The following is a 57671-nucleotide window of genomic DNA, read 5'->3' on the forward strand; positions in this document are numbered from 1 at the left end:
CGTTGATCAGTAAATTTTGCATTTAAATTTCGGTAACAGATGCCAATAGCAATCATAGAATTACTAGCGATCATTCCTGAAATTGGAATCACTTGTGAAGGAATAAATAACACCGAACCTGACATGACTAAAACGAGTAACGTTAAACTTGTTGCAGTAAAAATAGCAATAAACGAAATTTTAAATGCATGTGATAAACCTTTGCTCCTCTTTCCTGCATTAAAAGAAGCATTAAATATAATAACTAAAACGAGCGCTAATGTTACTACGGTATTGTTTAACTTGAAAACATAGCCTAATAAATAACCAACTGCAAATAATTGGATAACGGCTCGAAAAACGCTCAGGAGGATATCTTTCCCTAAGCCTAACTTTTCTTTATAAACAATCATGAGCGCTATTCCAACTAATGCTGTAGCAAATAATAATGACGTATTATTAATAGCTAGATTCATTTAGAGACCTCCATTTCACCATTAACAAGTTGAATAATCCGACTAGATAATTGAATTTCCACTGGATTATGTGTCACCCATAATACGGTCACCCCTTGTTCATGGTTGAGTGTATGAATCAATTTGCGAACAATTTCTTGGTTTTCTGAATCCAAGGCGCTGGTTACCTCATCTAATAAAATTACTTTAGGTAAAAACAATAGATTGCGGATCAATGCCACTCTTTGTTTTTCTCCACCTGACAAAGTATTCACTGATTTAGCTAAATATTCTTCTCCCAAACCGACTTCATTTAAAGCAGATAACGCTTTTTGCTTATCAAAGGTTTGATTTCTAATTTCATAAGGAAAAGCTAAATTATCTTCTACTGTTTTGTCAAACAGTGTGGCTGTTTGAAAACAATAGGACACTTCCTTTCGATAACTAGTCGGTTCATAATCTTCAACTCGTTTATTTTGATAAAGGATTTCTCCGGAAGTTTGAGATAACATGGAAGCAATAATCTTTAAAAGTGTACTTTTCCCACTTCCAGACGGGCCAGTAATCGTCACAAATTCTCCTTCTTCAACAGAAAAATCAATGTCTTTTAAAATAACTTTCCCTTCTGCTTCATAGCCTAATTGATTAATAGTCAAAAGTGGTGCATTCATTTATCTTCCTCCTGAATAACGTTTATGTATAACCGATTTATTAAAAAATAGGTTCATTAGATCTAGGATAACAAAAAAACTGCCGAACCCAAAAGAAAAGGTTGGCAGTTTATCTATTTTAGTCGTTATCTGTAGATAAGAATTCACCAGTTTCAGCATTTAAAAGTACATCTACTTCATTGTTTCCTTCTTCAAACTCCCCTGTAAAGACAGGTGTTTTTGTATCCTCATCAACTTCTAGGTTCCAAGAAACCATAGTAGCATTGGGGGCTTCTTCTTCAGAATTAGCAATCAATTCATCTATAGCCATTACATCATCTGTCATCAATTCTTGATCGTCAAAATCTGAGTCTTTCTTTTCAGTATTGTTTTTTGTCTCTTCGCCAGTTTCAGCGTTAACTTCCCATTCAATTTCTTGAGTATCATCAAAACCATTGATTTCAAAAGTATACTCGCCAAAATCTTTATCGAAATCTACTGAAGAGATAGCTGCATCAGGATAAGCTTCTTGGAAATCAGCAACCGCTTGTTCATAGGTTACTGAAAAGCTCTTCCCTTCAAAGTTTGTTGATGACGTAGAACTAGAATCTGCTGAATTTGACGTGGCAGAACTTTCCATCGAACTAGATGCTTCTGACTCTGGTGTCGAAGTAGGTGCTTCTTCATTAGGCGTTTCCGTTCCACAAGCTGCTAATAATACAAGAGCACTTCCACTAATCAAACCTAATTTTGCTTTAGCTAACATATAATCATCTCCTTACTGATATAATAACAATTTAATCGAAAAATTCCTATCAATCTGCTTCTTTGGAATTGAAAATAAGGCCATAGCTGTAGACTTAAGTAAGTCTTAGGTCTTTAGTTCATTCTAAGTTTTAGGTTATTATTCTACTTTTTCCAATTCTGATTTTAAGAAGTTTGCTAATGCTAACATAGCAAACTTCTCTGCTACTTTTTCAGCATCAGCATTGTAATTGGTGTTTGTATTTACATCGTATGCATGCGCTACTCCATCAGCGTCAAAAATAAATTCAATAGCTGCTACATCAATCTTTTGTTCTTTAAGAAAGTGTTCATATTGTTTAATTTGTTCACTTGGCAATGAATCAATAATTGTAAATTTATTAACTACGGGCACATCACCAATTTGGCAACTGTCTGCTGGGCATAATTCAAAGCCGTCACTTGAATCGACTTTTACAGCATAAAAGAATTTCCCACCAATAAACTCTGAACGGACAATCGTTCCATCGGCTGGCTTGATGTATTCTTGAATTAAGCTGATACCATCAATTGAATCTTCAAATTCCGGACCAGACACATATGTTTTTAGCTCTTCAATTGATTGCAATAAACGGACGCCCAAACCTTTTCCTGCACGATTGTGCTTGATGATAAATGGAAATTTATTCAATTTTTCAGCTGCTTTAAGGATGTGTTCTTTTCCAACTGCCCCGTATGTCTCAGGTGTTTGAATCCCATATTTTTGCAAAGCTAAGTGTTGCTTTAATTTACTGACTTCTAATTCAATGGCTTTTGTTCCGTTGAACACAATTGCATTACGACTTTCCAGCCAAGTCAATAGATTATCCGTTAATTCTGGCGCGTATCGATGTCCACGTGTATGAGAAGAAGCACTCATTCGATTATAGAAAATCCCTTCAGGTGGTTCTTCTTGAATATCGATCAATCCATCAGATAAGTCCCATAATTCATAAGGGGTATTGATTTCATCTAAGCGTGCGGTCAAATGTCTTGTCCAATCGTTATTTTCATGGATAATATATATTTTTTTCATTTTAATCTCTCCTCATTCATTTTTATGTTTTCCTTGTTATTTCTCAGCTTCCAAAGCTTCTTTAGTGAAATTTCTATTTTTCTCATACTCAAATGCAGTTTCTGATTGAGCAATTAGAACTGGTGCTAATGCATTTCCAACAACGTTAACTGCTGACCGGCCCATGTTGATAAAGAAGTCTACTGAAACCATCAGTGCAACTCCTTCAGCAGGTAAGCCAAGTTGTGTTGCTGCTGCTAACAATACCACTACTGCTCCCGAAGGAACGGCTGCAATGCCTTTAGTAATGATGGTTAAAAATAAAACAAGCGCGACAATCTCGCCAAATCCTAGTGTTACATCATACATGTTAACAATAAACATTGTTGCTAAGCTAATATAAACACATGCTCCATCTAAATTAAATGAATAACCAAGCGGGGTTACAAAAGAAGAAACCGCCGGCGATACGCCAAATTTCTTTAAGCGATCAATAAGAGATGGCAATACCACGCTTGAGCTGCCTGTCGTGAAAACAAGAACGATCAGATCGCTAATTTCTTTAAGTAATGCGAAGTAGGGTACATGGAAAAACCAAGCAATTATTGGAAAAACGAGTAAGACTACGACCATGAACGCAAGGTACGTAAACAAGACGAATTGCCCTAAAGAAAGCAAGTTTCCGATACCATAGGCGGCTATATCATATGCCAGAAATCCAAATACACCAATGGGAGCAAAAGAAATTGCATAATCTACCATTTTAAACATCGCCTGCGACCATGATTCAAAAAATACAATAACAGGTCTTCCTTTTTCACCTATAGATACTAAAGACAGTCCTAGAAAAATACCGAAAAAGATAATCGGCAACAGATTACCATCTGCGAACGCTTGAAATAGATTGCTTGGTACGATGCTTAGGAGAAAGCTTTGAAAATCAATCCCGCTTGCTATCCCATCAAGTGACTCGGTTGAAATGCTTCCTGTTTGGAAGTTACTGCCAATTCCAGTCCATTTCCCCGCTAAAATACTCAGTATAATTAGCCCAGTTGTTACAGAAAAGAAATAAACAAAAGACTTACCTGCCACTTTTCCAAAACTTTTAGAATCACTAATATTAACGATAGCTAAAATAATAACTGGAAAAATAAGTGGTACTATAATCATTTGAATCAAGTTCATGAATATCGTCCCGAGTATTTCTAACTGAAGCCCTGCATTTTTACTGAAGTACCCCACAATTATACCTGCTACAGCCCCAATGATAACTTGCAACATTAAGCTTGGCTTTTTCATCGTTCTAGTATTTCCTGACATGATCTATCTTCCTCCAATCGGTTAATAAAGAGTACAAAAAAAGTGCATGAGTGGTATACACTCATGCACAGTTGGATCACCTTAACAATTAACGAAAAAACGCCCTAAGCATGCCAAAAGCAACCTTAGTTGTGTCTTGTCCGTATTGATAGAGCTACCCTAGTTATTTAATTAGGAAAGAAGCTCTAGTAAAAGATGATTGCTGATAACATGAGTGGTTCATACAACATGGACAACACAACACGTTCATACAGCTCATCTTTTTCATATTCGCTTCCTCCTTCTTAGTTTAATTTTTTTAGTTTTCTTTAATGGTGAGCGCTCACACGGTTAAAGTAGACTCATTGTAACAATCTCCAATTTTATTGTCAACTGTTCATTCCTAGTCGAGTAACATTAAGATTACGTTATTGATTAGTTTATTTTTTCTACTACTACTTTTTTTTGTAAGTTCTCAGCATCTTTGACACTAAAGGATGAACTATCATTATATTGCACTTTACTAGCTGAACAAGCTGTAGCAAACGTTAAAGCATCAACAAAAGACTTTTGCTGCGTTATAGAAGCTAAAAATGAACCGACAAAACAATCGCCAGCACCTGTATCATTTTTAACGACTACTGAAGGAGGTTTGATTTGATACAATTCGTCTGCATGTCCACATAGACTACCTGATCCGCCCTGAGATACGATGACGTAATCAATTGTTTTTGTTAGTTCTTTTACTGTTTCTACAAGCGTCTGACCTTGTTTGGACAATTCTTGTATTTCAAATCGGTTTGGTTTAATAAAATTTACACCAGATTTCACAGCCGTTCTTAAAGCTTCCCCTGAAAGATCGCAAGCAATAAAACAACCTATTTTGTTCAATAACCTCATTAATTTTTCTAAATCTTTAATTTCAAAACCCGGAGGCATAGAACCCGCTATCAAAACAGTGTCTTCCGCTTCCACCTTTTCTTCGATTTTATCAAATAATAAAGATTTAGCATAACTAGAAACGTCGTACCCTTTTTCAGTAATCAGAATACTGCCGCTGATTCCTTTTTCTAAGATTACATAACTTTCTCTTGTTGGTTTGCCATAAATTTCTACAAAGTCATGGTTGATATTTTTTTGTTCCAATATTTTATCTAATTGTCCTTTATTGGTCGTGCCACAAAAGCCTAACGCTTGATTTTCCACGCCCAATTTACTCATAGCAAACGAACCATGATGCCCTTTGCCTCCTATATCATAAGCAATGCTCTCTAGGCGATTGTTCTTTTCTTTGGTCAGCTCTCCATCAAGGTGCAACAAACGATCAATCGTTGGGTTTAAAGTGATTGTATAGATCATTAGATATCCTCCTCTTTTTGAAGCCGATAGGGCTATTTACGATTTATTATACCATTTAACCAAAATGATCCATAAAAAAACCACTGTTTAAAGTGGTTTTACTCAACTATTTTTTAGGCTAAGGTAATTCGGATAAACGCAAAACACACGAATAGCGATAGCACTGTTAAAATACCAATGATTACTGTTAATAGTAACGGCAAATTAGGTACTGCGACTTCTTTATTTTCCTTTAACACTGTTCCTTGCTTTATAGACATATAGCCGAGAATAATAGCTACTACATTTCCAGTCAATAGATTACTTGCCATAAAAGCAATCATCGTTCGCTTCCAAATTTTTTTACTTGGTTGATTTTGTGCCGTAGACAATACCGCAAACCAGAAGAATGACAGCAAAGCAATCAACAACATAACTGGATTGATCGGCTGACTTGTTAAATACACAGCAAAGCTTTCACCTCTTAATCCAGCGTTTACAGCAAAATAAATAAAGAACAGAAGTGGAGCTAAAATTAAGTAAACTCGTAAAAAGAGCGCTGGCTGAACTTTATTTTGTACTGAAGATAACGGATTTTTCATTTATTCATCCTGCCTTTCAAACTCGTTTTGTTGATAAAAATCAAGATAAGTTCTAAATAATGAGTCGGTAACTTGAAAAAGTGGTAAGAAGGAAAAGATATCTTCGCCATTTAAAACAATTGGTGTAGCTTGGAAATAGAGATTGTGTGTTGCCATAGAAGCTAAATTGTTGTTTCTTAGACTAGTAATAGATAAGATAGGAATTTCTTTCAGTTTAAGCATGGTCATTTCATCTTTCACTTCTTGAATATCTCCGCTTAAAGATAAGACAATTAACAAATCGTCTTCTGTGATAGTCGATGCTGCAGCCATTTGTAGCTCTCTTTGAGCGGATAAAAGAATTAAAAACTTTTCTAACGGTACCATGTTTCGTCTAAAATCAGAAAGAACATCTCTTTGTCCCCAACCTGTTCCATAACAAAAAATGCGTTTCGCAGAATAAATTTCTTTTAAGATAGGAACTACGTCTGTTTGATTAAATAACTTTGCAGTTGCCTTACTGTCTTCACTTTGCAGCGAACTAAAATTCACTTGAGCCTCGTTCCTTTGTGTTTTGTCGGAATCATTTTTTAAACTGTATTTAAATTCACTAAATCCTGAGAAGCCTAATTTCTTTGCCAACCTTACAATGGATGATTTTGAAGTAAGGGTTTTTTGTGCCAATTCAACAATCGGCATCGTTTGGCATTTATTTTTATGTTTCATAACGTATGATATGATTTGCAAGTCATTTTCATTTAATTCATGAAAATGCTGGTTGACGAGTACTTCTAAACCCAAGTAAATCTCTCCCTGCTATTAGCAATGTATAAAAACATGAAGAATACGTTCTCTCCATGTTTTTATATACACTATTATAGCATAGCTGATTAACTTAATTCAGGCCAAAAACCTTTATTAGCTACTATTAAGTCATCTAGTATTTCGCGTGCTACACGAGCATTAGGTACAATTTTAGATACGGTCAGTGCTTGCCATAATTTTTGGTAAGAACCTTCTTCCCAAGCTTCAACGACTAATTTTTCAACAGCTACTTGTTGTTCCATCATTCCTTTTTGGAAACGTGGAATTTCTCCTTGATTGATTGTTTCTGGGCCATTTGAACCTACGATACATGGGATTTCTACCATAGCTGTCGGATCAAAGTTAGAGATGGCGCCATCATTTGGTACGATCAATAACATTCTTTCATGAGTATTATAAGCAATCGCTCTTGCTAAATCGACAATATATGAAGCATGATCATCTGTTACTAACTTTGCATCTTCCGCTGTCTTAATATTTGAAATACGGTTGCATTCAGAAAAGACTTGTTTTTCACGGTTATCCATTACTTCATTCGCACGTGTGTAATTAGGATTTGATTTTTCAGCTTCATCTTGTGGGAACAAGTAGTACTTCAAATACGTATTTGGTAAAGTATTTGGATCTAAAGCAAAGGTTTCTTTTGCTTTACCATATGTGTGCATCCAACTTGGCTCAATATCTTCACCTGGAATGCCTTCTAGTTCTCCGGGAGTAACATATCCGTGATCCGCAACATGTTTTTTGATTGCCGGCATCAAATCATTACCATCTTTATCACGAATATCTGTCCACCAACCAAAGTGATTCAAGCCGTAGTATCGAACTGTCATGTCTTTACGGCTTTTCAGTCCTAAAATCTCCGCCATACGGTGTTCGATTCCAACCGGCATATCACAAATATTGATAATTTTGCTGTTTGGTCTTAGTTTGCGAGTCGCTTCTGCCACGATTGCTGCTGGATTCGAATAGTTCAACATCCAAGCATCTGGCGAGTATTGTTCCATATAATCAATTAATTCTAATACGCCTCCAATTGAACGCATCCCATAAGAAATTCCACCTGGTCCACATGTTTCTTGTCCAATTACGCCATATTTTAAAGGGATTTTTTCATCTTGCTCACGCATAGCATATTTCCCAACTCGGATATGTGCCATCGCAAAGTCGATATCAGTAAAAGCTGTTTCTGGATCAGTAGTTGCAAGAAATTCAATTTCTGGTGCACGTTCTTTTAATACGATTTCTACAGCATCTGCAATTTGTTTTTGTCTTTCCTCATCATTGTCATAAAATTTGATTTGACGAATCGGGAATATTTCTAAATTTTCTAATAACATCATAATGATTCCTGGTGTAAAAGTACTTCCTCCACCTGCTACTAAAATTGATTGTTTTTTTAAAGTCATATTTATCTACTCCTTAAGTTTATTTTTTTTAAATCGTTGGTTCTGTTTGGCTCTGAGTATCTACTAAATTTCCAGTACTTTTCATTTCGTCTTCAAATGCATCTCTTACTTGAGGCACATCCAATCCAACGATAATTTGGAAGGCTTTTCCTTTACGAACGACTCCATGAGCACCTGCTGCTTTAAAGAAACCGTCTTCTTTGACCAGGTTTTCATCTTTAACGGACACTCTTAATCTTGTAGCACAATTATTTACATCCGCAATATTGGCTGTACCGCCAAGTCCTTCTAAATAATGAGCTGCACTACTTGCATAGGCTCCACCATTTGCTGGAACTGTTTTTCCATTTGCTTGTCTTTCACGGTAATCTTTTTTAGAATACATTTTAACTTCTTCTTCTAATTCTCTACCTGGTGTTTTGATATCAAATTTTAAAATGGCAAAACGGAATACAAAGAAGTAAATGACACTAAATGCTAACCCAGTTCCAACTAAAGTTAATACTGTTCCGAGATGATTGATTGACATGGGTATAATAAATTGTGTCAACATCGTAATCAATCCACTACCTACATCACCTACAACGCCAAATGCATAAACGGTTGCTCCTAAAGTAGCCGCTAAAGCAGCATGTATTAAGAACAATTGTGGTGCAATAAATAAGAACGTAAATTCAAACGGTTCTGTAATACCAGCAAGAACTGCTGTTAAAGCTGTCGGAATCAATAAAGCCAATGTTTTTTTCTTTTTAGCTGGATCTGCTGTTGCGTAAAATGCTGCTGCTATACCAAGAGGAGCAAAGATTTTCGAAACATTGTGTAACCCAAATCCACCAGCCGGGAATAACTCTTTAAGTGGAACCGTCGATGAAGCGAAATCGCTTAAATTATTTAGCCAATAAGCTGTAATCCCGCCTTCTACAACTGCTGGACCATAAATGAATGGTTGATAAATGAAATGATGCATTCCAGTTGGTATCAAAAGTCTTTCCAAGAATACGTATAGCCATACACCTAATGTTCCTGATGAAGCTAAGAAACCTTGCATTGAACTAATCAAACCTTGAATGATCGGCCAGCCCCAAGCTGTTAAAAATGCTAACGGAAGCATTAGGAAAAATCCTATCATAACAACTAATGAAGACCCTTGGAAAATACCTAAGAAATCTGGTAGTTTAGTTTCAAAGAAACGGTTATGTAACCAAACAACAATTGCAGCAACTAAAATAGCACCGATTAAGTTGGTATCTAATGTTTTAATTCCAGCAATCATTTTTATCCCGCTGTCTCCGCCAGCTTCTTGTGCAAAGTCTACTCCAAAAGTTGGACCCATCAGTTCAAGAATTTTTCCAACAAAATTGTTAAACGTCATATAAACAACGACTGATTCTAATGCTGCTCTTCCACTAGCTTTTTTAGCTAATCCAAGAGGTAGACCAATAACAAATAGTAATTCCATCTGATTGAATACAGTCCAACCACCTGCTTCAACAATTGACCAAAAGTTCGCCCACATTGTACCCGCAGTTGCAATGTTTCCAACAATTAATGTATTTTGAAGCATAATAGCAATGGCTAAGATAATACCTGAGAAAGCAAATAATAAAACCGGAGTAAACATTGCACCGCCAAACCGCTGTAGTTTTTGCATCATTTTCTTTTCATCTCCTTATTCTTTTTATGAAATCGCTTCCATAAACAAACTATACCATCCACATTTTTTTAGTTCAATCCTCTGACCCTCAAAAAAATCGGCATTCCTTAATAGGTACTTTTTTCATTTCCTGGGAAATTTCCCATGTGATTCAGAACCATCACTTCGTCTATATTAAACGATTTCGATAAAATAGCAGGATAGATTCCAATACAATGGCTTCTATCCTGCTACTTACTTAATTTACTTTTTATTCATTATTGTTCTGACGAAAGCTCATCTTCTGTCACCCATTTATGATTTTTAATCGTATCTCCGCCCGTTGTAGGTTCGTAATCAATCATATAGATAGTTGTGGTTTTTGAAGCTTCAATAATGGCTGGTGCATCATCCATACCCTCCATGTGATCAGCTTTTAATGTCACTTCAACACCATTTGCAATAACTTCGTCTCCTGCTTCTTCAATCTCTTCTTGTGTGACCCATTTGTGGTTTTCAACTCTTTTTGCGCCAGTCGTTGGCTGATAAGAAACTTCATAAACCGTAGTGTCAAATGCTCCTACAATTGTGGCTTCGGCTCCTTTCATGCCTTCCATATGGTCAGCTTGAATAACAGCGGTACTCCCTACTTCATATGTTGGATCTGCAGCTTCTTTAAGATCATCTGGTACTTCACCTGAATCATCATGCATCATACCTTCCATATCCATATCTGAATCAGAATTCATCATGCTTGAGTCTTCCATATTCATGCTTGTTGAACTGCTGGATTCTGAAAAAGACATATCCGTTCCTTCATCTCCTGTCCCGCATGCTACTAAGGTTAAAGATGTTGCTAAAGTCGCTATCGTTAAATATACTTTTTCACTTTTCATCATTTACCATCCTTTCAACTTTCTTAATAGTACTGTAAACATTAAATCGTCAGACTAACCCTACTAATCAATAGTAAGATTAATGGAAATTGAACACAACTATTTCAACTCTTACTTTCTAATTTTTGATGTTCATGTTCATTCTTACTTAACACTTAACTAGCAAGAAATTTACAAAAATAATACAAATAATCTATTTGAATTTAATATTCGTGTTTTATAATAAAATTAAAGCAAATGATTTTTTAAATTTAATTGATTAATACCTTTCAGAAACTATAAATAGTTGTTTTTTTGATTTAACTCCTTTCAAACAAGTATAATCATTAAAAAAAACAAGCATTTCTATTTTTTATGTTTTTCTAAAAAAAACTATCTTTTAAATAACACGAATGATACAATGTTTTATGTGTTAATTGTTTGTGAAAATAAAAATACAGGAGGATTTAATTACATGCATAAGAAATTCGGTAAGTACATAGGAGCAGCATTATTAGCGGGGTTATTAGTTGGATGTGGCAACGAAGCGGCCAACAGTGAATCTGCAGCCACAAATACTGATGGAGCAATCGAGCTTGATACACTTTCGATTGGTTTTGTCCCTTCACGAGATCCTGAAGAAATCGTTACAGCAACAGAGCCACTAAAGGATTTACTAATTGATGAAATGTCAACTTTAGGTTACGACCTCGATGAGGTTGATATCACAGTTGGAACCAACTATGAAGCTGTAGGGGAATCTCTTTCCGCTGGTACATTAGATGTCGGCTTTATCCCTGGTGGAACCTATGTATTATACGATGACGGTGCTGAAGTAATTTTAACTTCTACAAGAGCCGGATTAAGCAATGATTCGGACAATCCAGCTGACTGGAACAAAAACACACCTACTGAAGCAACCGATGAACAAGTGACTTCTTATCGTTCACTGATCATTGCAGGTCCTTCTGAAAAAGGCCAAGAGTTAGCTGCTAAAATTAATAGCGGTGAAGAATTAACATTTGAAGACATGAATAGTGCTTCGTGGAGCGTAATGTCTTCCTCTTCTTCTGCAGGCTACATCTACCCAACGTTATGGCTAGATGAGAATTTCGGAAAATCCATTACAGACTTAGAAAAAGTGGTTCAAGCTGATTCATATGGAAGTTCATTTGCTCGTCTCGCTTCTGAACAAGTTGACCTTTTGGTTACATTTGCTGATGGCAGAAGAGACTACGAAGATACTTGGACTTCAGAATACGGTAGAACAGAAAACATTTGGGATGAAACGGCTGTTGTTGGGGTTACTCCAGGAATTTACAACGACACCATCAGTGTCAGCAAAAACTCTGACAAAATGGATGACGAATTAAAAGCAGCTTTGCAAGAAGCATTTATTAACATTGCTGAAACAGACGAAGGAAAAGAAGTTATTTCTGTCTATAGTCACGAAGGGTACAAAGTAACGGAAGATGCAGAATACGATGATGAAAGAGCTGCTCAAAAAATCGTTCAAGATCTAGGAATCCAATAAAACGTTCAAACTGACTTTACTAATTAAAAATAAACCAAATGAAACTGTGAAGGGGGCTGAGACAAAAGTCTTAGTCCCTTCCTATATGATTATTTTAGAACGTGTTCAAAAAAGCAGACCCGACGTCCACTTCACGAATAATGCTCGATGGTCAATGACCATGCTGCGCTTATTCGATCCAGTGATTCGGGTCTAAACGCTTTTTGTCACACTCCTTCATAGTTTTATTTTTGGAAAGGACTAATGATTACGTGATAGAATTTATTGATGTAAACAAAACATATCCAAATGGCGTGACCGCATTGAGCAACGTAAACTTAAAAATTGAACAAGGAGAATTTGTAGCGATTATCGGGCTATCTGGTGCCGGAAAATCTACGCTTATTCGTTGTGTCAACCGCATGCATGATATTAATAGCGGAAAATTAATGGTTAATGGCATCGATGTTAGTGCCTTAAAAGGAAAAGAGATTCGACAATACCGCAGAAGAGTGGGCATGATCTTTCAATCCTTTAATTTAGTTACACGAACTACGGTTTTAAATAACGTCTTAATGTCTTCTGTTCCTGAACTGCCTTATTGGAGAAAAGTATTGGGTATTTTCCCTAAAGAAACTAAACTTACTGCTTTAACTGCTTTAGATAAAGTGGGGATTTTAGATAAAGCTTTCATGCGTGTCAATCAACTTTCTGGTGGACAACAACAGCGTGTTGCTTTAGCACGAACACTTGCTCAATCACCAGAAATTATTTTAGCAGATGAACCTGTTGCTTCATTAGACCCCGTGACCGCTAAACAAGTTATGGATGATTTCAAAAAAATCAATAAAGATACCCACATGTCGATCCTTTTAAATATTCACCATGTAGAGTTGGCTTTAGAGTATGCTGATCGCGTAATCGGCATTCGAAAAGGACAAGTCGTCTATGATGGCAAAGCAAGTGATGTTACTCAGCCTATTTTAGATCTTATTTACGGACATGCTCAAGTTCAAGACGAACTAAGTGTAAACCCAACTTTACAACCACAATCTTAGGAGTGCATGAAAATGATGATTTATGACAAGTTATTTCCACCAAAAAAAATTATGTTGGCCAACAATAAAATAGTTGAAGAAAAAAGAACCAAAACACCTTTTGTTCTGGTTTTAATCGCAATTGGTTTTGTCATTTCGGTAAATGTAACAGGGTTCAGCTTCGCTACCCTTCTAAATCGTTGGCAAGAATTTTTCATTATTTTAAATGATATGATCCCACCAAATATCGATTACTTACCGAATATTTGGAAACCTTTATTAGACACTATTAAAATGTCATTAGTCGGTTCCCTTCTTGGCTCATTAGTCGCTATTGTTTTCGCGCTATTGGCTTCTTCAAATATCATAAAAAGTAAGATCACAGCCGGTTTTTTCAAATTCATTCTCAGCGTTCTAAGAACTTTACCTACTTTAGTTACCGCATTGATTGCTACTTTTGTTTTTGGGCTAGGTACGATGGCTGGAACGATTGCGATTTTTTTGTTTACCTTGTCCTATATCGGAAAACTTCTATACGAACAAATCGAAAATATCGATATGGGCTCATTTGAAGCATTAGAATCTATGGGGTTAACCAAGCTACAATCTTTTCGATACGCGATTATTCCAGAAATCTTACCAACTTATCTATCTACGTCTTTATTTTGTTTTGAAGGAAATGTCCGCTACGCTTCTATATTAGGGTATGTCGGTGCCGGAGGTCTTGGACTGCTTTTAAACGAAAGACTGGGTTGGCGTGATTATTCCAGTGTTGGTATGATTTTAGTTGTTTTGGCTGTAACGGTCTTTATTATTGAACGAATCAGTGAACATTTTAGAAAGAAATTACAATGAGGAGTGTAACCCATGTCGGAAATGATTGAAATTCAATTTGAACAAGAACCCAAGAAAGGATTATACTTAATGAGTATAATCACCATTTTGTTCATTGCTTTTATTTGGTCTGTTTCTTCTATTGAAGTACAAAGCCTGAACGATAGTGGATTGACAATCGCATCAAATATTTTCAAAGGTCTTTTAAATCCAGATTTAAACTTATTATTCGGATTGACCACTAGTGGTGTACTATATCTTTTATTTGAAACCATCTGTATCGCCTTTTTAGGAACCATCTTTGGAGCTATTTTAGCCATACCGATTGCTTTCTTAATGGCTCCTAGCGTCGTACCTGCTCCATTAGCTTACCTGGTACGTTTAATCGTTATTGCCATCCGAACTGTTCCAGCTTTGGTATATGGCTTGATGTTTATCCGCATTACTGGTCCAGGTCCATTTGCCGGAGTATTGACGATGTCTATTACTTCAATTGGAATGGTTTCAAAATTATATGTAGATATTATTGAAGACTTAGATACCAGCATTTTGGAATCCTTGACTTCAATGGGGTGTACAACTTTTGAAAAAATTCGCTTCGGAATCATTCCCCAGCTTTTTTCAAACTTTTTATCGGTTACAATCTACCGCTTCGATATGAACTTACGTGATGCTACGATACTAGGACTTGTTGGTGCTGGTGGTGTGGGCGCTCCATTGATATTCGCAATGAATTCTTACCGTTGGAATGAAGTAGGATCTATACTGATTGGGTTGATCGTCTTGATTTTACTAGTGGAGTTCTTCTCCAACAAAATGAGAGCAAGCCTCGTTAAAGGTTAACCAATGAATTTTAAAGGAGTCTTTTTATGAAATTAACTATTCTATCCACAAGCGATATCCATGGGTATATTTACCCAACCGATTACAAACAAAGAGATCAAGATTTGCCATTCGGATTGTTGAAAATCGACTCTATCATCAAAGAAATAAAAGCCAAAGAAACGGATCCTGTATTGGTGATTGATAATGGGGATTTCTTACAAGGCTCCCCTTTAACTTACTATACAGCCAAACAAACGAAACATCCTGCACGTTATACATCGATTCTTAATGACATCGGTTTTGATGCAGGAGTATTAGGCAATCATGAATTTAATTATGGAAAAGAATACTTGACTGACGCTATAACGACACTTGATTATCCTATTTTATGTGCCAATATTTTAAACGATCAAGGTCAGCCGGCATTTGGTAAACCTTATGAATTATTCACGTTTGACAACTTAACGGTAGCTGTATTAGGACTGACAACTCAATACATTCCAAATTGGGAACAACCTGCGTCTATTGCTGGATTATCATTTCAATCAGCTGTTACATGTGCCCAAGAATACGTCCCAAAATTACAAGAATTGGCAGATGTCGTCATCGTCAGTTATCATGGTGGTTTTGAAAAAGACTTAACCACTGGTGAACCTACAGAAGCTTTAACCGGTGAAAATGAAGGGTTCGAACTTTTGAAAATAATTCCTGGGATCGATGTTTTGCTAACTGGACATCAACACCGAGAAATTGCTACTGTGAACTCTTCTGTTGCTATCGTGCAACCTGGAGACAAAGGACACAACATTGGAAAAGTTTCTTTAACAATAGAAAAAAAGGATGAAAAAACCACTATTCTTTCTAAGACAGCTGAGCTTATCTCAGCTAACGATACTAAGATCGATTCTCAAACGGCAGAAAAATACAGTGGTTTTCAAGATGAGATCGAAGATTGGTTAGATCAAAAAATCGGAGAAATAGAGGGTACTATGTGGATCATGGATCCTTTTCAAGTTCGCTTAACCGGTCATCCTTATATTGATTTTATTCATAAAGTTCAAATGAAGGCAACTGGAACAACCATTTCTGGTACAGCTCTTTTCACAAATGATAGCAAAGGTTTTGGACCAACTGTAACAATGCGTGATATCGTTACGAACTACATTTATCCAAATACGCTTGCAGTCGTAGAAGTAACCGGAAATGACTTAAAACGTGCTTTAGAAAAATCAGCCAGCTACTTTAGTCCATCGGCAAACGGACAGCTTGAGATCAGTCCAGCTTTTCTCTATCCTAAAGCCCAACAATACAACTACGATATGTACGCTGGAATCGATTATACCATTGACGTTTCACTTCCAATCGGTAGTCGTATTTGCCAGCTCCGTCACAATGGTGCCCTTATTCAAAAAGATGATCGATTAGAAATTGTCATCAATCAATATCGAGCAGTAGGTGGTGGAAATTATGATATGTTTAGCGCTGATAAAATTATTAGAGAAGTCACGATTGATATGACCGAACTAATTGCAAATTACTTTAAAAAACACGATAGGATCAAACCAGATACATTTCATAATTTCCAAGTCATACAATGAAAAACAGAACTGCAAGTTTATTAACACAAAAGGAATGGGATAATTATCCCATTCCTTTTGTGTTAATAAACTTAGATTACTATTCTGAGCTAGTCGAAATAGGACTTATTGCGTCTACTCAAACAGAAAATGGTTCTGAGTTAATCGAACTAAGACTCGTTACATCAACTCAAATAGAAAAAGGCTCTGAGTTAATCGAATTAAGGCTTGTTACATCAACTCAAATAGAAAACGGCTCTGAGTTAATCGAATTAAGGCTCGTTACATCAACTCAAATAGAAAACGGCTCTGAGTTAATCGAACTAAGGCTCGTTACATCAACTCAAATAGAAAACGGCTCTGAGTTGATCGAACTAAAGCTCGCTGTGTCTACTCAAATAAAATTCTACGTTGAACCTGATAGTAATTTCCCTTCTCACTATCAAATAAGCAATGGAGAGACCTATTGCAATATTTTATTTAGTCTTTGTCTATTTAACAACTATTTTTCTCTTGACGAATTAGTTTTAAAACACGCTCTAGTCATCCTCTTCGCCTTCAAGAGCCTTTTTGCCAAGAAAAGCTTGCAGCATCCAAATTGTTTTATCTAAATAGCCTTTGTAGTCAATTAACAGATCTTCCAATACAGTATCATTTTCATTTTGTGCCAATATGATGGCACGTCCGGCGACATCACGGGTTGTACGATAGTCATCAACTAAGTTTTCCACCATTTCTTCTGCGGACAAGTATTTTCCTGAAGCAGCTTCTTGTACAAATGAATATTGAATGTATTGTTCTGCTGTTGAAAATGGTTTTGCTCCTGATGCAATTAAACGTTCAGCAATTTTATCATAATACTGAGTACTTTCAGTGTATAATTCTTCAAATTTTTCATGCAAGGTAAAGAAGTTCGGTCCTTTTACATACCAGTGATATTGATGTAGCTTGATTTGTAGTATACCTTGGTTAGCAATGATATGATTTGTCATTGCTGCTGCCGTTGGATTGTGGTGGCTGTGTTCTTCTGACATTGATGATTCCTCCTAAAATAAATAATGTTTTTATCGTTTTTACCTAACTTCTTTACCTCATCACTCCTTTCAAATGGAAATCCTTTAAGCAAATTAAACGTGGACAGACACTGCGCTCATTTCATTGGCTGCCTGCATATTTTTACGGTTAAAGTGAATCAAACGCATTGCATTTAAGATAACCACCAGTACACTTGCTTCATGGATAAACATTCCGGATGCTAAATGAACACTTCCCATTAAAACACCGGTTAGTAGAATAGCGACAACTCCCACAGCAATAAAAATATTTTGTTTCATATTACGAGTCGTTGCTTTAGCTAATGAATAAGCATGCGAGAATTGCATCAATTTGTCTGCCATTAAAACCACATCTGCCGTCTCCATAGAAATATCTGTTCCGCCTTCACCCATTGCTAAACCAATATCGGCAGTGGCAATTGCCGGAGCATCGTTGATTCCATCTCCTGCCATAGCAACAATATGACCAGATTCTTTCAGTCGTTTCACATATTCCACTTTGTTTTCCGGTAATAATTCAGCATGGAATTCGTCTAATCCTAATGCTGTGGCAACCGCTTCTGCAGTGTGTTTGTTGTCACCCGTTAACATAACGATTTTTTTAATGCCATTTCCCCTCATTTGAGCTAAAGCCATTTCTGCATCGTCACGAATTTGATCGGCGATGGAGACAATTCCTACTAGTTGTCCTTCTAGCGCAATAAAGACAGCTGAGTTGCCAGCTTTTTCACGCTTGACTGCGTACGTTTCAGCACTAGTCGAAATAGTAACATTTTCTGTTTTCATTAATTTACGATTCCCGGCTATAACGTGCTGGGAATTTACAACAGCTTTAATTCCATTTCCTTTAATCGCTTCACCGTCTTTAATTTCCATAGCCGCAAAGTCCAAACCGCGAGACTCGGCTTCTTTCACGATTGTTTGCCCTAAATGGTGTTCTGAAATTGTTTCGGCTTTAGCAACCAATTCTAATAATTTATTGGCATCGGTGTTATTGAACGTATGAATATCCGTTACTTGAGGTTTTCCTTTGGTTAATGTACCGGTTTTATCAAATACCAGCGTATCTACTTTAGAGAATTTATCCATAATTTCTCCGCCTTTGATCAATACACCGTTTTTTGCACCATTTCCGATACCCGCAACATTTGACACTGGAGCTCCAATAACTAAAGCACCCGGACAAGCAATCACCAAGAAAGTGATAGCCAAATGCAAATCTCTCGTAATGACATAAACAAGTATGGATAACACAACAACTGCCGGTGTGTAAATATTGGCAAATTTATCTAAAAATTTTTCTGCTTTGGATTTTGATTCTTGCGCTTCTTCCACGAGTTCAATGATTTTAGCAAATGTTGTATCATCCCCAACTCTTTCAGCAATTATTTCGAGGTAGCCAGTATCTATAATGGTTCCACTAAAAACTTTATCATTCATTGATTTTGAAGCTGGTACAGATTCTCCCGTGATTGCGGCTTCATTGATTGAAGCTTTTCCAGATACGATTTTGCCGTCAACAGGAATTTTTCCTCCTGGATGAACAATGACACGATCACCTTCTTCAACATCTTCAACGGGAATCGTTTCTATTTTGCCGTCTATACGCAGAATAGATGCTTCTTGAGGAGCCATATCCACTAGTTCTCTTAATGAAGAACGCGTTTTTTCTAAAGTTCTCATTTCCAGATAATCTCCGAACAAGAACAAGAATGTTACAACAGAAGATTCTGTATATTCTCCAATATATAACGCTCCTATAACTGCGATACTTACAAGTAGATCAATACTAAAAGCTTTCATGCGCAGTGCTTGAATGGCTTTAATGAAGATAGGAACACTGGCAATGAGGGTTGCACCAATCAAAGCATCATTTTTTAGATTTTCACTTCCAATGAAACCGAAAACAAATCCGAGAGCAATTAATATTCCTGATAAAACAACGATGTGGTTTTTATGTTTATTGATATGTGAGATCATCTTTTCTTCCTCCTATTTCTTTTATCTATCTACACTCTTACTTTACTGCTGTTTTAAGAAAGTTAAATTGACGATTATCAAGAAACTAGATTTATCTAAAAAAAACAATCCAGACCACATCAATGATCTGGATTGAATTTTTATTATTTTTTAAACTACATTTAAAATATTTTTGTAGACAATACTGGATAACCTAGTTTCACAATGATTTCTTGTATTTTATCGCCTTCAATTTTAGTTTCATCGAATTGCGTTTTTACTTTACTTGAATTAAACTTTTATTCCCCAATAAAAAAAGGTTCTAGAAATCATCAATTGATGATGATTTCTAGAACCTTTTTAGTAGGATTTAATTATTTTCGACTAGTTCTCTTTTAGGTAAATACGGTTTTTCCTTGATGAACAACGTCATAATGAAAGCTACTAATGATAATAGCCCAACTAATTTAAAGACCATTTGAAAACCTGCTAAATCAGCTATTTGTCCTGTAACATGTTCTGCTAGTTTATTTTGAGAAACAAGCATCATCACAACCACAAACAAAGCTGTTCCCATTGATCCAGCTAATTGGCGTTGAGTATTAAACATTGCTGCAGCATGTGAAGCTAATTCTAGAGGGACAGCATTGAAAGCTGCTGTTTGAATAGGCATCAACGTTAACGCAAAACCTAACGTACGAACCATTTGCAGTATTACAATAATATAGATAGGTGTATTAATATTTATTAAACCAATAACAAAAGTTCCAACTGTTACCAACATTAATCCACTCATAGCTAATTTTTTAGAACCATATTTATCAAACATTCTACCAGTGATGGGACTCATAACAGCCATAACGAGTGAACCTGGCAAAAGAATCATTCCTGATTCCATCGGTGTCATTCCGCGTATCGTTTGAAAGTAAATTGGCAATAAGATTATAGCTCCGTACATTCCAGCAGTCAATACGAATGAAATAATAATATTCAAGCGGTACCCTCCATATTTAAAAATACTAAAGTTTAATAAAGGTTCTTCTGAATGATTACAGCGGTTAACCAGTAGAATTAAAGCAATAATTCCAACAATTAAAGGCAAAGCTACATTAATACTCATGAAATCATGTGAAGAGGCATTACTAAGACCAAATAATAATCCGCCAAAACCTAATGTTGAATAGATGACACTGATCAAATCTAATTTAGGGCGACCTACTTCACCAACATTTTTCAAAACAAAGAATGCAACAATAACATCTATAATAGCAAATGGTAAAATAAAGTAGAACAACATGTTCCAGTGGTAATTTTGCACTACCCAACCTGAGAATGTTGGCCCAATTGCTGGAGCGAAGTTCATTGCTAAACCAATCAAACCCATTGCTGAACCCCTTTTTTCAATTGGAAAAAGATACAACACGACAATCATTTGTAATGGTAAAATAATTCCTGCTCCTATTGCCTGAATCATGCGTCCAGTAATCAATACTCCATAAACGCTGGAAGTAGCAGCAACCAATGTACCAATTGAAAACACGATCATTGAAAAAAGATACAACTGCCGTGTTGTAAATCGGTTTACAAGGTACGCCGTAATAGGTACCATGATTCCGTTAATCAACATGTAGGCTGTTGTTAACCATTGACCTTGAGTAGTTGTAATCGAAAATTCTTTCATAATACTGGGTAAAGCCGTACTCATAAGCGTTTGATTTAATATGGTCACGAATGACCCCATCAAAATAACACCTAAAATAGATATAATCTGTGTAAATGACATATTTTTATTTTCTTCTTGAATCATTTAATTCTCTCCTTTATTTATCTTTATAACCTATTGCTTTTCCTTTCTTAACCAATCATTCGAAGGAAAAGTGCCCTATAATAGCTTATTTTTTCAATTTAAAACATTGAGTGCTATACTAATTAATGAAAGGTTCATTGCCCATTCAATGGGTTGAGCTTTCCTATTTATTGTTCTAAAAAATAATCTAAGGAGCTGAAATTATGCAAAAAGAACAATTCGAACGTATGAAAAACGGACAAGGTTTTATTGCAGCACTGGACCAAAGCGGTGGAAGTACACCAAATGCTCTAGAACTATACGGCATTGCACCTAGCGCCTATTCAGGTGAAGATGAAATGTTTGATTTAGTTCACGAAATGCGAACTCGTCTTATGACTTCTCCTGCTTTTAATTCTGATTCAATCTTAGGGGCTATTTTATTTGAACAAACAATGGATCGCAAAGTCGAAGACCTTTATACAGCCGATTATTTATGGGAAAAGAAAGGCGTTGTCCCTTTCTTAAAAGTCGATAAAGGATTAGCAGAAGAAACTGACGGTGTTCAGTTAATGAAACCTAACCCTGACTTAGATGAATTGTTAAAAAGAGCAAATGAACGCCATATTTTTGGAACAAAAATGCGCTCATTAATTAAAGAAGCCAATCCTGAAGCTATTAAAAAAGTTGTTGACCAACAATTCGAAGTCGGCAAACAAATTATCTCAGCAGGACTTGTGCCAATTATTGAACCAGAAGTGGATATTAACAGTAAAGATAAGGAGAAGTCTGAAGCTCTTTTAAAAGATGAAATCCTGTCTCAACTAGATAACTTAAGCGAATCAGATAATGTTATGCTAAAACTCTCTATCCCGACAATTGATAATTTCTATAAAGAATTGATCGATCATCCTAGAGTGATAAGAGTAGTGGCCCTTTCTGGTGGTTATACACGTGAAAAAGCTAATGAAGCTTTAACTCATAATCAGGGACTAATTGCTAGTTTTTCAAGAGCTTTATCTGAAGGATTAAGTGCCAGTCAATCAGATGATGAATACAACGACTTACTAAAAGAATCCATCAAACAAATTTACGATGCCTCAATCGCTTAGTATTAAGTGGTATGAGATGAGACAATATAATAAACACAACGTATAATAAGGAGAAGCTCTCCCTCTTATACGTTGTGTTTTCACTTATAGCAGTATACTCTTGTTTACATAAAAAATCAAAAAAAGTTCTTTCACTACTGGTTGTTTACTTTAAAATCAAAACCTTTTAGCATCTCTGGAGCAGCTTCTACATTTTAGATGGTTTGTTATTCCAATTTTAAAAACTTATTGAATTTATTCCCTCATACTCTGTAAACATTGAAATAAAAAGATTAACTTTTTACTATAGCTTTAATTATCTTAAATTTAATCCACTCTTTCTGTGATATTGTTTCTATTCCATCCTTCTAACCGCATGTCAAATTCTTCAATTGGCTCTGGCCCTCGCATGGTATCTTTTTCAATAGTTAAGACACCTTTTTTACTTACTTTAGTTTCCCAACGTACTAATCGAACTTGCCCTTCAGTTATTTCAATTCCGGTAATAATCGTTGGATAAACGCAACAACCAGTATTGAAATAGGGAAGATCTTTATCTTTAGGGTACTTAAATCGATGTGTATGACCGCAAATGAGCATTATTTTATTCTTTCTTATCCATTTCCCAAAATTTTTCTCGATTTTATGTCTTTTAGTTACATTTTTTACTGGACTCGAAGGATTTCTAATGCCAAATCCATGAAGAAAACGCCAAAAAAACTTTAAAGATAACATAGTAAAAAAAGCAAATTGATCATTAGGCGCATCACCCTGGTGACCGTGTACAGTCAAAATTTCTTGTCCCGTTTTTTTGTACCTTAATACAAGCGCCTCAATAGGCTTAAGTCCTTTTAAGAAATCAAAAAATTCCTCTGTGTATTCATCATAATTTGTATAGTAATTCTTTTCAACAAACTTTGGATTTTTTAAAGCAATATCATGATTGCCATACAATTTAATTAATCTATCATCATCAAAAAACTTTTTGATAATGTCGTACACTTCACTATGTGCATTTTTTGTATAAATAAAGTCAGAGTATTCTAACAGTTCATCTCCATCTCCTGCTTCAACATAAGTATATCCATGTTTATAATAATACTTTAAAGCATGAAGAAAGATATTTCGATTTCGTGTGAACTCATCTGCTATATTCCCATTACCTCGATGGACATCACTAAAGAAAATATATTTTGAATCCTCATCAAATTCTTCTACTTTAGCATTTTTGTAAGCTTCTGTTAACCTTTTATCTGTGAACATCTTTTTCACCCCATAAACAGTTGATATTCTTATATAAGCAACTGAATTAGTCTTCTTGCTAACAGTATACCTTTTATCTGATCAAGTTAAAAAAATAATTACTTCCGCGTTTCTAAAATCAGCTAACAATATAACAAAGTTTAAAGAAGCTTTCACCAACTTTAACACTTTAATTTTCCACAGAGCCTTTCAAGTATTGTTTTACTTTTCTTACTATTAAGACACTCAAATATGCACAAAAAGACGGTGATACAAGTCTATTATGAGACTTGTATTACCGCCTTTTATTTATATTTATATTTTCTTTTTAGCAGCCATTAAAAGCAATGCTCCTACTCCAGTAATCGCAGCTGTTGTAATGATCGGATGTTTAGCTGCTTTTACATAATAACTGTTTGAGCGAACCCAGCCTTCTTTAGTTCCTCTCTCATGTAAACCATATCCCGCATGGTACAATCCGCTTTCTTCTGGGGGATTAGATGGTCTATCTAGATGTTGAGTAGGGTACATTACTTTTTCTACTAATTTATCTGTGAAACGCGGGAATGCTCGTCCCAACATCATAAAGATCTTGGCTTGAGAACCAACAAATAAATCCCTTTTTGGATTTTCAGCTGCATATAAAATAGCTTCTGCTACGGCTTCAGGCGGATAAATCATTCCTCTATGACCTGGTTGTTTATCCATATAGCTCATAGCGTGCTCATTATAAGGTGTATCAATTCTACCTGGGTGAACCAATGTTACAGAAACAGGCACATGTTCCTTTTCCAATTCCATGCGAATACTTTCAGTCCATCCATGTACAGCAAATTTAGCAGCAGCATAGGTTGATTGAATTGTAGTTCCTCTATCACCAAATAAGGCCCCTACATTAATCAATGCCCCAGGCACTTTACGGTTCTTGTAATGTTCTACAGCTGCCTTGCTGCCGTAAACAACACCCCAAAAATCTGTTTCAAACATACGCCTCATATCTTCTGTGCTTACGTCCATTGAATGGCCGAAAATGGAGATTCCCGCATTATTGACCCATGTATCAAAGCGACCAAATTCTCTTATAGCTGTTTCAGCAATTGCGTTAACATCTTCCTCTTTTCCAACATCTGCTTTAACATAAATAGCTGAATGGCCTTTTCCTTTCAATTCTTCTACTAATTTCTGCAAAGCATCTTCGTTCCTTGCAGCCACAACAACTTTTGCACCTTTCTCCGCAGCCATTCGTGCTGTAACTAAACCAATTCCGCTAGAAGCACCTGTAATGACAACAACTTGGTCTTTCAGCTTCTTTAAATGCAAATCTTTCATACTACTGGCCTTTTTTCGATCTGTTTGATGCATTTTTAATCTTTCCATAGCAATTCCTCCTCGTATAAGTAACTTACCAACTATTGACGAATGACAAAAACGTATGATTCATTCTGTTAGTTTACTGTTAAAAGAATTATCTCCTCAATTTATACTAATTTAATAGCGCTTACTAATTACAGTTTATTCAAAACAAGCGATTAATGCAAAAAAACTATACTTCTATTTATAGGTCTTTATCCTATAGTAGAATTGCTAAAGCTTTTAAGCCAAATTTTCAATTCTCCTTCTAACTAACTTTCTCCTCTTATATCTTATAATATCAAATGAACCCACTCGCTGTATTAAACTTTATTTCTTTTGTAACCATCAAAAAAAGGAGCTACTTTATAGCCAATGACATTGACTTTATAGCATCTCCTTTTTTTTAATTACTAAAATTTATATCTCACTCTTTTTTATTAAGCCTTATTCATTTGCAGTTTTTAATAATTCAATCACTTCTTCTGGTGTATCGGCTTTAATCAACTTTTGTACATTTTCAATTTCTGAACAAAAGATAGCAATAGAAGATAACAAGTCTAAGTGCTCGTCGCCTTTGCCTGCGATTCCAAACAAAACAAAGACTTTGTTTTCATCGCTTGTTTCGCTAAAATCAATTCCATTTGGGAAGGTCGCTACCGAAATAGCTGTTTTGTAGATATCTTTTTTTGAACTATCAGTACCATGAGGAATAGCAATAAAATTTCCCATGTAAGTAGATACAGTCTTTTCTCTCTCCAACATACTTTCAATATAATCCTTATTTACTGCATCGTTTTCAACTAATAAATTACCTACTAAACGAATAGCCTCTTCTTTAGTTTCAGCTGTTGCTCCTAATTCAATCAATTCTTTGGTTAATGTTGCCATATTCATTCACTCCTCTAGTTTTAATGAGTCTTTCTTAACACATAGGTTTTAAATTCCTTTTCAATCTTCTTTCGAATTGCTTCTTCCTCGCCCTTATCAAACAAAGCTGTAGTACTGTCATTTTCGATTAGCATACTACTGACTAAGCCTAATAAATCGCGTTCAACTACATTTAACGGATAAGGTGCGACCATTATCAATACTCTTTTCAATCGCATATCTTTCCTATCGATTCCTACAATTGGGACTTCTTGTTCTAATTCATAAATTCCAAAATAACTAGAAGCAACATGAGCATTTCTCACGTGAAAAAGCCCCATTTGAGTTCTAGGTATGCCTACCGGAGCAACATTCGCTCGTTCGATTAACTTTTGTTGCACATTTTCAGCTTCTGTTAAAACCCCAATATCTTGAAGTTGTCGGCAAATTCCTAACAACGTTTCTTCTAGCGGTTGATTCCCATTAATAGACTCAATGGAGAAATAATTTAAGATACCTAATGCGGTTTTAGTTAAATGATGGATTTCTTTTAACGTTTTTTCTGTAGGTATCTTTTCGCTACTTTGTTTGTTTATTTCTTTTATCGAATCGGTCAATCTGTAATCCTTTTTTTGATCAATGCACTCATCGATTAATCCTTTGATCTTAACTAATTCTTCACTCAAAAGCATGGGCGTGATCAAGTGGTAACGTACCGAAAAATGTGGCAATAAAACTGTTGAAAAGATAAAGTCAAAGTCAGTTAATTTATAGTCATTTACCTCAGAGAGAGAAACCACCGTTATTTCTTTTAACTCAGAAAAATTTTTATTCAATCGATTTTCTAAGATCCTCGAGGTCCCAATTCCGCTAGTACAAATGACCATTGCTTTTAAACCGTATATTTTTTTGTAGTTTTCCCAAGATGAAGCAAAATGAATAACCAAATAAATATAATCATTTTCTGAAAAACGTTTATCTGGATAGACACTTGCTAACCCTATTATTACACCTTTATAAATTTCTGGATACCGTTCACGGATGGTTACGTAAAGACTATCTTCTACTTGAAGAACTGGTGTAAATGTACGATTTAGCAAAGCTTCCATATGTGTCAACAAACCCGAAAACAGCGTATGGTCTTTGCTAAATTCCCAGTGAACTTCTGTTTCAACAAACTGAATAAAATGCTTAACTTGGTAAGTTAATTCCATATTATAGTCTGTTGAAAACAAATCTTGTTTTTGAAAAAAACGCACACCATTTACAGCCTTTTTTAAAAAACTTCGTTCTGATCTTGAAAATTGCAACTCCGTTTCTTGAGAAATATCTTTAATCACATAATCCGTTATGTTATTAGTGAGAATAGAGTTTTCTTTTTCTTCAAAATGAATGTCTTCTAGTTGTTTGTCTTCGGATAAACGCATAATCGTTAAGGTTAAAATAACAATAAATTGCATTAAACCACTATTTGATATATCTTCAAAAAAGTGTTGCTTCATCCGAAAGGTAGCCTGAACGGCTATTTTAAAATAATGGTAAGTTAGGAAAGATAAAAACGGCATTCTCGTTTTCTTTATTTTTTCAAAGTGCTCCTCATCATACTCATTTTGAAAAAGATTAAAAAATTCGTATTCATTCAATTTGCTGGTAATGATCCCACTGACGATCAGTCGCAAAGCTTCTTCATCGCTTTTAATGGAAACAGCTTTACCTTTCCCTCGTTGTAAAGTCATTTGGAATCCTTCAATAATTTCTGCAATTTTGCTTAAATCATTGTTGATTGTTCCCGGACTAACATTAAAGTCTTGTGCTAAACCTATTAATTTGACGTTTTCTTTTGTCAACAGCAACTGACAAATCAAATAACTCTGACGATCTTTTGAATCAAAGATAAGGTCTGTATTTAGTAAATCTTTTTTCAATCGGTTTAACTCTTCTATTTCACCACTTAAATAAAAACCAGTACCTAACTTTTTATTAAGAGCAATCTGATAAAGAGATAGCGTATCTTCAGCTAGAGCAAGTTCACGATAAATTGTTCGACTGCTCACTTCCAGTTCTCTAGCCAAGACCTCTAAAGAAATTCCTGTTTTATTCAGTAAAAGCAATTCCAATAGTTGCTTTTCTTTTATTGAAAAATGCATTTCTTTCCCTCGTTCCTGCTCTCTTTTTTCTTACTCTTTTATTCTATCATCAAGAACGGAGTAAACTTTCGATAACTTGATCGTATTTAGGGCTACTTAAAAAATTATCGACTGTTTCATGCACTCCGCTTGGTGTTTTTTGTTGTGCTCTAGCATTTAATTCAATTTGCGTAATAATTAACGTTCCTTGTTCATCTTCCAAATCACTAATGGCCGAATTCGTAACCGGTATTTCTAGACCGGCTTTTTTTACTTTATTTCTCAAAATGGATGCTCCCATAGCACTGGAACCCATTCCTGCGTCACAAGCAAAAATAATTCGTTTAACATTTGCGGAAGAAATCGGTTGTCCAATACTTTCAGATTCAGTTACGGGGCTATCAGAAACTGTATTTAGAGCTACACCTTTTGACTCAGCTTTCATTCCTTGCATTTTAGTCACATTACTTTCAAAGTCTTCACTTTCAGAACGGTCTGCTTTTAAAATGAGCATTGCAACAACAAAGGACGCAACAATTGATGCTAACACACCAGCTAAGATTTGCAAGTATTCACCTTTAGGCGTCATCGCAATGACTGAAATAATTGAGCCAGGAGACGCAGTAGCTACTAAACCGGTATCAAATAGTGTAAATGTTAACGTTCCCGCAACTCCACCGGCCATGACTGCCAAAATCATTAAAGGCTTCATCAACACATAAGGAAAGTACAGTTCATGTATCCCTCCAATAAATTGGATGATTGCAGCACCTGGTGCAGAAGCTTTAGCTGTTCCTTTACCAAATAACATGTATGCTAATAGAACTCCAAAACCAGGACCAGGATTTCCAGATAAGATAAACAATATTGATTTTCCTGTTTGAGCTGCTTGCTCAACGCCAAGTGGTCCTAAAATTCCATGATTGATTGCATTGTTTAAAAAGATAACTTTACCAGGTTCAGTAAACAGATTAACCAATGGCAATAAGTTTGCATTGATCATGAATTCGATTCCATTTCCTAAAAAAGCCATTATGTTTGAAACGATGGGCCCAATTCCTAAATATCCTATAATGGCTAATATAAAACCAATGATCCCACTAGAAAAGTTATTGACCAGCATTTCAAAACCAGCTCTTATCTTAGATTGAAACATATCGTCAAACTTTTTAATTGCCCAGCCACCGAATGGCCCCATAATCATTGCGCCGATAAACATTGGCACATCCGTTCCAACGATAACACCGATTGATGCTACTGCTCCTACTACACCTCCACGGTGACCCGAAATCATTTTCCCACCAGAATATCCGATCAATAATGGCAGTAAGTAAGTAATCATAGGTGTTACTAATTCAGCAAGTTTCTCATTTGGCAAATACCCATTAGGAATAAATAATGCTGTAACTATTCCCCAAGCTATAAAGGCTCCTATATTTGGGATGACCATATTACTTAAAAAAGTCCCTACTTTTTGTGCTCCAACTTTAATGGTTGTTTTATCTTTTATTCTTTCTTTACTATTTACAGCTTCCATGTTGGTTTCCTCCTTGAATTCCTTTATTTCTTTGATAGGATAATCTTACAAGTGTTTGTTTCCGCTTACAACGAATGATGAATACAAACTTGTCAAAAGGAAATTGACAAGTTTTAAAACAATAGTATGTAATCTGTTAAATAAAAAAGAGTTATTATTTCAAATTATGAAATAACAACTCTTTTTTACTATCTTATTTCTTTGTAACCTCGTGTCCACCAAATTCATTTCTAAGGGCTGCGACTACTTTTCCTGTAAAAGTATCTTCCTCTAAAGAACGGTATCGCATCATTAAAGAGAGTGCTATCACAGGCGTCGGAACTTTTGCATCCAAAGCTGCTTCTACTGTCCATTTCCCTTCACCCGAAGATTGCATAATTCCTTTTATTTCATCAAGGTGAGCGTCTTTTTGAAAGGCACTTTCTGCCAGTTCCATTAACCAACTTCTAATAACTGATCCGTTATTCCAGACTTTTGATACATCAGCTAAATCATATTCGAATTCACTCTTTTCGACAACTTCAAAACCTTCAGCCATCGCTTGCATCATGCCATATTCTATACCGTTGTGAACCATTTTCAAGTAATGTCCACTACCAGATTTTCCAGTATATAGATACCCATCTTTCACACAGATACCTTTTAAAACCGGTTCAATTACTGCAAATGCTTCTGGGTTACCTCCAACCATTAAACACGCACCAGCATTAGCACCGCTCGTACCACCCGATGTTCCCATATCTAAGAAATGGATGCCCTTTGTTGCCGACACATTAGCATGTCGGATAGAATCTTTGTAATGTGAGTTTCCTCCGTCAATGATGATATCATCTGATTCCAACAACTCATTAACTTCACTTAAAACAGTTTCTAATGGTTCTCCTGCTGGAACCATAATCCAAATAATTTTAGTTTGTTTAAGACTAGTAACCAGTTCTTTTAAGTCTTTCGCGGTCTTGATTCCACTTGCATCCGCTTGTTTTCTTGCTGCTTCGAAACTATCGTAACCTATGACATGATGCCCATTTTTTTGTAAGTTTAAGGCTAAATTGTAACCCATTTTTCCTAATCCAACTAATCCAATTTCCAATTTCACCACTCCTTATGTATTTGTGGTTTTAGTATACGGAATATTTTTTCTTTTTTCAACCATTAAAAAAAATATTTTTTCTTTTTAGTTTTATGCTATACTTATTTAAACTATTTTAAGCAGGTGAAAATATGAAAACGCAAGATATTAACTTAAAAATCAAATCGATTTACCGCGATTTAAGCAGCAAAGAAAAAATGATTGCAGATTTCATTCTTCTCCATCCTGAAGAAGTGATGCATGGAACCATCAGCAATATTTCAGATACAATCCAAGTTGCAGATGCTACTTTTTTTCGATTTTGTAAACGCTTAGGTTATAACGGGTTTCAAGATTTCAAAATTGCCTTAGCTTCAGAAAAAGTATCGAGTTCTTTGTCTATCCACGAGAATATTTCTAAAGAAGACAATGAATTACTGATGGCACAAAAAGTTTTCGATTCCAATATCAAATCCTTAATTGACACAAAAAAATTATTAGATGAGCAAGATCTCATTAAAGCTGTCCAGTTTTTAACCGCTGCTAAAACGGTCGGTTTTTTTGGCGTTGGTGGCTCTAGTATTATTGCAATGGACGCTTATCATAAATTTTTGCGTACTCCGCTAAACTCTATGTATACCCAAGATAGTCATATCCAAATGATGCAAGCTTCTCGTTTGACGGAAAATGATTGCGCTATTATCATTTCCCATTCTGGTATCACAAAAGACACGATCCAGTTGGCTGAAATTATTAAAGAAAAAAAAGCCAAAGCGATTATTATTACGAGTTACTCCCTTTCTCCCTTAGCGAAGTTCGCAGATGCTTTGTTGCTATCAACCGCTGAAGAAACGGACTACCGCTCTGAGGCCTTAACTTCTCGTATCACACAACTAAGTTTAATAGATGCTTTATTTGTTAGTGTTATGTTCAAAACAGGCGATTTTGCAACACATTCCTTAGAGGAAGTTCGTAAAGTGATTTCACAAACAAAACTGTGATGATCTTTTTTATTCTTACTTGTTAAGCCTCTCATTCCATTAATCATATTATAGGTATGTTTAAGAATTTAATGCTCTATATCACATTGTTTAAGTAAATGAATCGCTTGCAACCGTTTTTTTATTCTAAGCCCTTTCCTTTGCATTCAGTTCTTTTTATTTTATATAATGATTACGAATCATACAAAATAAATCTTAGGGAGGAATAGAATATTATGAGTAAATTTGTAAAAGGAAGTTACCTCACGTTAGAAGAAGCAAGAATCGCTATTGATGAAGTTGTTACAGAAGGTTACGATAAAAACTTAATTACACTCGTCACAAATAGAGAAACGGCTGATACTTTACCTAATGATTTAGATGTAGGTGTCTCAACTGAGCATGCAGACAAGAATGAAGGAAATGATAAAAGCGATGAATCCTTCATGGACAAAGTAAAAAATGTTTTTACAATGAGCGATGATGAAGCTGAAAATGCAAATGTTGATACCACAGATGAGGGCTACGAAGCAGATGAGACAGTCTTGAGCAGCTATAAGGATGATATCAAAAATGGCTCTATTGTAGTATTGGTAGATGACTTTGCCGAAGAACCTGGAGCTGAAGATTTTGATAACAGCACCCCATTTGGAGCAACAGATGCAACAGATACTCCTACTACTCCTGTTCTTCCTTCAGATTCAATAGATACTGTAGATACCGTTGACACACTAGACACGACTGATTATTCAACGTTGGATACTGAAACAGAAGATACTGCATTAACAAATGAAGAAAGAATTCAACTTAAAGAAGAGCGTTTAGATGTTGGTACGACAGAAGTTCAAACTGGCGAAGTGAACATCAATAAAGTTGTTGATGAAGAAACAAAAACTGTCGATGTGCCTGTTAAACACGAAGAAGTAACCATTGAAAGACATCCCGTAACAGATAGTACTCCTGTTGAGGAATCTCTTGAACTAGATGAAGAAACAATTGTTATACCAGTAACTGAAGAACAAATTGACGTTAACAAACGTTCCGTTGTGACAGATGAAGTGACAGTCAATAAAGAAACAAAAGAAGATGTAAAAGAAGTTACAGATACCGTTCGTAAAGAGAATTTAGATGTACAAACACATGGAGATGTTACTGTTGAAGATGAAGACGACACTACACCTCTATAAATAAAGTGATTTTCTAGATTGAAGAAATGAAAGCATCAATAGAGGGATTTCCTTATTGGTGCTTTTTTATTTTAATGCTTATCTTCATGTATAAAAGCAACTAAATTATAGTTTATTTGTAGAAGAACATTATTTTGATTTCACTCTAAATGATGATGGATACACTTAAACTAATTGAACCATCATATATGAGGAGGAACAATTATGGATCTGGGTATTTCAGGAAAAACCGCATTGATTACCGGAGCTGACTCAGGTATTGGTTGGGAGACCGCACGTGTCCTCTTAGAAGAAGGAGCTACTGTTATTCTTACCGATAAGGAGCCAGATAAATTGACTCAAGCAGTCGAAAAACTAGGACACGTAAAAAATGTTTTCAGTTATCCCGGAGATATTACAAGTATAAAAGACTTAAAAAGAATTCATCAAAAAATTGCTGAAGAAGTTGGAAAAATCGATATATTGGTCCAATCTGCAGGCATCACAGGTGCACAAGGACTTTTTCACGAATTGGATGATGAAGGGTGGACTAATACCATTGAAGTTGACCTGCTTGGCCCTGTCCGTTTAGTAAAAGAATTTTTACCTGATTTAAGAGCTGGCGGTTGGGGAAGACTGGTCTTCGTTGCCTCAGAAGATGCGGTGCAACCTTACGATGATGAAATCCCTTATTGTTGTGCAAAAGCCGGAATCCTAGCATTATCAAAAGGGCTTTCTCGAACATATGCCCGAGAAGGACTATTAGTCAACTCTGTTTCACCTGCTTTTATTGAAACACCCATGACGGATGCCATGATGGAGAAACGATCTGAAGAATTGTCTGTTTCAAAAGATGAAGCTATTCAGTCTTTTCTTGATAAAAAAAGACCATATATGGAGCTCAAACGTCGCGGTCAAACAGAAGAAGTAGCTGCAGTCATTGCATTCCTCTGTTCAGAGAAAGCTTCTTTTGTGAATGGATCAAATTATCGCGTAGACTCTGGTTCTGTGGCAACTATCTAATAACCAAAATGGAGGAATAACTAATGGCAAATTACACGAACGAAAAACTGAATCCTCAAGCTACGGCTAAATACTACGACTATTTAATTATAGGTGGCGGAATGGCAGCAGATACAGCTGCTAGAGGAATTCGTGAACAGGATTCATTTGGCAGTATCGGTATTCTTTCCGCTGATACTGATGAACCCTATACACGTCCAGCTTTAACTAAAAAATTATGGACTGATTCAACCTTTACTGAAGATCAAGTTGCTCTCAATACGACAAAAGAAACAAAAAATACTACACTGAGATTAAATACAACCGTATCCGCTATTGAACGAGACCAACATAGAGTTCAGTTAAAAGACGGAACATCAATTGGTTATAAAAAATTGCTACTCGTTACCGGTGGAGAACCAAAAAAAATTGATGGTCCAGATGATGAGCATGTGATTTTGTTTAGAGAACGGTCAGATTACCGACATTTGCGCGATTTTTCAGGAAATAACCAACATGTTATAATTGTAGGCGGTGGATATATTGGATCAGAGCTAGCCGCTGGATTAGTTCAAAACAATACTAGAGTGACACTTATTTATCCTGATGAAGTGTTAGGAGGAAGTCAGTTTCCGAGTGTACTAGCAAAAGAATATGAAAATTCTTTCCGCGAAGCTGGCGTGAACCTTTTAAATGGCAAACGTGCTGATTCTTATACAAAAGAAAATGGAAAGTTTATTCTCCAACTTAATGATGGGTCTACTGTTGAAGGCGATACGATTGTTATTGGCTTAGGTGTCTCACCTCGTGTTTCACTAGCTGAAAATAGTGGCCTTAAAGTAGAAGATGGTGTGTACGTTGATGAACAATTGCGTACAACTGATCCAAATATTTGGGCTGCTGGTGATATTGCCTATTATCCGGATAAAATTTTGGGCAGAACTCGTATCGAACATGTGGATCATGCCAGAAAATCTGGTAAAGCAGCCGGTAAAGCAATGGCTGGTTCAAATGAGCCTTATGCATATACACCTTACTTCTATTCTGTTGTTTTTTCTATTTCGTGGAAAGCAATCGGTACACTAGACTCTTCCTTAACTACAATAATTGATGAAGTCGGGAATGGTAAAGTAGTTTATTACTTAGAGGATGATCTTCCCGTAGGCATTTTAACTTGGAATGTAGAGCCTGATTTAGATGAAGTGCTTGCAGTCCTAAGCAATCCGCCTATCGATCCACAATCATTAAAAGGATTAATTCAAGATAAACAGTAACTTCTTGATTAAAATAGCCTCACTTTCTAGCTGATTGAATACAGCTTAGAGAGGGAGGCTACTTTATCTATTTGCAAAATTTTCAGTAACTTGTTGAAACTTCTTATGCAATTCATCCATTACAACGAATCGTGCTTCACGGATAACTTCTTTCCTTTCACTAAATAACAATAATGATGGAACAGTAAACACTGTGAATTGGCTAGCCACTTCAGGAATAGTATCTGCATTGACTTGAATTGGTCGAATAGATGGAAATTCTTTTAGCATGCTTTGTACTTGCGGCTGAACAGCATGACAAATTCCACAGTCTTCTCTTGAAATATAAACAAAAGCAAGAGGATTTTCGTTAATAAATTGGATAACTTGATCCATGGATGTTGCCTGAGTAAATGTATTCATTTCTTAACCTTCTTTCTATAAGTTAACCTTCCACTATAAATTTTTTGAAAAGGATTAGTTTCACAGCTCTATACTAGTACGAAAACTAATTAAGATAAATAGTCTTGTTTGAGAACAGAGTAATGAACATCATCTATATATCGATTTTTGTGGATTCTATTTTTCCTTAACGTTCCTTCATAAGTCATACCTAAACGTTTCATCACTTTTCCTGACAATGGATTTTCACTATCATGGTAAGCAAAAATTCGTTCCAGTCCTAATGTTTCGAAACCCAGCTCAAGAATCATTTTTCCTGCTTCTGTAATATATCCATTTCCCCAATAATCTTTATTTAATGTGTATCCAATCTCCGCACTATTCTTTTCTTCCTTCAACCTTATATCAATTGTACCAATCATCTTTTTAGTTTCTTTCAATACAATGGCGTATTTCCCAAGAGGTTCTTTCATAAAATAATTAGCAATATTTTTTCTCGTTTCTTCTACATTCTGATGCTTTTCAAAAACAAAACGAACAGTTTCTTCGTCAGAAGCATATTCATACATATCTTCCGCATCCGACAAAACGATTGGTCGCAACAGGATACGGGTTCCTTCTAAGTGATTGTAACAACTTAGTAAATAAATATATTCTTCCATACACTCCACCCCATTTCTCTTTTAATTTAGCAGGATGGATTCATTCAGTCAACCCTCATGGCTTTATTGCTTGTTCATAAAGCTAATCATATTGTTTAATTGTTAATTGTTGACAATAGTCCATAAATTCGTAAACTTAATGTGAGCCCTTACAAATGGCTACTATTTTTTAAACCGATTCTTAATCCGTCTAATCAAACTATTAAAGTTGGGAGGGAACGTTATGATTTCAATAGTTGTTCCAATTCGTAATGTTGAAAAATCATTGACTAAGTGCTTACAAAGTATTAAAGGTCAGACTTACCATCAGTTGCAAGTCATTTTAATTGATATTGGTTCAATTGATAAAAGTGGTGAAATTTGTGAAAAATTTGCTAAAAATGATTCTAGATTCACTGTTACCCACATTCCGAACAGTAATCTTTCTGTTGCAAAGAACATTGGGCTATCTCGTGCTCAAGGAGAATATATTTGCTTCATTAATGCTGTTGATTGGATTGACGCAGAAATGTTGGAACGTCTTATCACGACAAATAGACTATTTAATGCTGACATGATTACTTGCAGATATTATGAAGATACTATTTCAGAACTCTATCTCGTTCCTGGACCTGATGAAACAAGAATGATATCAAAAAATGAAGCCATTCAACTCTGTCTAGCTCAAACTAGAGCTTATGGTTTTTTATGTAATAAACTCTTTAAATTAGACTTATTTAACTCTTACCCCACTATCCGTTTTGATGAAAAAATAAGTTATTATGAAGATTTATTAGTAGTTATACAATGTTTCTTCAAAAGCCAAACCATTATTTACAGCCCGCCACCTCATTACCACTATTACCTCAGTCGCCATTTGCCAATAAGAGTCTTACAAAACAAAGGGAAGTTAACCGGTTTAACTGCACTAGAACATGCCGTTTATCTATTAGTACAAGACTCTACAATCGATACACGCATACTTAAAGATTATTATATCAGACTAACTCTTTCTTCTTTATTCCTCTTAATTTCCTTAGAAAATGTGAATAGCCCACTAATAAATGAACTTAAACAAAATTTATACCGTTATGGTTTGTATGAACACAAAGACAAAGATTTAAGAAAATGCCATCTAATAACCCGTAGAAATATTGGATTAGGTAAAATTTACTGGGATATGTTCTACAAGAAAAAGTTGGCAGAATGATTAAGGTTAACATACTATGAATAGGCGCTTTATTCTTAATTAAAAAAAGTCACTTCTGAAAAGGAGTGACTCTTTTTCTTTCACATTATAATTTAAAAAGTTTCCATACTTTATAAAAAGAGGTACCCGTTAGAAATAAAGTATTCGTTTGTGTTACCATTTTTGTTTTTACATGATATAATGGCAATCAGATTATAAATAGATAACAAATAGATTGGAGGAATTGTCATCGTACATTCAGCATTCGTAAATCATACCCTTTATCCTGCTTATCAAGATGTGGACTCTTTAGACAAAGCTATATTCCCTGAAAATATTAGTTTAGAAGAAGCTTACACTATGCAACACTTGTTTACAGCAGCCAAAGAACACAATGGCGAAAAACTTCAAGGGTATAAAATTAGTATGACAAGTCCAGAAACGCAAGCTCTTTTTGAAGCTTCTGAACCGTTATATGGACAGTTAACAAGTAATCGGGTTCGTAACAGCCTTTCGTTATCAAAAGATACAGCTCATGCATTAATAGAATTGGAACTAGTCTTTCTTGTTCAAGAAGAACTCTCTTCTGAAGATTCAATTGAGGATATTCTTAAAAAGACTACAGTAGCACCAGGTTTGGAGGTACCAGATTCTCGTTTTCAGGATTGGTTTCCAAAAATGTCTAAAGAGCAAGTTTGTATAGACGGGGCAGTAGGCGGGTATGTTTGTTATGGTTCATCAAAAAAAGCTACATATGAAGATTTAGACAATATACAAGGTCGATTGATTCATAATGAACAAATCATTGCACAAGACTCATCAAGAACTGTTATGGGGCATCCGGTAAAAGCAATAGAATGGCTGCTAAAAAAATTAAGTGAACAAGGTCTTTCACTCCAGCCTGGTATGTTTATTTCTTCTGGTACTTTTTTTATGCCTCAAGCGTTAACTGCTGGTATCTATAAGGGAGAGTTTGACCATTTTGGTACAGTAACATTAACCATTTCTGAATAGAATTTTAATGGGTAACCACTTTGATCTTGAGATAGTTAATAATGGAAGAAATAAAATAAGACTTGTTAAAGTGTTTATTCCCTTTAACAAGTCTTTTTAAATTCAATAAATTATATTTTTTCGGTTTTTGCGATAGTATCGCTTTGTTTTTCGTGGAATTTTTTCATTACAAAACGTGCAATCGGTTGCGCAATCAATGTTTCAACCCAAAGCGCAATGAAAAAGTTTCTTGGCCAATTTAAGAATAAATGTCTGATTGGATCTAAACTGATGGTTCTTGTCCCAATCCATGTTCCAATTATTGTTAGTAAAAAGGAAAGAATCGTTACACTAAATAAGATATTGAATAAAATATGAGCATTAAAGCTATCTGTTTTTTTAGTGAATTTTCCAACAAGTTTTTCTACCAAAGGTTCAACAAGTAGCCCTTCCAACAGAACTACACAAATCCAGATAAATGGCATTGTTTTTAAAGCCATCATATAAACTTCTTTAGTCATCCCGCCAAATTCAAAAGCCATAATAATAGGGGCAATAATATTTACTGAAATAATTGATATAACACCTAAAAATAGTAAAAATTCTTTACCGTTTCTTGGCAATCTTGTTTCGTTTTCCATTTTTTATCATCTCCATAGATTCTATTTCAGATGGTAAAACGTATTATGAAACAAAATTTTGTGCGTTTTAAAAACACATAATTCATTTACAAATGACGCCACACACTGATAATTGCTGTACTCATTAATAGCAATTAAACAAAAAAATTGTGTACTCTTTTATCCACAATGGTAGAAACTGGAAAAAGAATAGACAACAGCAACAAAAAGACACTTTATCACACCAAAAACTAAGGATACGGATAATTTATTTGTTCATTTGTACTAATTAGCACAATATTGCCATTATATAAGCGTTTACTAGAAATAACAAGTACTTTTTTATCAAACTAAAAAAAGTAGTATATCCCATTCAGCATGAGTACATTACTTTCCTATTATTTTGGTTAACAGCTACTTATGAATATTGTTTTAACAAGTCATCAAATTCAGTGATAACCGCTTCTTTAGAAAGACGTCTCCAAGAAAAGTATTTCCAAGAATTTCTGCTGGATTTTCAGCAGTTTCTTTTTCTAAAAAGTTACTTGATAATTTTTTAGTTGTTTCTACCCAATAAACCAGACTAGAAATGTCGCCGACTTCTTCTCCACTAATTTTCCACTTCCTAATCACTTTTTCTATTATTTTTTTTAAAGGCCAAGTTACCTCGACCCTCTAACTGTTATGCTTATTTTTTCAAGCCTATTCATTTTCTATGTAGTGTCACTCTTCCATGAAATGACCTTTGACGGAAGAGTGGCGCATTAAACAAACTTCACTTGTCCATGAAACGGTTCTTCATGGAAGAGTGAGAATGAAAAAGACCCTCACTTATCTATGAAAGATGGTTTCATGTACAAGTGAAACAAAAAACCTTACTTTTCCATAGAAAAATAAGGTTTAAACGTATTGAGAGGCTAACTTTTATCCTAGCCAGCTCTCTTTTTCATATCTAATTTAGTTGTTAAGCTTTTTCAGCTTCTTTTCTTATTTGAGCAGTGTTTGTTTGGGTATCATCTGAAAGTAATTTATTAGCAACGAGTAAGAGTATTGGAAGAATGACGTCATCTGCATATCCAACTACAGGAATGAAATCAGGGATAAAATCGATTGGACTAATGATATAGAGGATGATCCCTGCTACCATTAATTTCTTTTTCCCACTTGTTTTTGTATTAAATAAAGAAAGAATGAGAGACTTCACTTGTGACATTGGGGTCTTATTTTGCTTTGTCTTCATTTTCATTTTTATATGACCTCCATTTTTTTTGACTACAATTAGTATAACTGTAGCCAGACCAAAATGTATCGGTCTAAAGCATGATTTTTTCAAGCTAACTCTTTGGCTTTTCTTGAAAAAACTGTCATTTCAGTTGCTAGATTGGAACGCAAATCAGATAAATCATTATTCACCAAATGTTTGTTCCGAACCACTGCTGTCCCATTGATAAAGACATCACGTACATTTGATGCATTTGCAGAATAAACTAGCGCTGCATAAGGATCAAAAATCGGAAACATATTTACTGAAGTCGTTTCTATTAATACAATATCGGCTTTCTTTCCAGATTCCAAAGAACCAATTTCATCGGACATATTCAATACCTTCGCACCTTCAATCGTAGCCATTGCTACAATTTCTTTAGCAGGAAAAGCCTTTCTATCAAGTAAAGCTGTCTTATGGAAATTAGCCACGAGTTTCATTTGCGTAAATAAGTCCAATGTATTGCCACTACTTGGTCCATCTGTTCCTAAACCCACTGGAATAGCTAGACTGAGCATTTCCTGTATTGGAGCGACTCCTTTAGCTGATTTCGTATTCGCTCCAATACAATGAGCAACCCCAACTCCTTCTTGTTTTAAAATTTGGAGATCCTGACTAGATACATGAATACAATGAGCTGCGATAAAACGAGGACTAAGAACACCAATTGATTGTAAAAACTCTACAGGTGTAGCATTATACTTTTCTCTAAAATGGTTCATTTCATAATCCATTTCTGCTACATGCATGGTCATTGGAATACCGTACTCTTCTGCTAGCGCAGCAGCTGCTTTTAATGCTGCTGGATCATTTGTATTTGGTGCATGAGGTGCAATGGCCGGTGTAATCAACTCATGGTCGAGCCATTTTGGAATAAACTTTTTAGCATACTCAATGCCACCATGAGCTGTTGGAGTATCGCAAGTTGGAAAATCAACAACGGTCTCTCCTAAAACGGCTCGAGATTTCATTTCATCAGTAGCTTGCGCTAGAGCATCTTCAAAATAATACATATCTGTAAATGTCGTAATACCAGCCAATTGCATTTCAGCAATTGCGTATTTGCCACTGTGATAGGCTAATTCTTTCGTCATACAGGCTTTTTCTAATGGAAACAAAAAACGACGCAACCGGTCAGGACAATCATCACCTAACGACCGAAAAGGGATCATCCCAATATGAGTATGGGTATTTACCATACCAGGAATCGCGATTGTTTGATGAGCATCAATTACTTCATCAAAGTTACTTTCTGACTGTAAGAGCTGATCATATAAACCTATTTGAAAAATTTCATTATCTTCTATAATTAAGTAACCATCAGGATATTCAGTACGTTTAATATCCATCGTCAAAACATGGCAATGCTTAATCAATGTTCTCATTTAATTTCCTCCAATAACGGAATCTTGCGTTGACTTCGCACATCAAATAGTCCCTTATCCGTAATTTTTATAGCTGGAGAAACAGGTAAAGACAATGTTGAAAAAGACATGATTTCATTAGCATTGCGGTAGCCCAAATCAATCATTCCTTGTCGTACCTCACTTAATTGTTGTCCAATAACTTGAATCGGCGCATCACTGATGATTCCACCGATCAAAAGCGGGCAGCAACTTACAACTGTTTCATTTTCAACTGTTAAGTAACCGCCTTGTATCTCAACCAGTTTATTTTGGGCTACTACTAAATCTTCAACCGTTGTTCCCATCACCATCAAATTATGGTGATCATGTGCCCAAGTTGTTCCTATTGCTCCTTTTTCTGTCAGTGCATTTTCGACAAGACCATATGCTGTATTCCCAGATTTCCCATACCGTTCCATTACTACAATTAACGCTAGGCCACTTGATTCCCAATCCAAATAACCGTTTTTTATTGAGATTTCTCTTTGAACACATTCAGTAAAAGTCCCTATTTCAGCTATACGAATCACATTACAAACGGCAGTCTGTCCTTCAACTCGAATTTGAAAGTCATCTAATTCAACTTTTTCACAGTGAACGGAAGAATAAAAGGAAGCAGGAAAAACTGGTTTAGTTTTGGGGTACTCTATTTCATTCCCATTTTTATGCATCAAATTCCCCTCTTTGTAAACGGCTGAAGCTTCCATTTTTGCAGGATCCTCTAAAAAAATAAAGTCAGCTTTAAAACCGGAAGCAATCGCACCTCGATCTTGAAATCCCATCCTTCTTGCTGGAGTATATGTGCTCATATATATCGCTTGTTCAACTGGAATACCTGCTTGAATCGCTAGTTGAACATTCTTATTTAGATGCCCTTCCAGCAATTCGTCTGCCATAATATCATCTGTCACAATGGCACAGTATTCATAAAATTGATTGTTCACTACTACTTCCATATTTTCTTTCGTCAACGATTTGCGTTGCAATTCAATAAACATTCCACTGCTGATTTTCTCGTAAATAGACTCTGGACTTTGCTGGGTGTGATCTGCCGTTATACCTTGGAACATAAATTTAGCCAAATCCAATCCTGAGACGAGCGGTACATGTCCTTCAATAGGCATAAAAGGTTTCTTTTCCTGCACGGTATGCAAAATTTGACGAATCAAAGAATCTGAATCATTCACAATACCGTCAAAGTTCATGGCTTCCCCAAGAGCGATTACTTTAGGATGGTTTAATAATTGCTGAACTTCTTCTACTCCTATGAATCCGCCTGTCGTTTCTAATGCTGGAATCGTTGAAGGGACAGAAGATGGAATCGCATAAAAAATATCCATTTCCGTTTCTTCATTCATAAAGGCCTCCATTCCTTCTACGCCAAATACATTAACAATTTCATGAGCATCAGCAACAATCGTTGTTACTCCATGGGTCAAACCGGCTTTCGAAAAAATTGAAGGAGGAACCATTGAACTTTCAATGTGCATATGGATATCGATCAATCCAGGAATCATGTAGTTTCCATTCGCATCAATAGTAGCATCTGATTTCAAATCTGCCGGTGCCTCTATTCCTATCGAAAAGAATTTTCCATTAAGAATGGCCACATCTTTCCATTCAAATTTCTTTAAAAAGCTATTAAACACTTGTACATTCGTAATAATCTTATCTACTTTCATCTGTCATTCACCTTTCTACTATAAAAATAACCTCTTATATAGAGAAGAGGTTATTTTTTCCATCTATTTTATTGGTTTCTTTATTGGTTCAGCGTTCTATTCCATGTTTTGATCCAATCGTCCATTTGAGTATTCACAAATTCAAAATCTACTGGTTTAGTTAACTCAGCAATGTCGCCATATGTTTTATTTTCAGCAACTTCTCCAGTTAATTCAACTTTTTTATTTGTTGGAGCTTCGTTTAATGAAGCAGCTGTGATGGTTTGTAATTCTTCACTGAGTCTCCAATTTACAAAATTATAGGCCATTTCTTTGTTTTTGGAATTCGCATTAATGTTTACAGTATTAAAATTGGCATACGTTCCAGAAGCTGGTACAACATATTGAACAGCTGGACGAGCTTCTGAAATCATTGGAATTGCAAAATCGCCTACAACTGCTGCAACAATTTCACCCGATTGAAACATATTAGCTAAATCAGAAGACTTAGCATACGTTTTTACGATATTAGGAGAAAGTTCTTCTAGTGCTTCAAAAGCTGCTTCTCCATTATCAGTTGTAATATCTACCCCTTTATAGTCACTAGCTACATACATCATCGATGGTCCAAAAGTGGTAGCAATATCTGGAATAGAGATTTTTCCTTGAAGTGAAGGATCCCATAAATCAGAAAATTCATCGATCTTCATTCCAGCAGCTTCTTCATCATAAATGATTCCAATGCTATTTACTGTATATGCTGCTCCAGATCCGTTATCACTCAACTCTTTTGCACTATCAATCAATTCAGCTAAATTCGGAATTTTTTCTGTATCGATTTCTTCAAATAGCCCTTCTGTCGCTCCTTGAGAGGAATTTGATTGCGGCAAATCAATAATATCAACAGTCGAGTTAGGATTATTTTCAAATTTAGTGTAACGTTCAGAACTTGTACCTGTCTCTACTACAATGTCTACCCCATACTCTTCTTCAAATGGTGCAAATATATCTTCTTGCATAACATCTTCACTTAATCCAAAAGTAGAAATCACTAATTCTTTGTTCTCTCCACTCGCTTCTTGTCCACACGCCATTAAAACGGCTGCACTCATCACTGTCAAACTTGCCAAAATTACTTTCTTTTTCATCACTTAAAAATCCCCCTTTTTATAATTGGTTAGACTAAAATCAATTTTTCTTTTGGAATAACTACAAAAATATTATCTCCTACTTGATAACCAGGTACTCGCACATCATTGACTAACAGCTTTCCAATAGCTGTTTCTACTTCATATTGATAACTCTTACCTAAAAACGTACGAACTCTTATAGTGCCAGCTAGACTATTAGATGGCACCTCTTGACCATCCGCAGAAAGTAAAATATCATCCGGTCGAATCGTTCCGGTTGCTTGTTGTCTATCTGCTGGACGCAGTGTTTCAATTAACGTTCCATCCGAAGTTGTGTAAAAATGTGTATCTTGTTTGGTTAAAGCAAAGAAATTTTCAAAGCCAATAAAGCGTGCCACAAATTCCGTTTTAGGATTTTTATAAATTTCTTCCGGAGAATCATACTGTTCAATTACTCCGTTGTTCATAACGGCTACTTTATCTGAAATCGAAAAACATTCTTCTTGATCATGTGTTACAAAGACCGTCGTTATACCTAATCTGCGTTGAATGCGTTTGATCTCAATACGCATACTGATACGCAATTTAGCATCCAAATTACTCAAAGGTTCGTCCAGTAACAATAATTGAGGTTCAATTACCAGAGCTCGAGCAAGAGCTACACGTTGACGCTGCCCTCCAGAAAGTTGCTTAGGATAACGTTCAGCATAATCTGATAAGTCAGTAGATTCTAAAATAGCCTGCACTTTAGTTTCGATGACCTCTTTTTTTTCTTTCCTCAACTTCAATCCAAAACCAATATTTTCTTTAACGGTTAAGTGTGGAAATAACGCATAACTTTGAAAAACCATTCCAAAATTACGTTTGTGGACAGGAACTTTTGTCAAATTGGTATCTCCTACAGTAAAGGTTCCATCATTAGGCTCAATCAGTCCTGCAATGACCCGTAAAGTCGTTGTTTTCCCACAACCTGATGGTCCTAGTAATGAAATCAGTTCCCCTTTTTCCATAGATAAATTGAGCTCTTTTAATATATTATTTTTTCCATCATAACTAACACGAATATTTTCTAAGTCAACAAATGACATAACAGTACATGTCCTCCTTATTGGTATTTAACAAAACGACTCATAGAGTGAGCAGTTAAATTCGAATCTAGTTTTTTCCTTAACTCATTTATCTTTTGTACCAGTAACTTACTAGACTACTTTTGCTAGTCCAAGGGTTTTTTCAATTAAAAACATCAAGATGATCGTTCCAAGCATTAAAAGTACAGACAAAGCAGAAACGACTGGATCATAATTGTATTCAATATAATTCATTAAAGTGGTAGGTAAAGTCGAAATACCAGGACCAGATAAAAATTGTGAAACAGGTATATTGTTAAATGAGTTAATAAATGCCAACATAAAAGAAGCAAATATACTGGAAGAGATATTTGGCAATACAACACTCGTAAAAGCTTTGAATTTAGTGCTGCCTAAAGTCCATGCCACCTCTTCTATTGAAAAGTCTAATTGTTCTAAACTAGAGCCCACTACACGAATAATATAAGGCAAACTAATTAAAAAATGCCCTAATAACAACCCATGGAATAGTGGTACTTGGAGGCGGATAACGATAAATTGAAATAGAGAATACCCTACTACAACACCAGGTATGATAGTTGGTGATAAAAAGAAACTTTTTATCCAATCTTTCCCTTTCATACCGTGCCTAGTTAAGGCATACGCAGCAGGAATTCCAACAACCAAGGCCAATAAAGTTGCAAGTAAGGAAATTTCTAAACTCAACAAAAAGCTGTCTATAAAAGATTGATTTTCAAAAACAGCTGTAAACCACTTAAATGTAAATCCAGTAATTGGAAATTGAATGGTCGAATTTTCTCCAAAAGCGGTTATCGTTATAATGACTAAGGGAATAAATAAAAACGCAAATACAGCTCCAACGAATAATGACAACCCTCTTTGTTTACGCATCTTTTTCACCTCGCTTGTCGATTCTATTGGCAATTAAGTTAAAACCTTTCATAACCAGTAAAGTGGTAATGATCATGATTAATGCAATAACACTTGCATCTTCCCAATTTCCCAAAGTCATAGCGTTTTGGTAAAGAAACGTTGACAACATCATATTACGATTGCCTCCAAGTAATTGAGGAGTTGTATAAGCAGTCAGCGTGCCTGTAAACACTAGAATACTCCCTACGATAATCCCAGGAATACTCAAAGGTAAAACGACTTTAATGAATGCTTTAATGCGACTTGCACCAAGCGTTTCTGCCGCTTCCATGATTTCTGAATTGATATTTTCCATTACACCTACTAATGTAATGATCAAAATGGGTAAAAATAAGTAAATTGACCCAATAATAATTGAAAACTCAGTATATAGTAAGGCCAATGGCTCAGAAATAATCCCTATACTGGTCAATAAATTATTGATTACACCGTTTTGTCCTAGTAAATTGATCCATGCAAAACTTCGAATAACAGAATTGGTCAGCATCGGGAATAAGGTAAATGCCATTAATAACCCCCGCCATTTTGGAGATGTTCCAGCTATAAAGTAAGCAGTAGGAACCCCGAGGATGATGCAAATTAACGTTACAATAAGTGAAACACGAATTGTTCGGACAAAAATACCGACATTATATGAGTCCTGAAAAAAAGAAGTATAAGACTCAATTGAGAATGATCCATTATAAAATGTTGGCCAAATGACTGACACTAATGGAATCAATAAAAAGAAAATAAGTAAGATGAATCCCGGTGCTAGTATTAGATACGGGATTTTTTTCGACATAAGATAAATCCTCCCTAACAAACGAAAAGATCAAGAGTCAATAAAAAGCACTCTTCTATCATTTCTGTTATTTCTTAACATTCATGTTTCTACACAAATCAGTATAACGGTTAAAAAGAGATCGAACAATATAATTAGCGAATTAATTAAAACATTTTATATTTATTGTTCGTGTTTAAACGTATTTCATTTATCTAATTAGGATTTCGAGCATGATTATCCCTTAGTTAAAATTAAAATTAAATGAGAAAAACGCAAAAAAAATAAGCAACTCTACGCTGCTTATGGAAATTTCTAGTTTCTTAAAAATGGATGTTCTTCTACATCAAATATTTCCTAAAACGAAACCTACAATATAGGCAACTACAGCAGCCAAGCCTCCAACAACTAACATTTCAATACCAGACTTCAACCAGTTTGATTGATTAATTTTGGACTTTACTGCTCCTAGAATAAATAACGTTATTCCGGTAAGCATAGAAGCAATTAAAAAGGAATTCTGAACTAAAATTGGTAGACCTAGTGAAAATACGTACGTCAGAAGTGGAACGACACCAAAGAGACTAAAAGACAAAAAAGTGGCTATAGCATTTTTAAGAGGCAATTGTTCGGTTGAGTCAGAACCATACTTTTCTTTCCATACTTGGTTTATAAAAGGTTTCTCATATTTTGCAAGTGTTTTTACGATTACGTTCGCATCCTCTTTATCCACTCCTTGGTCTACAAATGAATCCATCATTCGCTTCATTTCTTTTTCATGATGGTTTACAATCTCTAATTGCTCTTTTTGCCATGTCATTTTTTCATACTCGTTTTGAGATTTTGTTGAAAGATAATCTCCCACTGCCATTGAAAATCCGTCAGCCAATAAATTGGAAAACCCTAGAATCAAGATAACTTTAAGTGATAATTCTCCACCTACGCTTCCTGCTACCACAGCAAAAGTTGTAACGATGCCATCCAATCCTCCGTAAACAATACTTTTAATGTATTTACCGTTGCTAGTTTTCATTTTTTTGCGTGGATTAGTCATTTTAATCACCCCTTATAAGTAGACTGATAAAAAATTTTTCATACAGCTTTTTTGACGAAAATCGGCTGATCATTACCTTTGATGCTATTTTTTTAATTTCCCATGTTCAATGTTAGCGTGGCAATTATCCATAAACCCATAATCAAAACTAATGAACTGATAGAGCACAAAAAAATACCCAATAGAATATAATTCGTTTTCTGCTTAACTAAATGATCTTTAATAGAAAAAGCCACTATAAATAGACCTATACAACTAACTACGATCCAACCGGCCAACTCCATATTTGTATAGTTAGCTGAGAAAAATAAAAAGTATAGTATCAAGAATAATTGGATATAAAAAAAGTATTCGCGATAACTTTCTAACCATTTCCCTATATCATTCACCTTCTCTTTTCCAAGTATTCCAACTCTCCATGTGAACATTTTAACAACGAATCTCAATTAATGCAATTGTTATTTAAAGGTATATAACCTATTATCTAGTTAAAGAAATTGTTCTTTGTTCAATAAGTTCAGACAAATAATAGAGTGATTTTTATATCCTCTAATTTTCGCTCGGTTTCACTAGTTTAGTTAAAAGATTTTTTTCTATCCATACTTTTTCATTTGAATTTTTTATAATAATGTCAAAGTTCTGACTGAATGGATGCATAAACAATTCGTACTGAATTCGTCGTTGTTTGTGAGACTGACGTAAAGCAGTTATATCCCTGCCTCTTTCCAATATGTCTCTTCCCACTCTTCTTACTAACTCTGTTTCATCATCTGTGTAAAAGTAAATTTTCAGATCCATTAACGTAGGATCAATAAATGCGACACTCATTCCTTCTATGATCGTGACTTTTTTAGAAGATATCAACTCGCTTTTTTTGTAATCAGTATCTATAGTATAAAAATCTAATCCAGATTTGATCATTCGAATATCTCTTTCTAGAGACGATGTATGATGAGCATCTAGATGGCAAGCAGTCATTTTTGAACGATAGCGTTCATGTTGGTAATGATAGGAAATCATGGCGTATTTTCGTAATTGTGACGGAACAATATATGGATCTGTATTGATATACGATACTTCATTTATCCCTATCAATTGTGTCAGTTTAGTAGAAAAAGTTGTTTTACCTTCAGCACCATGACCTGATATACCAATAATCACCGGCTTGTCTGACTTATTTATCCAATCTATGACTTCATCAAGTAAGTCATTCACTGTTCCACCCTTTTCTATCCCATTTTTTGATTTTACTATTTGCTTGCTTAATAAATCCCCACTTTATTTTATCATTATTGAAAACGATTTTCTTTAAAATTATTAGTTTGTTATCAAAAAAAACTGAATGTATTTAGGCAAAAATAAAAAGCAGTATGGTCATTTAAATGAACTCATACTGCTTTACAGTTAATTGAATATAGTTAAGCTAATTCAGTACCACCAGTTACACCATAAATTTGTGCAGTCACGTAGCTTGATTTTGTAGAAGCTAAGAAAACATAGATATCAGAAAGTTCTACCGGTTGACCTGCTCGTTGTAACGGAGTATCTTGCCCAAAGGTTGGAATAGCTTCACTCGGCTGACCTCCAGAAATTTGTAACGGTGTCCAGATAGGTCCTGGAGCTACCACATTAACACGAATTCCTTTTGGCGCTAGTTGTTTTGCTAGACCTCGGCTAAATCCATTAATTGCAAACTTAGTTGATGCATAATCTAATAAATTTGCACTTGGATTGTATCCTTGCACAGAAGATGTTGTGATAATAGAAGATCCTTCTGGTAGATAAGGCAATGCAGCTTTTATTACCCAAAATAGAGAGAAAACATTAATTTCAAAGGTTTGTCTTAGCTGTTCTGTCGTAAGTTCTAAGATGTCTTCAACAGCCTGTTGTTTACCAGCAACTAAAGCTAGTATATCTAATCCACCAAGTTCTCTATGTGCTTGATCAACAAGTTGTTTACAAAAGGTCTCATCACTTAAATCACCTGGGATAAGAATAGCTTTTCGTCCAGTTTGTTCAATTAATTGTTTTACTTCTTGCGCATCTGTTTCTTCTTCTGGAAGGTAGTTCAATACAATATCGGCTCCTTCACGTGCGTAAGCAATAGCAGTAGCACGACCTATACCAGAGTCTCCTCCTGTTACAAGAGCTTTTCGTCCAACTAGTTGTTCATTTCCTTGATAAGATTCTTCACCGCAATCTGGACGTGGGTCCATTTTACTTTGTAATGCAGGAGGTTCTTGATATTGCTTTGGAAAGTCTTCAGTAAAAAATTGATTTAATGGATTTTCTAACTTTTTGTTTTGCATTTATCTCTCTCCTCTTAAATTAATAATGAATAAACCCATCTTAAAATCTTTATCTTATAATTTCAAATCATATGTCTTCATTTGGCCTCAACTAGCTGAAAAAAAGAAAAAGCACACCTATACATTTCTACAGGGTGCTTGCTCTATTAGTTATTTTTTTATTCTGGCTTGCTATTGTACCAGTCAGTTGAATCAAGAAAAGCTAAGTTGTTTTTTTGCCATTTTATACCTGCTATCATTTTATTTGACTTGAACGTCAATTTCTTTTCACCCTTAACTTTCACGACTATTTTATATTGTATCAGTCCTTTTTTCACTTTAAGGTATTCTATATCTTCATAAGGAATCTGAATATGATTGCCTGAAAACTGACCCATCATTGTCAGCCCAACTAAACTAATTTCTTCTGAAGAAAAAAATAGCAAGTAGTATTGCATATCTACAAAAGATGCTAACGCTCCATAAGAAAAACTAGACATGATTCCTGGTTCTGTATACCCATAGACAAAATTTTGAGACACTGGAATATCTAGTGGTTCCATATACGTTTCGATATTCTCTATTTTCATTGCTTCATTCACTATCATCAACTCCTTTTTATCATTTTATCTAAATCAGCCAGAAAAGGAAAAGGATATCCTATTTCCTGTCAAATATTACTAAATTACAAGAAACCATGTTTTAGTTGCTATGTAACTAGATCAGTATAAGCATCTTATTCATTGGAACTAAAAATTTATAGAACAAGATATAAAAAAATCTCCATAATAATAAAATAAATGGCACCATAAAAGAATATTTGGGACACGATACTTTTTACAAAACGCTGCACATAATTCTCTTCTGGATTTTCCGGATTATAGTACACATCAAGAACAGATCCACGGGGAATCTCTTTTTCTAAAGGATTAAAAGAAATACGTGGATTGCGTTTCACACGCAATGTTGGTGCAAACTTATCTCCAATAACTTCTGCTTCTCCATAAAACGTAGCGGCTTTAACCATAATTCCTCGATAAACTAATTTTCCTTTATAACTTGTTCCATCAACCTCAAATTCAACTAAGGGATAAAACAAACCATTCCCACGAGCTTCATAACCATAAACCGTACCTGACGTTTTACTCGTACAGTTAACAAGCTTCTTATTATTGCGTTTCTTTAATAAGAACGCTACCAACATAAAAATTAGGACTAAGACAAACAAACCTAAAGAAAGCCAAAATTTCAATACTACCATCCTATCACCTCCTTACTACCAGTATAACAAAAGAAATAGCACTAAAGAGAAAGTGACCGCTAAAAAAACCTATACCGAAATATACTTCATCGGTATAGGTCTACTTCAATTATTATTTTCCTAAACCACCAAGGCCACCAGCAGCTTTTTTAGCTTCACTCATTAATTCTTTTTTCTCATTTTCATCAATATCGCCATCGTCGTGAGCTTGTTTAACATCCTTCACCAATTGGCCTGCTTTTTCTTTATCCACGTTTTTGAGTTTTTGTTTCAGTTCATCAAATTTCTGACTCATCTTAACATCTCCTCTTTCATCCATTTGTAGTACAAGTTAAGGATAAGAAAAACAGACATAAACTTCAAGAAATTTGATTTATACTTGAACGTAAAAAAAAGCAGCATCTTGAAAATCAGATGCTACTCTTCTTCCTCTTATAAAGTTATTTCTTATTGTTTGAATTTTTTTATCTAGAGTATCGACCTATTGAATAACCTTTAAAAATCCTTCTAAGAAATCAGCTGAATTTCCAACATAACTAAAATCTGAATATTTAAAGATAGGTGCTTCTGGATCTTTGTTAACAGAAATCACTAATTCAGCATTTTCTATCCCAGTTGTATATTGTACAGCTCCATGAATACCCAAATTAATCAATATTTTAGGCGCAATCGTATTCCCAGATTGTCCAATTTGATCATCTCCACTAAATTTAGGGTGATCAGTCAAAGGACGAGTTACTCCGATTTTTGCACCTAGTTTACGGGCAAATTCTTCTGCTAAAGAAAGTTCTTTAGCATCTATAGAACCTCGTCCTAGTGCAATGACTCGATCAGCATTAGCGATACTGTCGCTTTTAGAAATTAAAGGGGTTTCTTCTATAATTTTCACGCGTTTTGCTTCTTTAAAGATCAAATCACTTACTTCAGTTACAGTAACTGGTTTGCTGCTGTTTTTCTTAGCTTCAAAGGTATTTGGTCGGACAGAAGCCATTTGAGGTCGGTGGTTAGGACTGATAATTTCACACATGATATTATCTCCATACGATGGTTTTGTTTGAACCAACAATTCACTGTCAAATGATAAGTTTAAACAGTCTGAAGTCAAACCAGTATTTAACTTCGCTTGCAATCGAGGTGCGATCGAACGGCCTACAACTGTTGCACCAAAAAGAATGCTATTCGGTTGGCGACGTTCTGCTAATTCTGCCATTAAGCTGGCAACTTCAGAATCCATCGCATTTTCCAAACGATTATCCCTTACAACAACGATTTCATCAGGACCATATTCTTTGATAGCTTCTTCCAGTTTTTGGTCTGCTGATTCAAATAAAATCACAACAACCTTTTTATCGCCTGCAATTTCATTTGCTTTAGTTATTAATTGATAGGTAACAGGCTGGATGATCCCTACATGTTTTTCTGCATATACCCAAATTTCTTGGCTAGTCATTTTTCTCAACCTCTCTTAAAGTAAATTAGTGGCTCTCATTTGTATTAACAATTCACGAACGGCCTCATCAGCTGTTCCTGTAAGGAACGTTGTTGCTTTTGCTTCTTTTTCCGGTGCCCATACACTACGTACAACTGTAGGAGAGCCTTTTAAACCAATTCTATCAGCATCAACAGGCAAGCTGTTTTCATCCCAAATGTGAATCGTTTTTTTATAGCTTTGTTGAATGTTACGAGGCGTTGGGTAACGTGGTTCATTCATTTCGCTACGAACGGTTACCACTGCTGGCAATTGGAATTCAATTTTTTGTTGCATATTTTCTAATAAGCGAGTTGCAGTCATAGTGTTTTTAGTATGACTATGTAACTCACTGACAAATGTGATTTGTGGCCAGTCTAAAAATTCAGATACGATTGGACCAACTTGACTAGTGTCCGCATCTACAGATTGACGACCAAATAAGACTAAGTCTACATTTCCTAATTCCTTGATGGCTTGTGCTAAAACATAGCCTGTTGCTAAAGTATCTGCTCCGCCAAACTGACGAGAACTTAAAAGTACGGCATCATCACATCCCATGGCTAAGCCTTGTCGCAAAGTCATTTCAAAGTCTGGTGGCCCCATAGATAGAAGCGTAATTTCGCCTCCCCATTCTTCTTTTAATCGAAGAGCTGCCTCTATGGCATTCTTATCATAAGGATTCATAACTCCCGCTTCTCCAGAACGAACAAGGTTTTTAGTAACCGGGTCAATTTTTAAATTATTAGAAACAGGTACTTGTTTAATACATACTACAATTTTTAAGCTCATTAGAATTACTCCTCTCTCTCATTCACAACTTCTTTAGCTATTTCAATCATCATTTTTTCTAGTGATCCTTCGGCAAGTTGCAATGCCCGAGCATCACGAATTAAATGTTCCACAGGATACTCACGACTATATCCATACCCGCCTAACACTTGTAGAGCATGATCAGCTGCAATAACTGAAGCACGACTTCCATACGATTTCGCCATGGTAGATACTTTAGCGTAAGATTTACCTTCTGTTTTCAACTTAGCTGCCTCTTGATAAAGTAACTGTGTGTTTTCTTTTGCAATAGCAATTTCAGTGATTTTCGTTTGGATAGAATGTAATTGAACAATAGGTGTATCAATTGCATTACGTTTTTTAGCATAATCAACAGCAATAGTCAACGCATGTTCTGTGATACCAGCTGCGATTGCTCCCATCGAAATACGAGCATCATAGTGGGCATTATCTCCTATTTCCACACCTTGTCCTATTTTTCCTAACAGGTGATCTTCAGTAACCATCACGTTTTCTAAGAAAATTTCTCCCACAGGCGTACCAGTCATACCAATGAATTCTTCTCTCTTACCATGTTTAAATCCAGGCATATCCTCATCAACAAGGAAACAAGACAATTCATTTGGTGCTGTTTTTAAGAGCACACAGTACACTTCTGCTAAACCGCCATTGGTAATCATTGTTTTATTTCCATTTAAAACCCATTTATTTCCTTCTTTAATAGCACTAGCTGTAAATCCCATTACATTAGATCCACCTTGTGGTTCTGTTGAAGAGAATCCAAAGACACGGTGGTTTGCTTGCGGCAAATACTTTTCTTTCAATTCAGGTGTTGCATATTTCATTACTTGATCAACGGTTTTATAATGCCCTTCTAACGTAAAAGCTACACTCGCATTCCGAACAGCAAAATCATATACCGTTTGAGAACTAGCGATAGCATCGAATCCAGCACCACCATATTCTTCCGGTATGGTCAACCCTAAAAAGCCTGTGTTCACCATGTTGCTCCATAATTCTGAAGGGTACTCTCTGTGTTTGTCAATCCACATATCAAACGGTTTCACTTCTTTATCAGCAAAATCTGTAACCATCTGATGCAGCATTACTTGAGGTTGGGTCAATTTTATACTCATTATTTTCATTCTCCTTTTGTTCAATTATGCACAAGAATTTAAACACTTTTTTAACACGTTAATTATAACGTAATATTTTTTTGATAGACTTGATTTAAATCAAGTACAATCACCCTAAAAAAATTAATGAAGTCTTTTATATTTAGTAGAAAACTGGTAAACTAAAAACGAATTGTGAGAAATTATTGAGGAGATTACAAGATGAATAAAAGATATTTTAAATCTGATCATCATACTTATGAATGTCAAAAAACAGAAAATACTTGCATAGATTCTATCCCATTATTTCAATCATTATCAGCGGAGAAAAAAGAAAAAATCCATTCATTAATACAACACAAACACTACTCTCGCGGAGAAACGATCTATCGGCCTGGAGAAACTGCAGATTCCCTTTACGTATTAAAAAGTGGAAAAATACGCGTATACCGATTATCAGATTCTGGAAAAGAACAATTGATTCGAATCGTGACTCAAGGAGAGTTTACTGGAGAATTAGCTTTATTTAAAAAGGGTATTTACGAAGCGTTTACAGAAGCGCTAACAGACTGTTCAATTTGTGCTATTAAACATGCAGATTTTCATGAATTACTTTTACAATACCCCATGATGGCTGTTGAAATGTTAGCTACAATTTCTAATAGATTGGGAATGTCTGAGCAACAGACAGCTTGGGCTACTACTGAGACTGTAAGAGACAGATTATTACACTTTTTGATCAGTTTAGTCGATTCAAAGGAAATTGAACCCATTATTGAATTAAAGATGGCTAAAAAAGATTTAGCATCTTATTTAGGAACAACCTCTGAATCCTTAAGTCGAGAATTAGCTCGATTAGAAAAAGAAGGAACCATTGAAGAGATTGCTTATGGAAAAATCAAATTACTACACTATTCCTCTTACTAATTAAAAAACAGAAAATTATTCCTTCAGTTACTTCTAAAAAAGTTGATAAAGATCAATTATTTGATCGTTGATTCTATTTATACTATAGATATTAACTGATAGGAGGAAATATCATGAAAAAAGCCGTATATCAATTAGAACCATTAACTTGTCCATCTTGTATTAAGAAAATTGAAAGCACTTTAACTAAGACAGAAGGAATTGACTCCGTAAAGGTGCTATTCAATTCCAGTAAAGTAAGAACACAATTCGATGAATCTAAAATCGAAGCCAACGCTATTCAAGACACGATTCAAAAGTTAGGTTATTCAGTATTATCTTCTAAATTCTCTTAATAAGTTAAATCACATAGAATACTAAAAACATAAAAAAAGATCCCGATTTTTAAGTCGGGGTCTTTTATATATATAGGGTATTCTTATTTAAAGCAATTTATTTATCGACTTCTCAAACGCAAGACACCCTTATAAAGAACAGTAAAAAATAGTTAATAGCTAATCGACTATATTAATGAGGAAATCGCTACGGTTTTGCAACTATTTAACTTAGAATAAAAAAATCTGTCTAAAAAAACCTATTACAGCAATAGAATGGCAAGACTGAATAGAAATACCCGTAATCTTTTGCAACTTAACTCGAACAATGCATCTGAAATTGTTATACTTAACTCAACAAACATAAACGTTACAACTAAAAAAATTCATTAATGGAGGGAAACAATGTCTAAAGACGCTATATACCCTAAAAACGGTGTTCCAACACATACAGGCTGTGTATCTTTAGTTCCTATTTTTAATCACCTAGAAAAGGAACAGTTAGACGAAATAACGTTGACCACTCAATCTGTTTCATATAAAAAGCAAGAACTTATTTATCATGCTGGAGATGAGTCAACTTCTCTTTACATTATTCATAAAGGAAAAGTTCGTATATACAGATTATCAGAATCTGGAAAAGAGCAACTAGTTAGAATTTTAAATCCTGGCGATTTCACAGGTGAAATGGCTTTGTTTTCTGAATCTACGCATGAGACTTATGCGGAAGCCATGATAGATACAAAAATCTGCCGGATCGATCGTTCAGATTTACAAGACTTCCTATTGAAGTACCCCTCTATTTCTCTAAAAATTTTGGCTGAATTTTCAAATCGTCTTGAAGCATCTGAAAAACAATCTTCACGCTTTGCAACAGAAAAGGTTGAAACTCGTATCGCCTTATTTTTAGTCGACATACTCAATGAAGAATTACCTAAAACAACTGAGGTCACTTTACCCATGAGTAAAAAAGACTTGGCTTCTTATTTGGGAACCACTCCTGAGACCATCAGCCGTAAATTCAATGAATTAGAAGATAAAGGTTTAATCAAACAACTGACACACAAACAAATTAAAATAATCGATTTAGATGGATTATTATTGGTTTAAGATAAAACCGTTTTATGAAATAACCTAATTTTCAGTATTTCTTATATCGGTATAAATTTCTATTTATACATGGATATCAAAAAGAGGCCAGATTATTATCTGACCTCTTTTTTCATGTTTGATTACTTAAGCTAATCT

The 57671-nt window shown here is 35.2% G+C and carries 56 protein-coding genes; 16 read left to right on the plus strand and 40 right to left on the minus strand.

The features are described 5' to 3' along the window. From ABS916_RS08340 to ABS916_RS08390, 11 genes are all read right to left on the minus strand, one after another. Positions 1-455: ABC transporter permease (locus ABS916_RS08340; protein ID WP_350451448.1), on the minus strand; the 455-nt coding region annotated here is incomplete at its 3' end. After that, the gene (locus tag ABS916_RS08345; RefSeq protein ID WP_350451449.1) at positions 452-1105 is read right to left on the minus strand and encodes an ABC transporter ATP-binding protein; all 654 of its coding nucleotides are present in this window, start codon (positions 1103-1105) and stop codon (positions 452-454) included. The genes ABS916_RS08345 and ABS916_RS08340, both read right to left, overlap by 4 nt. 118 nt (positions 1106-1223) lie before the next feature. Further along, the gene (locus ABS916_RS08350) at positions 1224-1850 is read right to left on the minus strand and encodes a PepSY domain-containing protein (protein ID WP_350451450.1); all 627 of its coding nucleotides are present in this window, start codon (positions 1848-1850) and stop codon (positions 1224-1226) included. Between the two features lie 138 nt (positions 1851-1988). Continuing rightward, positions 1989-2909 (minus strand): ATP-grasp domain-containing protein, encoded by a 921-nt coding sequence (locus ABS916_RS08355; protein WP_350451589.1) that lies wholly within the window; start codon positions 2907-2909, stop codon positions 1989-1991. 30 nt (positions 2910-2939) lie between these two features. Continuing rightward, entirely contained in the window at positions 2940-4202 is a 1263-nt protein-coding gene (locus ABS916_RS08360) for a dicarboxylate/amino acid:cation symporter (RefSeq protein WP_350451451.1), read from the minus strand. 414 nt (positions 4203-4616) lie between these two features. Beyond that, the gene (locus tag ABS916_RS08365) at positions 4617-5540 is read right to left on the minus strand and encodes a 1-phosphofructokinase family hexose kinase (RefSeq protein ID WP_350451452.1); all 924 of its coding nucleotides are present in this window, start codon (positions 5538-5540) and stop codon (positions 4617-4619) included. Between the two features lie 113 nt (positions 5541-5653). After that, positions 5654-6121 carry a hypothetical protein gene (locus tag ABS916_RS08370; RefSeq protein ID WP_350451453.1) on the minus strand — a complete coding sequence of 156 codons (468 nt, stop codon included), beginning with the start codon at positions 6119-6121 and terminating at the stop codon, positions 5654-5656. Then, complete coding sequence (locus ABS916_RS08375) at positions 6122-6901, minus strand: MurR/RpiR family transcriptional regulator (protein WP_350451454.1); 780 nt, start codon at positions 6899-6901, stop codon at positions 6122-6124. A gap of 89 nt (positions 6902-6990) precedes the next feature. Further along, on the minus strand, positions 6991-8334 hold the full coding sequence (locus ABS916_RS08380) for a 6-phospho-alpha-glucosidase (RefSeq protein ID WP_350451455.1): 1344 nt from the start codon (positions 8332-8334) through the stop codon (positions 6991-6993). Positions 8335-8362: 28 nt separating this feature from the next. Next, positions 8363-9988, minus strand: coding sequence for an alpha-glucoside-specific PTS transporter subunit IIBC (locus ABS916_RS08385; RefSeq protein ID WP_350451456.1), 1626 nt, complete (start codon positions 9986-9988; stop codon positions 8363-8365). A 257-nt stretch (positions 9989-10245) separates the two neighbouring features. Then, on the minus strand, positions 10246-10866 hold the full coding sequence (locus ABS916_RS08390) for a YdhK family protein (RefSeq protein WP_502880596.1): 621 nt from the start codon (positions 10864-10866) through the stop codon (positions 10246-10248). Positions 10867-11317: 451 nt separating this feature from the next. Here ABS916_RS08390 and ABS916_RS08395 point away from each other — a divergent pair, with 451 nt between their 5' ends. The 6 genes from ABS916_RS08395 (at position 11318) to ABS916_RS08420 (ending at position 17239) form a co-directional block, all read left to right on the plus strand. Then, the gene (locus tag ABS916_RS08395) at positions 11318-12376 is read left to right on the plus strand and encodes a phosphate/phosphite/phosphonate ABC transporter substrate-binding protein (RefSeq protein WP_350451458.1); all 1059 of its coding nucleotides are present in this window, start codon (positions 11318-11320) and stop codon (positions 12374-12376) included. A gap of 251 nt (positions 12377-12627) precedes the next feature. Next, positions 12628-13413 carry a phosphonate ABC transporter ATP-binding protein gene (phnC, locus tag ABS916_RS08400; RefSeq protein WP_350451459.1) on the plus strand — a complete coding sequence of 262 codons (786 nt, stop codon included), beginning with the start codon at positions 12628-12630 and terminating at the stop codon, positions 13411-13413. Between the two features lie 12 nt (positions 13414-13425). Then, on the plus strand, positions 13426-14247 hold the full coding sequence (gene phnE, locus ABS916_RS08405; RefSeq protein ID WP_350451460.1) for a phosphonate ABC transporter, permease protein PhnE: 822 nt from the start codon (positions 13426-13428) through the stop codon (positions 14245-14247). Between the two features lie 12 nt (positions 14248-14259). Beyond that, positions 14260-15069 (plus strand): phosphonate ABC transporter, permease protein PhnE, encoded by an 810-nt coding sequence (phnE, locus tag ABS916_RS08410; protein ID WP_350451461.1) that lies wholly within the window; start codon positions 14260-14262, stop codon positions 15067-15069. 26 nt (positions 15070-15095) lie between these two features. Next, positions 15096-16649 (plus strand): bifunctional metallophosphatase/5'-nucleotidase, encoded by a 1554-nt coding sequence (locus ABS916_RS08415; protein ID WP_350451462.1) that lies wholly within the window; start codon positions 15096-15098, stop codon positions 16647-16649. After that, positions 16646-17239: a hypothetical protein gene (locus ABS916_RS08420; RefSeq protein ID WP_350451463.1), complete on the plus strand. Its 594-nt coding sequence runs from the start codon at positions 16646-16648 to the stop codon at positions 17237-17239. Before ABS916_RS08415 ends, ABS916_RS08420 begins: the two co-directional genes overlap by 4 nt. Here the strand turns inward: ABS916_RS08420 and ABS916_RS08425 are convergent. The 3 genes from ABS916_RS08425 to ABS916_RS08435 form a co-directional block, all read right to left on the minus strand. Then, positions 17168-17662 carry a Dps family protein gene (locus ABS916_RS08425; RefSeq protein ID WP_350451464.1) on the minus strand — a complete coding sequence of 165 codons (495 nt, stop codon included), beginning with the start codon at positions 17660-17662 and terminating at the stop codon, positions 17168-17170. The genes ABS916_RS08420 and ABS916_RS08425 overlap by 72 nt on opposite strands. A gap of 93 nt (positions 17663-17755) precedes the next feature. Beyond that, entirely contained in the window at positions 17756-19663 is a 1908-nt protein-coding gene (locus ABS916_RS08430; protein ID WP_350451465.1) for a heavy metal translocating P-type ATPase, read from the minus strand. Positions 19664-20012: 349 nt separating this feature from the next. Next, a complete protein-coding gene (locus ABS916_RS08435; protein WP_350451466.1) occupies positions 20013-21449 on the minus strand; it encodes an MDR family MFS transporter in 1437 nt (478 codons plus the stop codon). A gap of 203 nt (positions 21450-21652) precedes the next feature. Here ABS916_RS08435 and ABS916_RS08440 point away from each other — a divergent pair, with 203 nt between their 5' ends. Beyond that, a complete protein-coding gene (locus ABS916_RS08440; protein WP_350451467.1) occupies positions 21653-22540 on the plus strand; it encodes a fructose bisphosphate aldolase in 888 nt (295 codons plus the stop codon). 306 nt (positions 22541-22846) lie between these two features. Here the strand turns inward: ABS916_RS08440 and ABS916_RS08445 are convergent, their stop codons facing one another. The 6 genes from ABS916_RS08445 to gnd form a co-directional block, all read right to left on the minus strand. Next, complete coding sequence (locus ABS916_RS08445; protein WP_350451468.1) at positions 22847-23782, minus strand: metallophosphoesterase; 936 nt, start codon at positions 23780-23782, stop codon at positions 22847-22849. 294 nt (positions 23783-24076) lie between these two features. Then, the gene (locus tag ABS916_RS08450) at positions 24077-25138 is read right to left on the minus strand and encodes an SDR family oxidoreductase (protein WP_350451469.1); all 1062 of its coding nucleotides are present in this window, start codon (positions 25136-25138) and stop codon (positions 24077-24079) included. Positions 25139-25558: 420 nt separating this feature from the next. Next, positions 25559-26002, minus strand: coding sequence for a PTS mannitol transporter subunit IIA (locus ABS916_RS08455; protein WP_350451470.1), 444 nt, complete (start codon positions 26000-26002; stop codon positions 25559-25561). Between the two features lie 20 nt (positions 26003-26022). Further along, a complete protein-coding gene (locus tag ABS916_RS08460; RefSeq protein WP_350451471.1) occupies positions 26023-28128 on the minus strand; it encodes a BglG family transcription antiterminator in 2106 nt (701 codons plus the stop codon). 49 nt (positions 28129-28177) lie between these two features. Then, entirely contained in the window at positions 28178-29644 is a 1467-nt protein-coding gene (locus tag ABS916_RS08465) for a PTS mannitol transporter subunit IIBC (protein WP_350451472.1), read from the minus strand. Positions 29645-29837: 193 nt separating this feature from the next. Next, positions 29838-30734 carry a phosphogluconate dehydrogenase (NAD(+)-dependent, decarboxylating) gene (gene gnd / locus ABS916_RS08470; protein WP_350451473.1) on the minus strand — a complete coding sequence of 299 codons (897 nt, stop codon included), beginning with the start codon at positions 30732-30734 and terminating at the stop codon, positions 29838-29840. 131 nt (positions 30735-30865) lie between these two features. On the opposite strand from gnd, the gene ABS916_RS08475 reads away from it, so the two are divergent. The 4 genes from ABS916_RS08475 to ABS916_RS08490 all read left to right on the plus strand — a co-directional run bounded on the left by ABS916_RS08475 (position 30866) and on the right by ABS916_RS08490 (position 35135). After that, complete coding sequence (locus ABS916_RS08475) at positions 30866-31714, plus strand: MurR/RpiR family transcriptional regulator (RefSeq protein ID WP_350451474.1); 849 nt, start codon at positions 30866-30868, stop codon at positions 31712-31714. Between the two features lie 215 nt (positions 31715-31929). Then, on the plus strand, positions 31930-32880 hold the full coding sequence (locus ABS916_RS08480; RefSeq protein WP_350451475.1) for a YsnF/AvaK domain-containing protein: 951 nt from the start codon (positions 31930-31932) through the stop codon (positions 32878-32880). Between the two features lie 204 nt (positions 32881-33084). Continuing rightward, positions 33085-33882: an SDR family NAD(P)-dependent oxidoreductase gene (locus tag ABS916_RS08485; protein ID WP_350451476.1), complete on the plus strand. Its 798-nt coding sequence runs from the start codon at positions 33085-33087 to the stop codon at positions 33880-33882. Positions 33883-33905: 23 nt separating this feature from the next. After that, a complete protein-coding gene (locus ABS916_RS08490) occupies positions 33906-35135 on the plus strand; it encodes an NAD(P)/FAD-dependent oxidoreductase (protein WP_350451477.1) in 1230 nt (409 codons plus the stop codon). Positions 35136-35198: 63 nt separating this feature from the next. Here the strand turns inward: ABS916_RS08490 and ABS916_RS08495 are convergent, their stop codons facing one another. Then, positions 35199-35537 carry a thioredoxin family protein gene (locus ABS916_RS08495; protein WP_350451478.1) on the minus strand — a complete coding sequence of 113 codons (339 nt, stop codon included), beginning with the start codon at positions 35535-35537 and terminating at the stop codon, positions 35199-35201. Positions 35538-35626: 89 nt separating this feature from the next. After that, on the minus strand, positions 35627-36178 hold the full coding sequence (locus ABS916_RS08500; protein WP_350451479.1) for a GNAT family N-acetyltransferase: 552 nt from the start codon (positions 36176-36178) through the stop codon (positions 35627-35629). A 223-nt stretch (positions 36179-36401) separates the two neighbouring features. Between ABS916_RS08500 and ABS916_RS08505 the strand changes: the two genes are divergently transcribed. Both ABS916_RS08505 and ABS916_RS08510 read left to right on the plus strand, forming a co-directional pair. Then, positions 36402-37367, plus strand: coding sequence for a glycosyltransferase family 2 protein (locus ABS916_RS08505; RefSeq protein ID WP_350451480.1), 966 nt, complete (start codon positions 36402-36404; stop codon positions 37365-37367). Positions 37368-37646: 279 nt separating this feature from the next. After that, complete coding sequence (locus tag ABS916_RS08510; protein WP_350451481.1) at positions 37647-38360, plus strand: 2-keto-4-pentenoate hydratase; 714 nt, start codon at positions 37647-37649, stop codon at positions 38358-38360. A gap of 110 nt (positions 38361-38470) precedes the next feature. On the opposite strand, the gene ABS916_RS08515 is transcribed toward ABS916_RS08510, so the two are convergent. The 18 genes from ABS916_RS08515 to ABS916_RS08600 all read right to left on the minus strand — a co-directional run bounded on the left by ABS916_RS08515 (position 38471) and on the right by ABS916_RS08600 (position 55203). Then, positions 38471-38980 (minus strand): DUF2798 domain-containing protein, encoded by a 510-nt coding sequence (locus tag ABS916_RS08515; RefSeq protein WP_350451482.1) that lies wholly within the window; start codon positions 38978-38980, stop codon positions 38471-38473. A 411-nt stretch (positions 38981-39391) separates the two neighbouring features. Next, positions 39392-39592, minus strand: coding sequence for a hypothetical protein (locus tag ABS916_RS08520; RefSeq protein ID WP_350451483.1), 201 nt, complete (start codon positions 39590-39592; stop codon positions 39392-39394). Positions 39593-39923: 331 nt separating this feature from the next. After that, complete coding sequence (locus ABS916_RS08525; protein WP_350451484.1) at positions 39924-40205, minus strand: YkvA family protein; 282 nt, start codon at positions 40203-40205, stop codon at positions 39924-39926. Between the two features lie 83 nt (positions 40206-40288). After that, a complete protein-coding gene (locus ABS916_RS08530) occupies positions 40289-41608 on the minus strand; it encodes an amidohydrolase (RefSeq protein WP_350451485.1) in 1320 nt (439 codons plus the stop codon). Continuing rightward, positions 41605-43311 (minus strand): adenine deaminase C-terminal domain-containing protein, encoded by a 1707-nt coding sequence (locus tag ABS916_RS08535; RefSeq protein ID WP_350451486.1) that lies wholly within the window; start codon positions 43309-43311, stop codon positions 41605-41607. Before ABS916_RS08535 ends, ABS916_RS08530 begins: the two co-directional genes overlap by 4 nt. Before the next feature lie 80 nt (positions 43312-43391). Then, positions 43392-44438 carry an ABC transporter substrate-binding protein gene (locus tag ABS916_RS08540; protein WP_350451487.1) on the minus strand — a complete coding sequence of 349 codons (1047 nt, stop codon included), beginning with the start codon at positions 44436-44438 and terminating at the stop codon, positions 43392-43394. A gap of 29 nt (positions 44439-44467) precedes the next feature. Further along, positions 44468-45508 carry an ABC transporter ATP-binding protein gene (locus ABS916_RS08545; RefSeq protein WP_350451488.1) on the minus strand — a complete coding sequence of 347 codons (1041 nt, stop codon included), beginning with the start codon at positions 45506-45508 and terminating at the stop codon, positions 44468-44470. A gap of 111 nt (positions 45509-45619) precedes the next feature. Then, on the minus strand, positions 45620-46399 hold the full coding sequence (locus tag ABS916_RS08550) for an ABC transporter permease (protein WP_350451489.1): 780 nt from the start codon (positions 46397-46399) through the stop codon (positions 45620-45622). Then, positions 46392-47225 (minus strand): ABC transporter permease, encoded by an 834-nt coding sequence (locus ABS916_RS08555; protein ID WP_350451490.1) that lies wholly within the window; start codon positions 47223-47225, stop codon positions 46392-46394. Before ABS916_RS08555 ends, ABS916_RS08550 begins: the two co-directional genes overlap by 8 nt. A 325-nt stretch (positions 47226-47550) precedes the next feature. Beyond that, the gene (locus ABS916_RS08560; protein ID WP_350451491.1) at positions 47551-48258 is read right to left on the minus strand and encodes a VIT1/CCC1 transporter family protein; all 708 of its coding nucleotides are present in this window, start codon (positions 48256-48258) and stop codon (positions 47551-47553) included. 549 nt (positions 48259-48807) lie between these two features. Next, entirely contained in the window at positions 48808-49473 is a 666-nt protein-coding gene (locus ABS916_RS08565) for a uridine kinase family protein (RefSeq protein ID WP_350451492.1), read from the minus strand. 203 nt (positions 49474-49676) lie between these two features. Beyond that, on the minus strand, positions 49677-50567 hold the full coding sequence (locus ABS916_RS08570) for an SDR family oxidoreductase (protein WP_350451493.1): 891 nt from the start codon (positions 50565-50567) through the stop codon (positions 49677-49679). A 158-nt stretch (positions 50568-50725) separates the two neighbouring features. Continuing rightward, positions 50726-51148, minus strand: a complete 423-nt coding sequence (locus ABS916_RS08575; RefSeq protein ID WP_350451494.1) for a hypothetical protein — start codon at positions 51146-51148, stop codon at positions 50726-50728. Positions 51149-51303: 155 nt separating this feature from the next. Continuing rightward, positions 51304-51807 (minus strand): DUF3592 domain-containing protein, encoded by a 504-nt coding sequence (locus tag ABS916_RS08580; protein ID WP_023179175.1) that lies wholly within the window; start codon positions 51805-51807, stop codon positions 51304-51306. Between the two features lie 112 nt (positions 51808-51919). Further along, entirely contained in the window at positions 51920-52126 is a 207-nt protein-coding gene (locus ABS916_RS08585; RefSeq protein ID WP_201768286.1) for a hypothetical protein, read from the minus strand. 162 nt (positions 52127-52288) lie between these two features. Continuing rightward, a complete protein-coding gene (locus ABS916_RS08590) occupies positions 52289-53257 on the minus strand; it encodes an electron transfer flavoprotein subunit alpha/FixB family protein (RefSeq protein ID WP_034537603.1) in 969 nt (322 codons plus the stop codon). Positions 53258-53272: 15 nt separating this feature from the next. After that, the gene (locus tag ABS916_RS08595) at positions 53273-54067 is read right to left on the minus strand and encodes an electron transfer flavoprotein subunit beta/FixA family protein (protein WP_034537607.1); all 795 of its coding nucleotides are present in this window, start codon (positions 54065-54067) and stop codon (positions 53273-53275) included. 5 nt (positions 54068-54072) lie between these two features. Further along, complete coding sequence (locus tag ABS916_RS08600) at positions 54073-55203, minus strand: acyl-CoA dehydrogenase family protein (protein WP_034537609.1); 1131 nt, start codon at positions 55201-55203, stop codon at positions 54073-54075. Positions 55204-55404: 201 nt separating this feature from the next. On the opposite strand from ABS916_RS08600, the gene ABS916_RS08605 reads away from it, so the two are divergent. The 3 genes from ABS916_RS08605 to ABS916_RS08615 all read left to right on the plus strand — a co-directional run bounded on the left by ABS916_RS08605 (position 55405) and on the right by ABS916_RS08615 (position 57533). Next, a complete protein-coding gene (locus ABS916_RS08605; protein WP_034537611.1) occupies positions 55405-56109 on the plus strand; it encodes a Crp/Fnr family transcriptional regulator in 705 nt (234 codons plus the stop codon). 113 nt (positions 56110-56222) lie between these two features. Next, positions 56223-56444: a heavy-metal-associated domain-containing protein gene (locus ABS916_RS08610; protein ID WP_350451495.1), complete on the plus strand. Its 222-nt coding sequence runs from the start codon at positions 56223-56225 to the stop codon at positions 56442-56444. Between the two features lie 384 nt (positions 56445-56828). After that, positions 56829-57533, plus strand: coding sequence for a Crp/Fnr family transcriptional regulator (locus tag ABS916_RS08615; RefSeq protein WP_350451496.1), 705 nt, complete (start codon positions 56829-56831; stop codon positions 57531-57533). Positions 57534-57671 lie beyond the last annotated feature (138 nt).

The organism is Carnobacterium sp., from assembly GCF_040274945.1.
GTDB lineage: Bacteria > Bacillota > Bacilli > Lactobacillales > Carnobacteriaceae > Carnobacterium_B.

What these genes read in the sequence shown, in the direction of transcription:
- ABS916_RS08545 (WP_350451488.1), bottom strand. Translation starts at nt 45,508, where the DNA reads ATGTCATTTGTTGACTTAGAAAATATTCGTGTTAGTTATGATGGAAAA.
- ABS916_RS08485 (WP_350451476.1), top strand. Translation starts at nt 33,085, where the DNA reads ATGGATCTGGGTATTTCAGGAAAAACCGCATTGATTACCGGAGCTGAC.
- ABS916_RS08455 (WP_350451470.1), bottom strand. Translation starts at nt 26,002, where the DNA reads ATGGCAACATTAACCAAAGAATTGATTGAATTAGGAGCAACAGCTGAA.
- ABS916_RS08350 (WP_350451450.1), bottom strand. Translation starts at nt 1,850, where the DNA reads ATGTTAGCTAAAGCAAAATTAGGTTTGATTAGTGGAAGTGCTCTTGTA.
- ABS916_RS08435 (WP_350451466.1), bottom strand. Translation starts at nt 21,449, where the DNA reads ATGATTCAAGAAGAAAATAAAAATATGTCATTTACACAGATTATATCT.
- ABS916_RS08610 (WP_350451495.1), top strand. Translation starts at nt 56,223, where the DNA reads ATGAAAAAAGCCGTATATCAATTAGAACCATTAACTTGTCCATCTTGT.
- ABS916_RS08460 (WP_350451471.1), bottom strand. Translation starts at nt 28,128, where the DNA reads ATGCATTTTTCAATAAAAGAAAAGCAACTATTGGAATTGCTTTTACTG.
- phnE (WP_350451460.1), top strand. Translation starts at nt 13,426, where the DNA reads ATGATGATTTATGACAAGTTATTTCCACCAAAAAAAATTATGTTGGCC.
- ABS916_RS08480 (WP_350451475.1), top strand. Translation starts at nt 31,930, where the DNA reads ATGAGTAAATTTGTAAAAGGAAGTTACCTCACGTTAGAAGAAGCAAGA.
- ABS916_RS08380 (WP_350451455.1), bottom strand. Translation starts at nt 8,334, where the DNA reads ATGACTTTAAAAAAACAATCAATTTTAGTAGCAGGTGGAGGAAGTACT.
- ABS916_RS08535 (WP_350451486.1), bottom strand. Translation starts at nt 43,311, where the DNA reads ATGAAAGTAGATAAGATTATTACGAATGTACAAGTGTTTAATAGCTTT.
- ABS916_RS08555 (WP_350451490.1), bottom strand. Translation starts at nt 47,225, where the DNA reads ATGTCGAAAAAAATCCCGTATCTAATACTAGCACCGGGATTCATCTTA.
- ABS916_RS08560 (WP_350451491.1), bottom strand. Translation starts at nt 48,258, where the DNA reads ATGACTAATCCACGCAAAAAAATGAAAACTAGCAACGGTAAATACATT.
- phnE (WP_350451461.1), top strand. Translation starts at nt 14,260, where the DNA reads ATGTCGGAAATGATTGAAATTCAATTTGAACAAGAACCCAAGAAAGGA.
- ABS916_RS08345 (WP_350451449.1), bottom strand. Translation starts at nt 1,105, where the DNA reads ATGAATGCACCACTTTTGACTATTAATCAATTAGGCTATGAAGCAGAA.
- ABS916_RS08390 (WP_502880596.1), bottom strand. Translation starts at nt 10,866, where the DNA reads ATGATGAAAAGTGAAAAAGTATATTTAACGATAGCGACTTTAGCAACA.
- ABS916_RS08595 (WP_034537607.1), bottom strand. Translation starts at nt 54,067, where the DNA reads ATGAGCTTAAAAATTGTAGTATGTATTAAACAAGTACCTGTTTCTAAT.
- ABS916_RS08425 (WP_350451464.1), bottom strand. Translation starts at nt 17,662, where the DNA reads ATGTCAGAAGAACACAGCCACCACAATCCAACGGCAGCAGCAATGACA.
- ABS916_RS08475 (WP_350451474.1), top strand. Translation starts at nt 30,866, where the DNA reads ATGAAAACGCAAGATATTAACTTAAAAATCAAATCGATTTACCGCGAT.
- ABS916_RS08590 (WP_034537603.1), bottom strand. Translation starts at nt 53,257, where the DNA reads ATGACTAGCCAAGAAATTTGGGTATATGCAGAAAAACATGTAGGGATC.
- ABS916_RS08605 (WP_034537611.1), top strand. Translation starts at nt 55,405, where the DNA reads ATGAATAAAAGATATTTTAAATCTGATCATCATACTTATGAATGTCAA.
- ABS916_RS08530 (WP_350451485.1), bottom strand. Translation starts at nt 41,608, where the DNA reads ATGAGAACATTGATTAAGCATTGCCATGTTTTGACGATGGATATTAAA.
- ABS916_RS08420 (WP_350451463.1), top strand. Translation starts at nt 16,646, where the DNA reads ATGAAAAACAGAACTGCAAGTTTATTAACACAAAAGGAATGGGATAAT.
- ABS916_RS08585 (WP_201768286.1), bottom strand. Translation starts at nt 52,126, where the DNA reads ATGGATGAAAGAGGAGATGTTAAGATGAGTCAGAAATTTGATGAACTG.
- ABS916_RS08515 (WP_350451482.1), bottom strand. Translation starts at nt 38,980, where the DNA reads ATGGAAAACGAAACAAGATTGCCAAGAAACGGTAAAGAATTTTTACTA.
- ABS916_RS08615 (WP_350451496.1), top strand. Translation starts at nt 56,829, where the DNA reads ATGTCTAAAGACGCTATATACCCTAAAAACGGTGTTCCAACACATACA.
- ABS916_RS08490 (WP_350451477.1), top strand. Translation starts at nt 33,906, where the DNA reads ATGGCAAATTACACGAACGAAAAACTGAATCCTCAAGCTACGGCTAAA.
- ABS916_RS08430 (WP_350451465.1), bottom strand. Translation starts at nt 19,663, where the DNA reads ATGATCTCACATATCAATAAACATAAAAACCACATCGTTGTTTTATCA.
- ABS916_RS08385 (WP_350451456.1), bottom strand. Translation starts at nt 9,988, where the DNA reads ATGATGCAAAAACTACAGCGGTTTGGCGGTGCAATGTTTACTCCGGTT.
- ABS916_RS08570 (WP_350451493.1), bottom strand. Translation starts at nt 50,567, where the DNA reads ATGCAAAACAAAAAGTTAGAAAATCCATTAAATCAATTTTTTACTGAA.
- ABS916_RS08440 (WP_350451467.1), top strand. Translation starts at nt 21,653, where the DNA reads ATGCAAAAAGAACAATTCGAACGTATGAAAAACGGACAAGGTTTTATT.
- ABS916_RS08580 (WP_023179175.1), bottom strand. Translation starts at nt 51,807, where the DNA reads ATGGTAGTATTGAAATTTTGGCTTTCTTTAGGTTTGTTTGTCTTAGTC.
- ABS916_RS08395 (WP_350451458.1), top strand. Translation starts at nt 11,318, where the DNA reads ATGCATAAGAAATTCGGTAAGTACATAGGAGCAGCATTATTAGCGGGG.
- ABS916_RS08525 (WP_350451484.1), bottom strand. Translation starts at nt 40,205, where the DNA reads ATGAAAATGAAGACAAAGCAAAATAAGACCCCAATGTCACAAGTGAAG.
- ABS916_RS08370 (WP_350451453.1), bottom strand. Translation starts at nt 6,121, where the DNA reads ATGAAAAATCCGTTATCTTCAGTACAAAATAAAGTTCAGCCAGCGCTC.
- ABS916_RS08495 (WP_350451478.1), bottom strand. Translation starts at nt 35,537, where the DNA reads ATGAATACATTTACTCAGGCAACATCCATGGATCAAGTTATCCAATTT.
- ABS916_RS08415 (WP_350451462.1), top strand. Translation starts at nt 15,096, where the DNA reads ATGAAATTAACTATTCTATCCACAAGCGATATCCATGGGTATATTTAC.
- ABS916_RS08505 (WP_350451480.1), top strand. Translation starts at nt 36,402, where the DNA reads ATGATTTCAATAGTTGTTCCAATTCGTAATGTTGAAAAATCATTGACT.
- ABS916_RS08360 (WP_350451451.1), bottom strand. Translation starts at nt 4,202, where the DNA reads ATGTCAGGAAATACTAGAACGATGAAAAAGCCAAGCTTAATGTTGCAA.
- ABS916_RS08600 (WP_034537609.1), bottom strand. Translation starts at nt 55,203, where the DNA reads ATGAGTATAAAATTGACCCAACCTCAAGTAATGCTGCATCAGATGGTT.
- ABS916_RS08465 (WP_350451472.1), bottom strand. Translation starts at nt 29,644, where the DNA reads ATGGAAGCTGTAAATAGTAAAGAAAGAATAAAAGATAAAACAACCATT.
- ABS916_RS08445 (WP_350451468.1), bottom strand. Translation starts at nt 23,782, where the DNA reads ATGTTCACAGATAAAAGGTTAACAGAAGCTTACAAAAATGCTAAAGTA.
- ABS916_RS08450 (WP_350451469.1), bottom strand. Translation starts at nt 25,138, where the DNA reads ATGGAAAGATTAAAAATGCATCAAACAGATCGAAAAAAGGCCAGTAGT.
- ABS916_RS08500 (WP_350451479.1), bottom strand. Translation starts at nt 36,178, where the DNA reads ATGGAAGAATATATTTATTTACTAAGTTGTTACAATCACTTAGAAGGA.
- ABS916_RS08550 (WP_350451489.1), bottom strand. Translation starts at nt 46,399, where the DNA reads ATGCGTAAACAAAGAGGGTTGTCATTATTCGTTGGAGCTGTATTTGCG.
- ABS916_RS08365 (WP_350451452.1), bottom strand. Translation starts at nt 5,540, where the DNA reads ATGATCTATACAATCACTTTAAACCCAACGATTGATCGTTTGTTGCAC.
- ABS916_RS08540 (WP_350451487.1), bottom strand. Translation starts at nt 44,438, where the DNA reads ATGAAAAAGAAAGTAATTTTGGCAAGTTTGACAGTGATGAGTGCAGCC.